The organism is Serratia sp. 2723, from assembly GCF_050434425.1.
Taxonomy (GTDB): domain Bacteria; phylum Pseudomonadota; class Gammaproteobacteria; order Enterobacterales; family Enterobacteriaceae; genus Chania.
The window spans coordinates 57,672-115,342 of record NZ_JBNDIN010000010.1; the positions used below are offsets into that span (position 1 = coordinate 57,672).

The 57,671-nt window shown below is 55.5% G+C and carries 48 protein-coding genes (2 of these 48 cut by a window edge); 21 read left to right on the forward strand and 27 right to left on the reverse strand.

Features of this window, described 5'->3' with window-relative positions:
• Positions 1 to 1,569, forward strand: partial view of a glycogen phosphorylase gene (gene glgP / locus ABIE29_RS15715; protein WP_429619672.1) — the 3' portion only. It extends 879 nt beyond the left edge of the window; only the last 1,569 of its 2,448 coding nucleotides appear in the window; its start codon lies off the left edge, out of view; it ends in the stop codon at positions 1,567 to 1,569.
• A 96-nt stretch (positions 1,570 to 1,665) separates the two neighbouring features.
• On the opposite strand, the gene glpD is transcribed toward glgP, so the two are convergent.
• The 6 genes from glpD to malT all read right to left on the reverse strand — a co-directional run bounded on the left by glpD (position 1,666) and on the right by malT (position 10,016).
• Positions 1,666 to 3,174 carry a glycerol-3-phosphate dehydrogenase gene (glpD, locus tag ABIE29_RS15720; protein ID WP_429619673.1) on the reverse strand — a complete coding sequence of 503 codons (1,509 nt, stop codon included), beginning with the start codon at positions 3,172 to 3,174 and terminating at the stop codon, positions 1,666 to 1,668.
• A 608-nt stretch (positions 3,175 to 3,782) separates the two neighbouring features.
• Positions 3,783 to 4,541 (reverse strand): DeoR/GlpR family transcriptional regulator, encoded by a 759-nt coding sequence (locus ABIE29_RS15725; RefSeq protein WP_021181740.1) that lies wholly within the window; start codon positions 4,539 to 4,541, stop codon positions 3,783 to 3,785.
• A 33-nt stretch (positions 4,542 to 4,574) separates the two neighbouring features.
• On the reverse strand, positions 4,575 to 5,411 hold the full coding sequence (gene glpG / locus ABIE29_RS15730; RefSeq protein WP_429619674.1) for a rhomboid family intramembrane serine protease GlpG: 837 nt from the start codon (positions 5,409 to 5,411) through the stop codon (positions 4,575 to 4,577).
• A 158-nt stretch (positions 5,412 to 5,569) separates the two neighbouring features.
• The gene (gene glpE, locus ABIE29_RS15735) at positions 5,570 to 5,896 is read right to left on the reverse strand and encodes a thiosulfate sulfurtransferase GlpE (RefSeq protein WP_429619675.1); all 327 of its coding nucleotides are present in this window, start codon (positions 5,894 to 5,896) and stop codon (positions 5,570 to 5,572) included.
• Between the two features lie 167 nt (positions 5,897 to 6,063).
• Positions 6,064 to 7,053, reverse strand: coding sequence for an autotransporter outer membrane beta-barrel domain-containing protein (locus ABIE29_RS15740; RefSeq protein ID WP_429619676.1), 990 nt, complete (start codon positions 7,051 to 7,053; stop codon positions 6,064 to 6,066).
• A 248-nt stretch (positions 7,054 to 7,301) separates the two neighbouring features.
• A complete protein-coding gene (gene malT, locus ABIE29_RS15745) occupies positions 7,302 to 10,016 on the reverse strand; it encodes an HTH-type transcriptional regulator MalT (protein ID WP_429619759.1) in 2,715 nt (904 codons plus the stop codon).
• 596 nt (positions 10,017 to 10,612) lie between these two features.
• Between malT and malP the strand changes: the two genes are divergently transcribed.
• A complete protein-coding gene (gene malP / locus ABIE29_RS15750; RefSeq protein WP_429619677.1) occupies positions 10,613 to 13,018 on the forward strand; it encodes a maltodextrin phosphorylase in 2,406 nt (801 codons plus the stop codon).
• Between the two features lie 9 nt (positions 13,019 to 13,027).
• Positions 13,028 to 15,109, forward strand: a complete 2,082-nt coding sequence (gene malQ, locus ABIE29_RS15755) for a 4-alpha-glucanotransferase (RefSeq protein ID WP_429619678.1) — start codon at positions 13,028 to 13,030, stop codon at positions 15,107 to 15,109.
• A 73-nt stretch (positions 15,110 to 15,182) separates the two neighbouring features.
• Here the strand turns inward: malQ and nfuA are convergent, their stop codons facing one another.
• The gene (nfuA, locus tag ABIE29_RS15760) at positions 15,183 to 15,758 is read right to left on the reverse strand and encodes a Fe-S biogenesis protein NfuA (protein ID WP_065684007.1); all 576 of its coding nucleotides are present in this window, start codon (positions 15,756 to 15,758) and stop codon (positions 15,183 to 15,185) included.
• A 58-nt stretch (positions 15,759 to 15,816) separates the two neighbouring features.
• Entirely contained in the window at positions 15,817 to 16,500 is a 684-nt protein-coding gene (gene gntX, locus ABIE29_RS15765) for a DNA utilization protein GntX (protein ID WP_429619679.1), read from the reverse strand.
• Between the two features lie 85 nt (positions 16,501 to 16,585).
• Here gntX and bioH point away from each other — a divergent pair, with 85 nt between their 5' ends.
• On the forward strand, positions 16,586 to 17,356 hold the full coding sequence (gene bioH / locus ABIE29_RS15770; protein WP_429619680.1) for a pimeloyl-ACP methyl ester esterase BioH: 771 nt from the start codon (positions 16,586 to 16,588) through the stop codon (positions 17,354 to 17,356).
• Between the two features lie 299 nt (positions 17,357 to 17,655).
• The gene (locus ABIE29_RS15775; RefSeq protein WP_065684045.1) at positions 17,656 to 17,940 is read left to right on the forward strand and encodes a YdgH/BhsA/McbA-like domain containing protein; all 285 of its coding nucleotides are present in this window, start codon (positions 17,656 to 17,658) and stop codon (positions 17,938 to 17,940) included.
• A 43-nt stretch (positions 17,941 to 17,983) separates the two neighbouring features.
• On the opposite strand, the gene ABIE29_RS15780 is transcribed toward ABIE29_RS15775, so the two are convergent.
• From ABIE29_RS15780 to feoA, 3 genes are all read right to left on the reverse strand, one after another.
• Positions 17,984 to 18,223 carry a FeoC-like transcriptional regulator gene (locus tag ABIE29_RS15780; RefSeq protein ID WP_429619681.1) on the reverse strand — a complete coding sequence of 80 codons (240 nt, stop codon included), beginning with the start codon at positions 18,221 to 18,223 and terminating at the stop codon, positions 17,984 to 17,986.
• A complete protein-coding gene (gene feoB, locus ABIE29_RS15785; protein WP_429619682.1) occupies positions 18,223 to 20,538 on the reverse strand; it encodes a Fe(2+) transporter permease subunit FeoB in 2,316 nt (771 codons plus the stop codon). Before feoB ends, ABIE29_RS15780 begins: the two co-directional genes overlap by 1 nt.
• Positions 20,539 to 20,613: 75 nt before the next feature.
• Positions 20,614 to 20,838 (reverse strand): ferrous iron transporter A, encoded by a 225-nt coding sequence (gene feoA, locus ABIE29_RS15790; protein WP_429619683.1) that lies wholly within the window; start codon positions 20,836 to 20,838, stop codon positions 20,614 to 20,616.
• 793 nt (positions 20,839 to 21,631) lie between these two features.
• On the opposite strand from feoA, the gene ABIE29_RS15795 reads away from it, so the two are divergent.
• Complete coding sequence (locus tag ABIE29_RS15795) at positions 21,632 to 23,323, forward strand: Hsp70 family protein (protein ID WP_429619684.1); 1,692 nt, start codon at positions 21,632 to 21,634, stop codon at positions 23,321 to 23,323.
• Between the two features lie 51 nt (positions 23,324 to 23,374).
• Here the strand turns inward: ABIE29_RS15795 and ABIE29_RS15800 are convergent, their stop codons facing one another.
• The 4 genes from ABIE29_RS15800 to greB form a co-directional block, all read right to left on the reverse strand.
• On the reverse strand, positions 23,375 to 26,095 hold the full coding sequence (locus tag ABIE29_RS15800; protein WP_429619685.1) for a DUF805 domain-containing protein: 2,721 nt from the start codon (positions 26,093 to 26,095) through the stop codon (positions 23,375 to 23,377).
• The gene (locus ABIE29_RS15805) at positions 26,092 to 26,799 is read right to left on the reverse strand and encodes a DUF1266 domain-containing protein (protein ID WP_429619686.1); all 708 of its coding nucleotides are present in this window, start codon (positions 26,797 to 26,799) and stop codon (positions 26,092 to 26,094) included. Before ABIE29_RS15805 ends, ABIE29_RS15800 begins: the two co-directional genes overlap by 4 nt.
• A gap of 171 nt (positions 26,800 to 26,970) precedes the next feature.
• Positions 26,971 to 29,301, reverse strand: a complete 2,331-nt coding sequence (locus tag ABIE29_RS15810) for a Tex family protein (RefSeq protein ID WP_429619687.1) — start codon at positions 29,299 to 29,301, stop codon at positions 26,971 to 26,973.
• A gap of 125 nt (positions 29,302 to 29,426) precedes the next feature.
• Positions 29,427 to 29,909, reverse strand: coding sequence for a transcription elongation factor GreB (gene greB / locus ABIE29_RS15815; protein ID WP_024527581.1), 483 nt, complete (start codon positions 29,907 to 29,909; stop codon positions 29,427 to 29,429).
• Between the two features lie 378 nt (positions 29,910 to 30,287).
• Here greB and ompR point away from each other — a divergent pair, with 378 nt between their 5' ends.
• Positions 30,288 to 31,007: a two-component system response regulator OmpR gene (gene ompR / locus ABIE29_RS15820; RefSeq protein ID WP_004709363.1), complete on the forward strand. Its 720-nt coding sequence runs from the start codon at positions 30,288 to 30,290 to the stop codon at positions 31,005 to 31,007.
• A complete protein-coding gene (envZ, locus tag ABIE29_RS15825) occupies positions 31,004 to 32,374 on the forward strand; it encodes a two-component system sensor histidine kinase EnvZ (protein WP_429619688.1) in 1,371 nt (456 codons plus the stop codon). Before ompR ends, envZ begins: the two co-directional genes overlap by 4 nt.
• A gap of 34 nt (positions 32,375 to 32,408) precedes the next feature.
• Here envZ and ABIE29_RS15830 read toward each other — a convergent pair whose 3' ends face one another.
• From ABIE29_RS15830 to ABIE29_RS15860, 7 genes are all read right to left on the reverse strand, one after another.
• Entirely contained in the window at positions 32,409 to 32,879 is a 471-nt protein-coding gene (locus tag ABIE29_RS15830) for a type II toxin-antitoxin system VapC family toxin (protein WP_429619689.1), read from the reverse strand.
• The gene (locus ABIE29_RS15835; RefSeq protein WP_429619690.1) at positions 32,876 to 33,139 is read right to left on the reverse strand and encodes a FitA-like ribbon-helix-helix domain-containing protein; all 264 of its coding nucleotides are present in this window, start codon (positions 33,137 to 33,139) and stop codon (positions 32,876 to 32,878) included. The genes ABIE29_RS15830 and ABIE29_RS15835 overlap by 4 nt, the downstream gene beginning before the upstream one ends.
• Before the next feature lie 123 nt (positions 33,140 to 33,262).
• Complete coding sequence (pckA, locus tag ABIE29_RS15840) at positions 33,263 to 34,882, reverse strand: phosphoenolpyruvate carboxykinase (ATP) (protein WP_429619691.1); 1,620 nt, start codon at positions 34,880 to 34,882, stop codon at positions 33,263 to 33,265.
• A gap of 200 nt (positions 34,883 to 35,082) precedes the next feature.
• Positions 35,083 to 35,961, reverse strand: coding sequence for an Hsp33 family molecular chaperone HslO (hslO, locus tag ABIE29_RS15845; protein ID WP_429619692.1), 879 nt, complete (start codon positions 35,959 to 35,961; stop codon positions 35,083 to 35,085).
• A gap of 25 nt (positions 35,962 to 35,986) precedes the next feature.
• Positions 35,987 to 36,394, reverse strand: coding sequence for a ribosome-associated heat shock protein Hsp15 (gene hslR / locus ABIE29_RS15850; protein WP_429619693.1), 408 nt, complete (start codon positions 36,392 to 36,394; stop codon positions 35,987 to 35,989).
• Positions 36,391 to 37,071, reverse strand: a complete 681-nt coding sequence (gene yrfG, locus ABIE29_RS15855; RefSeq protein ID WP_429619694.1) for a GMP/IMP nucleotidase — start codon at positions 37,069 to 37,071, stop codon at positions 36,391 to 36,393. Before yrfG ends, hslR begins: the two co-directional genes overlap by 4 nt.
• 85 nt (positions 37,072 to 37,156) lie before the next feature.
• The gene (locus tag ABIE29_RS15860) at positions 37,157 to 39,289 is read right to left on the reverse strand and encodes an intracellular growth attenuator family protein (RefSeq protein ID WP_429619695.1); all 2,133 of its coding nucleotides are present in this window, start codon (positions 39,287 to 39,289) and stop codon (positions 37,157 to 37,159) included.
• 449 nt (positions 39,290 to 39,738) lie between these two features.
• Between ABIE29_RS15860 and nudE the strand changes: the two genes are divergently transcribed.
• Entirely contained in the window at positions 39,739 to 40,293 is a 555-nt protein-coding gene (gene nudE / locus ABIE29_RS15865) for an ADP compounds hydrolase NudE (RefSeq protein ID WP_021181707.1), read from the forward strand.
• 99 nt (positions 40,294 to 40,392) lie between these two features.
• Here nudE and mrcA read toward each other — a convergent pair whose 3' ends face one another.
• The gene (mrcA, locus tag ABIE29_RS15870; protein WP_429619696.1) at positions 40,393 to 42,951 is read right to left on the reverse strand and encodes a peptidoglycan glycosyltransferase/peptidoglycan DD-transpeptidase MrcA; all 2,559 of its coding nucleotides are present in this window, start codon (positions 42,949 to 42,951) and stop codon (positions 40,393 to 40,395) included.
• Between the two features lie 121 nt (positions 42,952 to 43,072).
• On the opposite strand from mrcA, the gene pilM reads away from it, so the two are divergent.
• The 12 genes from pilM (at position 43,073) to trpS (ending at position 53,402) form a co-directional block, all read left to right on the forward strand.
• A complete protein-coding gene (gene pilM / locus ABIE29_RS15875; RefSeq protein ID WP_429619697.1) occupies positions 43,073 to 43,915 on the forward strand; it encodes a type IV pilus biogenesis protein PilM in 843 nt (280 codons plus the stop codon).
• Positions 43,915 to 44,451, forward strand: a complete 537-nt coding sequence (locus ABIE29_RS15880) for a PilN domain-containing protein (protein WP_429619698.1) — start codon at positions 43,915 to 43,917, stop codon at positions 44,449 to 44,451. The genes pilM and ABIE29_RS15880 overlap by 1 nt, the downstream gene beginning before the upstream one ends.
• Complete coding sequence (locus ABIE29_RS15885) at positions 44,444 to 44,953, forward strand: hypothetical protein (RefSeq protein ID WP_429619699.1); 510 nt, start codon at positions 44,444 to 44,446, stop codon at positions 44,951 to 44,953. The genes ABIE29_RS15880 and ABIE29_RS15885 overlap by 8 nt, the downstream gene beginning before the upstream one ends.
• Complete coding sequence (locus tag ABIE29_RS15890; protein ID WP_429619700.1) at positions 44,946 to 45,293, forward strand: hypothetical protein; 348 nt, start codon at positions 44,946 to 44,948, stop codon at positions 45,291 to 45,293. Before ABIE29_RS15885 ends, ABIE29_RS15890 begins: the two co-directional genes overlap by 8 nt.
• Positions 45,294 to 45,302: 9 nt before the next feature.
• Positions 45,303 to 46,550, forward strand: coding sequence for a DNA uptake porin HofQ (hofQ, locus tag ABIE29_RS15895; RefSeq protein WP_429619701.1), 1,248 nt, complete (start codon positions 45,303 to 45,305; stop codon positions 46,548 to 46,550).
• A 552-nt stretch (positions 46,551 to 47,102) separates the two neighbouring features.
• On the forward strand, positions 47,103 to 47,624 hold the full coding sequence (gene aroK / locus ABIE29_RS15900) for a shikimate kinase AroK (RefSeq protein WP_005271698.1): 522 nt from the start codon (positions 47,103 to 47,105) through the stop codon (positions 47,622 to 47,624).
• Between the two features lie 94 nt (positions 47,625 to 47,718).
• Positions 47,719 to 48,816, forward strand: coding sequence for a 3-dehydroquinate synthase (gene aroB, locus ABIE29_RS15905; protein ID WP_429619702.1), 1,098 nt, complete (start codon positions 47,719 to 47,721; stop codon positions 48,814 to 48,816).
• Positions 48,817 to 49,100: 284 nt separating this feature from the next.
• Positions 49,101 to 50,093, forward strand: a complete 993-nt coding sequence (locus ABIE29_RS15910; RefSeq protein ID WP_429619703.1) for an SPOR domain-containing protein — start codon at positions 49,101 to 49,103, stop codon at positions 50,091 to 50,093.
• 84 nt (positions 50,094 to 50,177) lie between these two features.
• On the forward strand, positions 50,178 to 50,996 hold the full coding sequence (dam, locus tag ABIE29_RS15915) for an adenine-specific DNA-methyltransferase (RefSeq protein WP_429619704.1): 819 nt from the start codon (positions 50,178 to 50,180) through the stop codon (positions 50,994 to 50,996).
• A gap of 30 nt (positions 50,997 to 51,026) precedes the next feature.
• Positions 51,027 to 51,704, forward strand: coding sequence for a ribulose-phosphate 3-epimerase (rpe, locus tag ABIE29_RS15920; protein WP_024482734.1), 678 nt, complete (start codon positions 51,027 to 51,029; stop codon positions 51,702 to 51,704).
• Entirely contained in the window at positions 51,697 to 52,395 is a 699-nt protein-coding gene (locus tag ABIE29_RS15925; protein WP_429619705.1) for a phosphoglycolate phosphatase, read from the forward strand. Before rpe ends, ABIE29_RS15925 begins: the two co-directional genes overlap by 8 nt.
• A 2-nt stretch (positions 52,396 to 52,397) precedes the next feature.
• Positions 52,398 to 53,402 (forward strand): tryptophan--tRNA ligase, encoded by a 1,005-nt coding sequence (gene trpS, locus ABIE29_RS15930; protein ID WP_429619706.1) that lies wholly within the window; start codon positions 52,398 to 52,400, stop codon positions 53,400 to 53,402.
• Between the two features lie 86 nt (positions 53,403 to 53,488).
• Here trpS and cysG read toward each other — a convergent pair whose 3' ends face one another.
• From cysG to nirB, 4 genes are all read right to left on the reverse strand, one after another.
• A complete protein-coding gene (cysG, locus tag ABIE29_RS15935; protein WP_429619707.1) occupies positions 53,489 to 54,892 on the reverse strand; it encodes a siroheme synthase CysG in 1,404 nt (467 codons plus the stop codon).
• 49 nt (positions 54,893 to 54,941) lie between these two features.
• Entirely contained in the window at positions 54,942 to 55,742 is an 801-nt protein-coding gene (gene nirC, locus ABIE29_RS15940; protein WP_429619708.1) for a nitrite transporter NirC, read from the reverse strand.
• A 253-nt stretch (positions 55,743 to 55,995) separates the two neighbouring features.
• Complete coding sequence (nirD, locus tag ABIE29_RS15945; protein ID WP_429619709.1) at positions 55,996 to 56,325, reverse strand: nitrite reductase small subunit NirD; 330 nt, start codon at positions 56,323 to 56,325, stop codon at positions 55,996 to 55,998.
• Positions 56,322 to 57,671, reverse strand: partial view of a nitrite reductase large subunit NirB gene (gene nirB, locus ABIE29_RS15950; protein ID WP_429619710.1) — the 3' portion only. It continues 1,200 nt past the right edge of the window; only the last 1,350 of its 2,550 coding nucleotides appear in the window; its start codon lies beyond the right edge, outside the window; it ends in the stop codon at positions 56,322 to 56,324. Before nirB ends, nirD begins: the two co-directional genes overlap by 4 nt.

The window sequence follows — 57,671 nt, forward strand, 5'->3', positions numbered from 1 at the left end:
ACCCAGGACATCCTCAGCCGCCACTGGACGATGCACAAAACCTTCGACAATCTGGCCGACAAGATTGCCATCCACCTCAACGATACCCACCCGGTGTTGTCGATCCCTGAACTGATGCACCTGCTGATTGATGAGCACAAATTCAGCTGGCTGGATGCCTGGGCTGTGGTGGAAAAGGTGTTCTCCTACACCAACCACACCTTGATGAGCGAAGCGCTGGAAACCTGGCCGGTCGATATGCTGGGTAAGATCCTGCCGCGCCACCTGCAGCTGATTTTCGAAATCAACGACCATTTCCTCAAGCAGGTACAGCAAGTGGTGCCGGGCGATAATCAATTGCTGGCACGGGTCTCCATCATTGATGAAACCAACGGGCGCAGGGTGCGGATGGCGTGGTTGGCGGTGGTCGCCAGCCATAAGGTGAATGGCGTCTCGGCTCTGCACTCCGAACTGATGGTACAGTCCCTGTTTGCTGATTTTGCTCGCGTATTCCCCGATCGCTTCTGCAATAAAACCAACGGGGTAACGCCGCGCCGCTGGCTAGGGTTGGCTAACCGGCCGCTATCCAAAGTGCTGGATGACAGCATTGGCCATAACTGGCGTAGCGATCTCAGCCAGCTTGGCGAAATCAAAGCGAATGCAGATTACCCGAGCTTCTTGCAGGCCGTACAGGCTGCCAAACGGCAGAACAAAGAGCGGCTGGCGGCATATGTCGCGAAAAAGCTTAACGTGGTGGTGAATCCCGACGCGTTATTCGACGTACAGATCAAACGGATCCACGAATATAAGCGGCAATTGCTGAACGTATTGCATGTGATCACGCGTTATAACCGTCTGTTGCAGGATCCCGATGCCAAACGCGTACCGCGCGTAGTGATCTTCGCGGGCAAAGCGGCCTCTGCCTACTATGCCGCCAAACAGATCATCCGCTTGATCAACGACGTAGCGAAGGTGATCAACAACGATCCGCGAGTGCATGATGATTTGAAGGTGGTGTTTATCCCTAACTACGGGGTGAGCCTGGCCCAGATGATCATTCCGGCGGCCGATCTCTCCGAGCAGATCTCGCTGGCGGGGACCGAGGCTTCGGGCACCAGTAACATGAAGTTTGCTCTCAACGGTGCCTTGACCATCGGCACGCTGGACGGAGCCAACGTCGAAATGCTGGAACACGTGGGCGAAGAGAATATCTTTATCTTTGGCAATACCGCCGATCAGGTGGAAGCGCTGCGCCGCGATGGGTATAACCCGCGTCAGTATTACGAGCAGGATGCAGAGTTGCATCTGGCTTTGACGCAGATCGCTACCGGAGCGTTCAGCCCCGAAGAGCCCAAGCGTTACAGCAGCCTGTTCGATTCACTGGTCAATCTTGGCGACCACTATCAGCTGTTGGCCGACTACCGCAGCTATGTGGATACGCAGGATCAAGTAGATGAGGTGTATCTCAATCAGGACGACTGGACCAGGCGCGCGATACTCAATATCGCCAACATGGGCTACTTCTCTTCTGACCGCACGATCCAGGAGTACGCGGACGAGATCTGGAATATCAAACCGATAAAGCTGTAATAGCCAAGGGCCGGATCACCGGCCCTTGAATTTAACTTGTTGCGTCCCGTATGCCGTAGGGGCGCTGCATGCTGCGCCCGCCTACTCACACCTCAATCAAGACGCCAATGACAACGCTTTTGGTTTGGCATTTTCTGCCAGCCAGGCTTTCACCCGTGCCTGCTGTTCTTCGCTGAGCCACATCCCCAGTTTGGTACGACGCCACAGGGCATCATCCAGCTCGACAACCCACTCTTTCTCTACCAGATAGCGCAGTTCAGCCTCGTACAGGTCCTGGCCGAAGTCTTCACCCAAATCGCTCAGGCTATTGGCATTGGCCAGGATTATTTCGCTGTGGCTGCCATAGGTACGGGCGTAACGACGAGCCAGAGACTCCGTCATCCAGCCGTGCTGACGGCGTAGTTTGGCGGCATAGCTGTCGCGATCGCCGTCAATATTGCCCCCTGGCAGGGAACCGTTTTTGGTCCACGCCGGACCACAGCCAGGATAGTAGTGAGCCAGCTTCTCCATCGCATGCTCAGCCAGCTTGCGGTAGGTGGTGAGTTTGCCACCGAACACGGAAAGCAGTGGGGCTTTGCCCTGCTCGTCATGCACATCCAGCGTATAGTCGCGGGTCACTGCTTGTGGTGAATCAGATTCATCATCGCACAGCGGGCGCACGCCAGAGTAGGTCCAGACGATGTCATCACGGCCCAGCTGTTTTTTGAAGTGATCGTTATACACCTTCAACAGATAGTTGATTTCGTTATCGTCGATCTTCACGTCTTTCGGATCGCCGTGGTATTCCACGTCGGTAGTGCCGATGATGGAGAACTCGTCCAACCACGGAATGACAAACACGATACGATGGTCTTCGTTCTGCAAGATATAAGACTGTGGCTGATTGTGTGCCCGAGGTACCACGATATGGCTGCCTTTGATCAGGCGGATACCGTAAGGAGACTTGAGCTTCAGGCCATCGTCGAAGAAGTGTTTTACCCATGGGCCGGTAGCGTTCACCAAGCCTTTGGCGCGCCAGGTAAAGGTTTTGCCGCTGTCGACATCGATGGCTTCCACCATCCACAGCCCATTTTCGCGCCAGGCGCGGGTCACTTTGGTGCGGGTGCGCACTTCGCCACCGCGTTCGGCCACGGCTTGGGCATTCAGCACGACCAGGCGCGCATCGTCGACCCAACAGTCAGAATATTCGAAACCGCGCTTTAAGTCCGGCTTCAGGACGGAGTCTGGTCCAAAGCGCAACCCTTTACTGCCCGGCAGGCTGGTGCGTTTGCCCAAATGATCGTACAGGAACAGGCCGATGCGGATCATCCAGGCCGGGCGCAGATGGGGCTGGTGCGGCAGGCGGAAACGCATTGGGAAGGCGATGTGCGGTGCCAGTTTCAGTAGCACTTCACGTTCGGCCAGCGCTTCGCTGACCAGACGAAACTCGTAGTGTTCCAGGTAGCGCAGGCCACCGTGGATCAGTTTTGAACTGGCGGAAGACGTAGCACAGGCCAAGTCTTGCGCTTCCAGTAGCAGAACGGACAGCCCGCGCCCGGCGGCATCGGCTGCGATGCCGGCTCCGTTGATACCGCCACCGATAACGATCAAGTCTTTGGTTTCCACGTTAACTTCCTCCTGGTGTTCGAAATAGCTCTTTTATGTTCGTTTTCGCTCATCATTGTAATCGGAAACCAACAAACAAGCCAAGAGTTAACCAAACAAAAACATTCTTGCGTGATAGAGGTAACAGTTTGGTGATGGTAGGTATACAAATAACAGGGGTATTAGCCCTATGAAAGCTGCGGTGTAAGCCCCTCACCCCAACCCTCTCCCGAAGGGCGAGGGAGCTACAACTGTACTGTGTTTGAGGGCGTGGGCATGTTGACCAGGCAAAAACGGGAGCGTTAAGCCAGTGTGGAGATTAGATGCTGTGGTACTTATATCCCCTTATTCCGAAAGGTTAGGGAGCCGCAGCGGTACTGTGTTTGGGGGCGTTGACATGTTGACCAGGCAAAAACGGGAGCGTTAAGCCAGTGTGGAGGTTAGATGCTGTGGTACGTATATCCCTCTCCTGAAGGGCGAAGGAGTTGCTACGGTGTTGTGTTTGGGGAGAGGCATTTTGACTAGGCCAGAACGGGAACGTTATGCCTGAGTGAAGGTTGGAGGCAGGAGCTGATTTGTGGCACGTATAGTCCCCTCTCCCTTTGGGAGAGGGTTAGGGTGAGGGGTGATCAGCAGAGTTCCAGTTGCACGTCATACTGTTCGATAATCTTCATCACACTGGGTGGCGGAGCCTGATCGGTAAACAGATAGTCGATCAGGTTCATGTTCCCCAGGTTCACCATCGCGTTACGGCCAAACTTGGAATGGTCGGTAACCAACATCACGCAGCGGGAGTTTTCGATAATCGCGCGTTTGGTTCGCACTTCGTGATAGTCGAATTCGAGCAACGAACCATCCATATCGATGCCGCTGATGCCAAGAATGCCGAAATCAAGGCGGAACTGGGAGATAAAGTCCAGCGTGGCTTCGCCCATGATGCCGCCATCGCGGGTTCGGACTTCACCACCGGCCAGGATCAGACGGAAATCCTCCTTGGCGGTGAGCAGGGTGGCCACGTTCAGATTGTTGGTGACGACCCGCAGATTTTTATGGCCCATCAACGCGTGGGCTACCGCTTCCGGCGTGGTGCCGATATCGATAAACAGCGTGGCACCGTCCGGGATCTGGCTGGCCACTCGCTGGGCGATGCGGGCTTTTTCTTCCGACCACATCACCTTGCGATCGTGATAAGCGGTGTTTACCGAACTGGAAGGTAACGCAGCTCCACCGTGATGACGCTGTATTTTGTTCTGATCGGCCAGGTCATTCAAATCACGGCGAATGGTTTGCGGGCTGACGGCAAAGTGTTCCACCAGTTCTTCTGTACTGACATATCCCTGTAAGCGCACTAATTCGATAATTGCGTCATGACGCTGTGTTTGCTTCACGATATTCCCCTAATACACCGATGTGCCTGGTTGCTATTGTTCGTTGTGCGCGCGATGCCGCGTATCCCAGAATGCCATTAATAACCCTATCACTAAACCGGCAACGTGTGCCGCATTGGCGATCGACATTCCTAAAATATCGAAATAACCGGCCACCAGCCAGAGCGCGGAAAAGACCATTAAGCCCCGTGGCAGGTTCAAACCGCGTTCCGGTGCGCGCTCTCCGCTTAGCCAGACATAGCCCATCAGGGCGTAAACGACCCCGGAAAGCCCGCCGAACAGCGCACCGCTGAACAACGACTGCGCCCAACCGCTGAAAAAGGCCGATACTACGGCGATCACAAACAGCTTGCCGGTGCCGAGACGTTTTTCCAGCGGGCCACCAAGATACCACCACCACATCAGGTTAAAGGTAATGTGCAGCAGCGAGAAGTGCAGAAACGCATGGCTGACCCAGCGCCACAGCTGGACATACTGCGAGCTGTTTTGTGGCCAGGAGAGCCAGAACATCACGGTATCATCCCCCAACATCTGCATCAGGATGTAGACCAGAATACACAGGCTCATCACCGTCAGCGTCAGCGGCCCGGCCTTGCTGCGGATGATTTGCAGGTAAGAAAACTGTTGATACTGTAGACCGGCATCGGTGCTGCCCGTTTGCCAGCTGGCGGCCTGATAGCGGCGGTTGAGGGGATCGAGCAGGAACTGTTGCAGTTCGTGTTGCACTTGCTCCAGACGGGCCTCGTCCGCCAGCCAGATTTCGGCTGCATCGCCCGTGGTGCGGACTTCAAGTACAACCCTCTGCGTTGCCATGTAATCGACAAAGGCCTGCGCCAGGCGAGGGTTGGATACGGCGATCACTCGAACCATAGATTTTCCGTCTAAGTAGATGACTTTGGCCACGGGCGAACCCGCCGATGGCATTGGCGGCTGATTATACCGTTGAAATCCTGAGCGCAGGGAAGGGATCTGACAAAAACAGTGCAGAATTCAGCAATTGGCCGCCCAGAAAGGCGGCCCAAAGGGGATTAGGAGGAGGTCTCAACGTCCTGGGGGAACTGGCGGGCCCAGGCTTCAAAGCCGCCATCAATACTGTAAACCGCGTCAAACCCCTGATGCAGCAGATACTGCGCGGCGCTGCGGCTGCTGTTGCCGTGATAGCACATGACCATCACCGGGCGATCGAACTCGTTCTGCTGCATAAATACGGACAGGGTGGCGTTGGTCAGATGAAAAGCGCCTGGCGTATGCCCAGCCTCAAAGCTCTGTGGATCGCGGATATCAACCAGCGCAGCGCTACCGTCTTTCAGGCGTTGGTGTGCCTGCACAACGTCGATCGTTTCAAACTGTTCCATAACTGCAAAATACCGGGTAATGGGATAATGTGTTTATTGTATCCAATTTTTGCAGGTATTAGACCAGAGCAACGGCAGGGTTTTTATAGCCGCCGTCTTTCAAGCTGGCCGCTCTGGCGCATCCATGTGCTTGCGGCATTCGTACATCCCTGTACAGCACAGCGTTGTTACCAGCGATAGCTCACACCCAAGGTGCCGCCGTAATCCTGGTAGCTGTTGGTTCCCATGGTGATCCCGCCCTCAAACCACAGCTGCATGTTGTAAGTGCTAGGCGAATGCAGACCTAGCTTGACCTCAAACAGATTATCCAGGGAGTTGCTCTCTACCCGCGTATCATTAAAGTTGACCGCGTTCTTACCACTGTTATGCCACCAGTTGGTGGCGAGATAGGCGGTAGTATAATCGTCCTGATCGCTGTACCAGCGAATGCCGACGCGTGAGGTGAAGTTTGGCACATCGGCCTGATGAATATAGACGCCCGCCGGATCCTGATGATTATCGGCATCGAAGCGGTTGTAAATAATCTGCAGCTGCGGCTCGATAATCAACTCGAGTGCAGAAAAAGGCTGTAAGGCATAGCCGGTTTCCAGCGAGGCGCTAAAGCCGGTGCTGTCATAACTCTGCTTGCCCTGGGCATAGGTCACACTGTTGTTAAACCAGGCGTATTGCAGCCAGGAATCCACATATGCCCCGGAGTGCTTTTTCTTATCTTGATACCAGGTACTGTAAGCGCCAATAGAATAGCCGTCGACCTTGCCCTCGGATGAGAAGGTGGCATTGTTAGCGCTGCTCTTGGCGTGGCCGTAGCCGGTCATCAGGCCTGCCGTCCACTCTTCTTTGTTGTTGTCCAAAGCCAGCAAATCCCCGCCAAGCATAAAGACCTGACGATCCATATCGACGGGCAAGCCGTTATCGCCCGCGCTCAGATCCTTGCTGTGATAACCCGAAACGCGCATCCAGAGTTGACTGTCGCCTGGCGAGGTCTTTCTTTGGTGCAGGGTATGAGAAAATAGCGTTGATGCGGCAACCTGATTACCCAGAGAAACCCCGGCATCGGGCCGAGAACTATAATCGATAAGGGTACCCGTGCTCGCCATGGCCGGAGAGGTGACCAGATAAATCCCGGCCGCAATGAGTGTTTTCCTGTTTATTGCCACAATCCCAACTCCCTATGGAAATTTGCGGCAATAGTACCCAGATGAAACGATAATGTCATGAAAAAACAGGTGGGTGTTGGATTAACCGCGGGCGATATTGCTCGACATATTTATTTTCTGGATGTATCAGGCTTTATATATGCTCTAAATTATAGGTTACTTATATAAAGGGGGGTAAGGCTCATCCTGGAACAGCTCCCAGGATGACAAAATTAAACGAGCTATCCCCCACGGATCTGCCTTTAAAACTACGCGCCATAACCCATCATTTTCAGCAACTGCTGCGCCTGCTGCACTGCCTCCTGGCGATGTGCGACCCCCAGTTTCTGATATAAATTACGGATGTGGGTTTTGATGGTGGTGGCCGCCACGGCCAGCTCCCCGGCGATCTGATCGTTGCTGTAACCGGAGTAAATCAGGCCCAGCACCTGCCATTCACGCTGTGTCAGCGGGCTGGTGCGGATCAGCTCCGGTACTTGTGGGTGAGTGAGCAGCTTGTCGACGAAGTTCTCGTCAAAATGGGCGAACTTGTGCCGATGATGCTGGTTGATATCGCGCAGAATGCGCTGGGCGCGATGCTGTTCCATCTCTGGCAGCGTGTTGAGCTGGATCAACTGACGCAATTGCTGCGCCATAGGCTCCCCCTCGATCACAAAGTGGCTGATAAATCCGGTGCGGTTGGCCAGCGAGAGCGACTCTATCAGCACGCGCTGGGCATCCACTTTACGGTCCATCTGCCAGTAGAGTTGATTACTGAGCAGCAGGTTACGGTTGAGATCGCTCACCAATCGCAGGCGGCGGGCATTTTCGTTCAGTTCGTCCAACACCACTTCGGCTTCTTCGTACTGGCCGAGCAGGATCTGCACGCGGGCGATATTACGCCATTGCCCCTGCATAAAGTGGTTGTTGGCCATCCCCGGTTTTTCGGTATGGCGCAGCCAATTGGCCGCTGCGGTGGTATCACCGGTCATCTGCCAGTGGATCACCCTTGGTTTATCGGCATTGGTCAGCCAGTCTCGGTGGTACTGTGAGCCATGCAGCAGGACTTCGCTGCGCAGCAGGTGAGCATTGGCATTATCCAGATCGCCACGCGCCAGCGAGCATTTAGCCAACATCGCCAGGCATTGCAACTGCTGCTGTGGCTGGTAGTTAGCCAACACCTTCAGTCCTTCACGTGCCGCTTCTTCGGCTTCGTCCAACCGTGACCACGACCACAGCACCTGTGAGCGAATGCGCAGCAGGAATTCGTGCATCGGTAACTGCTCGAGATGCTGTTCACGCACCAGTTCGAAGGCTTTATCCTGGGTTTCATAGGCGGCTTGCAGGAACCCTTGCGCGATCAGGATTTCGCTCTGCTGCAACAGTGCCCACAGCGCATAGTGGTAAGCCTGATGGCGGCGAGCCATCTGTTCGGTCTGCTGCATCATGGGCAGCGCACGTGCCAGTTCCCCCTTGCAGTGGTGAACCTCACCGGTGACGGAGGTGGCCACGATGCGGCTGTAATAGCTGGATAGCGGCAGGAATTTCAGCGCCTCGGTGGCCAGGCGTTCGGCCTCTTCCGGTTTACCGGCGTTGATCGCCACCTGAGCACGCAGCGCGTCAAATTCGGCATGCAGAGTCTGGTCAATAACGATCTTTTGCTGGAGCATGGCCTGTTCGGCGCGTTCCAACTGGGTGTTCACTTCGCTGTAACGGTGCTGGCTTTGTGCCAGCCAGGCTTGCAGCAGCGCCAGTTTCGGGTTCTGGATCAGCCGTTCGTACGGCAGGGCATTCAGACACTCCTCCAGCAAGGCCAGTTCGCTGTGATGGAACAACGACCAGGCATGTTGCAGCAGGATATCGCGCAGCATATTGACATCGCTGGCTGCCAACGCATGGTGAATGGCTTCCGCCGGGTATCCGAGCGCCAGCCAACCTTCCGCCGCTGCATGGTGCAGGCCGGGCAGTTCCAGCGCCAATTCCCACTGGCAACGCTGGCGCAGGAACGAGGCAAACAGCGGATGGAAACAGAACCACTCGCCGGTGTCGTCCATGCGGTGAATAAACAGGCCCTGGCGCTCAAGCTCTTCCAGGCGCTGCTGGCCGTTGTCTTCCCCGGTCAGGCGAACGATTAACGCGTCGTTCATCGAACGCAGTACCGAGCAGCGCAACAGGAACGCGCGGGCATCGGCATCGACGCGATCGAGCACCTCATCCACCAGATAATCGGACAGGTGGCTGGCGTTCAGCCCGGCCAGACGTTTGGCCGATTGCTGAGCGGAAGAGGTGGATTGGCGGGCGGAGAGAGCGATTAGCTGCAAGGCGGTTGCCCAGCCTTCCACTTCGTCACACAGACGGCTGCTGTCATTGTGCTCCAGTGGGGAGGTGAGGCGGCAGTCAAAGAACTGTTTTGCCTCCTGATGATTAAAGGCCAATTGGCGCGTGCTCAGCTCTAACAACTGATCGCGTACGCGAAGATTGGCAATCCCCAGGGGAGGCAGGGTGCGGGAAAGGATTAGCAGCGTCAGATTTTCCGGCTGGTGGCGCAGGAAGAAACGCATCGCTTCATGGATCTGGTCATTGCTGATCAGGTGGTAATCGTCGATCACCAGGTACAGCGGTTGGTGCCAGTCGGACAGCTCGATAAACAGCTGGGCAAACAGCGCCGAAAGGTTGGCGTATTGGTGTTTCTGGCTTAATGCCTCGCTTTTCACACAATGGCCAGCGGTAGCCTGTTGCAGCGCGGCGATCAGATAGCTGGCGAAGCGCTCTGGCTGGTTGTCGCTTTCGTCCAGGGAGTACCATCCCAGATCCGATTTGCCTGCGGCCCATTGTGCTACCAGCGTTGTCTTACCGTATCCTGCCGGGCAATTGACCAATGTCAGGCGATAGTTCGCCGCACCGGCCAACTTCGCCAGCAGACGATCGCGAACCACGGTATTTTGCAGCCGTACCGGACGGCTCAGTTTTGATGGGATCAGCATAATATTCCAGATGTAAAGTGCGGTTCCCGCCGCCGAAGGACTGCCCGAAGTCATTTATTGCACCGTGTTCCTGCCTCGGGACCGGGTTGAATTAATTATTTTGTAGCTCGTAATTAATCTCCCTCTTTAACTTCGAACATCGTCAACGGTAATGCAACAAGCTTGCGCTTTGGCTTGAAGTTAAATTGCTATTGATCACACTTTTTTATGTTTCCCCCCGGTTCCGCGCTAACTGTGCTTTACACCACGCTTGATTACCCCCAGAAATTACCCTGGTTTTTCGGCTATTTGTGGACGAGTACAAAACTTCATCAGCTCACATAACTGTGCTAACGTCGTGAGGTTTGCCGTCGATTTTATGCTCACCGGTGATATCGATGGGCTTTCATTACCGCATGCAAGGAGGGCTTAAAAAGTGCCTGAGATCACAGTTTCAGCTACGCCCCAATCCTCCTCCCCAGCTAATCCCCAGGCGGGATGATGCCATTGCGGGTTCTCCCCGGCACGATAGTGAAAAAATTGGCCCATTTACTACCCAATGGAACTCAAGTTGCCGCTTGAAAGACGACGGGTACACCGGATAGAGAGTTTTACCTATGTCACAGCCTATGCTCAAAAAGGACGTTTTTCTGGCTGCACTGACTCGTCAGTGGCAGCGTTTTGGCCTCAGCTCCGCACAGCAGATGACTCAGCATCAATGGTGGGAGGCCGTGAGTGCCGCTCTCGCCGAACAGCTGGCCGCGCAACCTGCGCCGCGTAAAAGCAGCAAGTCGTTGCGCCATGTGAACTACATCTCGATGGAATTCCTGATTGGCCGCCTGACCGCCAACAACCTGATCAACCTCGGCTGGTATGACACCGTTGAGGCGGCGTTGGCAGAGCAGGACGTCAAGCTGGCAGATCTGTTGGAGCAGGAAACCGATCCGGCGTTGGGTAACGGCGGCCTGGGGCGTTTAGCCGCCTGTTTCCTGGACTCGATGGCCACGGTGGAGCAACCGGCTACCGGCTATGGGCTGAACTATCAATACGGGCTGTTCCGTCAGTCATTCAAAGAGGGCCATCAGCAAGAGGCACCGGATAACTGGCAGCGCGAGAGTTACCCGTGGTTCCGCCATAATGCGGCGTTGGCGGTGGATGTCGGGATTGGCGGCAAGATAGAGAAACTGGCCGATGGCCGCGAGCTGTGGCACCCGGAGTTTACTCTGCGTGGGGAAGCCTGGGATCTGCCGGTGCTGGGCTTCCGTAACGGTGTCACCCAGCCGCTGCGCCTATGGCAGGCAACGCATGCTCATCCATTCGATCTGGGGGATTTCAACGACGGCAAATTCCTGCAGGCGGAAAAGCAGGGCGTAGAAGCCGCCAAGCTGACCAAGGTGCTCTATCCGAATGACAACCATCAGGCTGGCAAACGCCTGCGCCTGATGCAGCAGTACTTCCAGTGTGCCTGCTCGGTGGCCGATATTCTGCGTAAACACCATCAGGCCGGGCGCAAGATTGAAGAGTTGCCGAAGTACGAAGTGATCCAGCTCAACGATACCCACCCAACCATCGCCATTCCAGAGCTGCTGCGTATCCTGCTCGATGAGCACCAACTGGATTGGGATGCGGCCTGGGCGATCACCAGCAAGACCTTTGCCTATACCAACCACACCTTGATGCCGGAAGCCTTGGAGTGCTGGGATGAGAAACTGGTCCGCAGCCTGCTGCCGCGTCACTTCTCTATCATCAAGCAGATCAACGCCAACTTTAAGCAACTGGTAGACCAACACTGGCCGGGCGATGAGGCGGTGTGGGCCAAGCTGGCGGTGCACCACAACAAGCAGGTGCGCATGGCCAACCTGTGCGTGGTCAGCGGTTTTGCGGTGAACGGTGTGGCCCAGTTGCACTCGGACCTGGTGGTAAAAGACCTGTTCCCGGAATATCACCAGCTGTGGCCGAACAAATTCCACAACGTCACCAACGGCATTACGCCACGCCGCTGGCTCAAGCAGTGTAACCCGGCGCTGTCAGGTCTGATCGACACCACCCTGAAAGTGGAGTGGGCCAACGATCTCGATGCGCTGAAGGGGCTGGAAAAATATGCCGAAGACGCCGCATTCCGCGAAAAGTATCAGCAGATCAAGCGCGATAACAAGGTGATCCTGGCCAACTACGTGCACAGTGTAATGGGGCTGACGCTCAATCCAGACGCGATCTTCGACGTGCAGATCAAGCGCCTGCACGAGTACAAGCGCCAGCATCTGAACCTGCTGCACATTCTTTCGCTGTATCGCCAGCTGCGGGATAACCCGGATCTGGACATGGTGCCACGCGTGTTCCTGTTTGGTGCCAAAGCCGCGCCGGGCTACTACCTGGCGAAGAACATTATCTATGCGATCAACCAGGCCGCAGAGAAGATCAATAACGATCCGATCGTCAAGGATCGCCTGAAAGTAGTCTTTATCCCGGATTACCGCGTTTCCGTCGCTGAACTGATGATCCCGGCGGCGGATATTTCCGAGCAGATCTCCACTGCGGGTAAAGAAGCTTCGGGCACCGGAAATATGAAGTTGGCGCTGAACGGCGCATTGACCGTTGGCACGCTGGACGGAGCCAACGTCGAGATCGCCGAACAGGTTGGCGAGGACAACATCTTTATCTTCGGCAACACGGTGGAGCAGGTGAAAGCGCTGTTGGCCAAGGGTTATGATCCGCTGAGTTATCGCAAGAAAGACAAACACCTGAAGGCGATCCTGGACGAACTGGCCAGCGGCTTATTCAGCCATGGGGACAAGCACGCTTTTGATATGATGCTGCATAGCCTGTTAGAAGGCGGCGATCCGTATCTGGTGCTGGCGGACTTTGCTTCCTACTGTGAAGCTCAACGGCAGGTAGACAAGCTGTATCGTGACCGCGACGAATGGACGCGCCGCACTATCCTTAACACCGCGCGCGTAGGCATGTTCAGCTCGGATCGTTCGATCCGTGACTATCAGCAACGCATTTGGCAAGCCAAGCGTTAAGGAGTGCGAATGAGTAAAGGTATCGATCAGTTAGCAGCCCAGGCTGGGATTGCTGCCGATTACATCAATGCCCACGGCCAGCAGCAGGCGATTTTGCCGGAAACCAAACGCAAGCTGTTGGCGGCGATGAACCCCGCGTCGTTGCAGCCGTCAACGGCTCCCTTGCCGCTGGTTAAAGTCTTTTATCACGGCAACCCGGTGGCACTGCCGCTGGGAGGGGACGGCGAGTTTCACTGGGTATTACAGCGTGAGGATGGTAGCCAGCAAGAAGGCCGTGCGAGTGCACATAAAACGCTGACCCTGCCGGGCAAATTGCCGCTCGGCTATCACCAACTCACTTTGACGCAGGGGGCGCAGCAATGGGCCTGTCGGCTGATTGTCGCCCCCAAGCGTTGCTACGAACCGGATGCATTGTTGACCGGCAAGAAGCTGTGGGGAGCCTGCGTGCAGCTCTACACGCTGCGTTCCGAGCGTAACTGGGGTATTGGAGATTTTGGCGATCTGCGGGCGATGGTCGGCGAAGTGGGCGAGCGCGGTGGGGCATTTATCGGGCTCAACCCGATCCATGCGCTGTATCCGGCCAGCCCGGAAAGCGCCAGCCCTTATAGCCCGTCTTCACGCCGCTGGTTGAACGTGGTGTATATCGACGTCAACGTGGTGGAGGATTTCCAGCTCAGCCAGGCTGCGCAAAAATGGTGGCAGAAGGCTGCGACGCAGAAGCTGTTGACCAAAGCGCGTAGTAGTGAGCTGGTGGACTACAGCACGGTAACGCAGTTGAAGCTGGCGGCGTTGAAGCTGGCTTTCCCGCATTTCCAGGCCCGCAAGCCGCAGGATGCGCTGAAGCAGGAATTTGAACGCTTCGTCGGCGAAGGGGGCAGCAGCCTGTATCAGCAGGCAACGTTCGACGCGTTACATGCTCATCTCAGTGCCAAAGACAGCACTATGTGGGGATGGCCAGCCTGGCCGGAGGAATATCAGCAGGGCAATAGCCCGGCAGTGGAAACCTTCTGTAAGCAGCATGAGGATGAGATTACCTTCTACCTGTGGCTGCAATGGTTGGCGGCCAGCCAGTTTGCCAAGTGCTTCGGCCAAAGCCAGCAGTGCCAGATGCCGATTGGTCTGTACCGCGATCTGGCGGTCGGGGTGGCAGAGGGCGGGGCGGAAACCTGGTGTGAGCGCGAGCTGTATTGTATGCAAGCCTCGGTGGGGGCTCCGCCGGATATTCTCGGGCCGCTGGGGCAAAACTGGGGTCTGCCGCCGATGGATCCGCATGTGATGGTGGCGCGGGGTTATCAGCCGTTTATCGATTTGCTGCGGGCCAATATGACCAGCTGTGGTGCCTTGCGTATCGATCACGTAATGGCGATGCTGCGTTTATGGTGGATCCCTTATGGTGAAACGGCCGATCACGGCGCCTATGTGAAATACCCGGTTGACGATCTGCTGGCGCTGTTGGCCTTGGAGAGTCAACGCCATCGCTGCATGGTGATTGGGGAGGATTTAGGGACCGTGCCGGTGGAGATCGTCGGCAAACTGCGTGATAGCGGCGTCTATTCCTATAAAGTGCTGTATTTTGAGCACGATGCGGAGAAGCAGTTCCGTGCGCCGCAGTCTTATCCGGTGCAGGCAATGGCGACCATTACCACCCACGATCTGCCAACGCTGCGTGGCTATTGGCAAAGCGGCGACCTGACGCTCGGCAAGCAACTGGGGTTATACCCAGATGCGGAAGTGCTCAAAGAGCTGTTTGCCGATCGTGAACGGGCCAAGCAGGGGTTACTGGACGGGCTGCATCGCTACGGCTGCGTACCGCAAAAGGTCGGCAAGAAAGCCTCGCTATTGGGTATGAGCCCGTTGCTGAATCGGGGTTTGCAACGCTATGTGGCAGACAGCGCCAGCGCGTTGCTGGGCCTGCAACCGGAAGACTGGCTGGATATGGCGGAACCGGTGAATATTCCCGGCACCAGCGATCAGTACCCGAACTGGCGGCGTAAACTGAGCCACACCTTGGAAGCGATGTTTGATGATGCAGAGGTCAACCGTTTATTGAAGGATTTGGATAAGCGACGCAGAAAGGTTTCGGTAGGCTAAATGCATCGGGGGCGGTTTACCGACCCCGATGGAGACAGGCAGGGCGCAGAACGGAATTGCGCCCTGATATTTATCAGTAGTAAGAGTGTTCGCCGCGTTGGTGCTCGGTGAGATCGCGCACGCCTTTCAGTTCCGGGAACTTTTGCAGCAGTTCTTTCTCGATCCCTTCCTTCAGCGTGACGTCGACCATTGAACAACCGTTGCAACCGCCGCCGAACTGCAGGATGGCCAGCGCGTCGTCGGTGATTTCCATCAGTGTCACGCGGCCACCGTGGCCAGCCAACTGCGGGTTGATCTGCGATTGCAGCACGTATTCTACGCGCTCCATCAGTGGCGCATCGTCGTCCACTTTGCGCATTTTGGCGTTCGGCGCTTTCAGCGTCAGCTGGGAGCCGAGCTGATCGGTGACGAAGTCGATTTCGGCGTCGTCCAGATAAGGCGCGCTCAGCTCATCGACGTAAGCGGACAGCTTTTCGAACTTGAGTTCGGTATCTGTCGCTTCCACCGCGTCTGGCGGGCAATAAGAGACACCGCATTCGGCCGTCGGCGTACCCGGATTGATCACGAATACGCGGATTTGGGTGCCTTCTTCTTGGCTTGCCAACAGCTTGGCAAAGTGTTCCTGTGCAGCATCTGTTATACGGATCATAGCATTAGCTCAATAGTTGACTTCTATAGTAGGTTATAATACGCCCATTGCCGCGGTACTACAACGTGCGGCAAACGCACCAAATCTGCAACGATGCGACGCCCTGCTGCTGTAATAGTGTAGCGATTTCTGCCATGGTGCTGCCAGTGGTAACCACATCATCCAGCAGTGCCACATGCTTTCCTGACAGGTTCTCATCACAACGGAAAGCACCACGCAGATTACGCCGCCGCAGGCGAGCTATCAATTGCTGTTGTGGCACGGTTGCCCTGACGCGGCGTAATGCCGCAGGGCGATATTCGCAGCCCAACCAGCGGGCTAGTGGCCGGGCTAGCAGATCGCTTTGGTTATAGCCGCGCCGCCAGCAGCGTTTATCCTGCAAGGGTACCGCTAAAATCACCTCCGGTCTGTTCAGATGTTGCTCTCGGTGCGCTTGCAGCCAGTGCAGCAGGATCAAACGAGCCAGAGTGGGGGCCAGTGCGGGTGTCTGCTGGAATTTGAAATTTTTCACCAGGGTGCTGATGGGCGGGCGATAATCCGAGACAAATACCAAGGCTTGCCAAGGAGGCTGTTTTTGCAGACATCGCCCGCAAGGCTGATGGGGATCGCCACTGGGCAAGCCGCAAACGGGGCAGCAACAAGGCTTGGCGGGCAGCGTAAGCAGGCAGTAGCTGCAGATGCCCTGTTGCATCAGCCGTAATGGTTGCCGGCATAGCCAACAACGGCTGTGGATTGGTAGCATGGTCTCCTCCCCCTTTTAGTACTCTATGAATTTTGAGTTGTGTAAAACGTGACAGCTTGAAGGTGACGAGTAAGGACAATAACTGATGACAGAGTTGTATTGGCAAACCCTTGGTGAAGGCGATCGCGATCTTGTGCTGCTGCACGGATGGGGATTGAATGCCGAGGTCTGGGGTTGCACGTTGCAGCGATTGGCTCCGCATTTTCGCCTACACCTGGTGGACTTGCCTGGCTATGGCCGCAGCCAGGGCTATGGGGCCGTCTCGTTAACGGAGATGGCGGAGATACTGCTGGCTGCCGCACCCAGGCAGGCTTATTGGCTGGGGTGGTCCCTGGGTGGACTGGTCGCCGGGCAGATTGCCCTTATGCAGCCTGAGCGGGTAACCGGGCTGATCACCGTGGCCTCTTCGCCCTGCTTTACGGCCCACGATCCGTGGCCGGGGATCCGCCCTGAGGTGCTCAGTGGCTTCCAGCAGCAGCTCAGCCATGATTTCCAGCGCACCGTGGAACGCTTCCTGGCGTTGCAAACGCTGGGCACGGAAAGCGCTCGTCAGGATGCGCGCCAGTTGAAAACCGTGGTGCTCAATCAGCCGATGCCGTGCGTTGAGGTGCTTAACGGGGGGCTGGAGATGCTGCGTACGGTGGATCAACGCCAATCATTAGCGACACTCTTGATGCCGGTACTGCGTATTTATGGTTATCTCGACGGACTGGTGCCGCGCAAAGTGGCTAGCCTGCTGGATGAGTTGTGGCCAAACTCCACCTCGGAGGTGATCGCCAAAGCGGCCCATGCGCCGTTTATCTCTCACCCCGAAGCATTCGCTAACATTATTAATCAATTTGTCGCAACCGAGTAAGGACGCGGCCTGACGGCGATATCTTATTGATTACTTATTATAAAGGCACAAAACAGCGGTAAAACTTTAGCCAATAAGTGGATAAAAACTAAACCTGTTCGATACTTGAAGGGGTAAATGCGTGGCTACAAGGTGAATATGGCCTTATCAATCTTCACTTTGGCGATTTGTTTCTGGGCAGAGGGAGCTTCGTCAGGGAAAGCAACGAAGCTGTTAGATGTCGCGGTAGCCAAGCTCGATGACGCATTTGTTGTTAGTCGCTTTCATAAAAACCAATTTATCCATTGAGAGGTATTGTCATGAAATCATTGAAGATGATCGTTGCGGCGTTGATTGTAGGTTCAGTGTCCTTCGGTTCGATGGCTGCAACCTTGCTAACTAAGGACGAACTGGATAAGAACCCAGGCAAGTATGAGAAAGTTGGCACCGTGTCTTCAACTGCGCAGGCCACCGATCCGATGGACTTGAAAGATGAACTGTCCAAACTGGCCGATGAGAAAGGGGGCCAATACTATGTCGTGCTGGCGGCTCGTGAACACGGCAAATTCAGCGCAGTAGCTGACGTGTATAAAGACAAGCAATAATCTTCAAGTGAGGGGGCGCAGGTAAACCATTGCGCCCCTGTATTCACCCCTTCAAACGATAAATCACCGTTTTACAAGCCAGCCCTTGTGGGCAACTCTTACAGCTGCCGCTCAGGCATTCGCTGCTATCAAGCTCAATACGTTCAACTTTCCCCATCGCGGTCAAACGTTGCAGCATTGCCTCAACCAATGGCAAGGGCGTTGCCAGTTGCTGGCTCAGCTGCAGTGCCTGAGCGCCGCCCCGTAGGGCAAGCGCATCACGGACTTGCAGCAGACTGGCCATTAGTGGCAGTTACCTTGCGAACTTTGACAACAGGACGCCGAAGTGGCGCTACGTAAACGTATCGTTACGCGGCTACGTGCCTTGCGCAAGCCCAATAGCACCAGCGCATTGAACAGCAGCACGATCAGGATCGCCGTCGCGCTGTATTGCGGATGTTGGCTGAAGGTCGCGAACTGATAGAACAGCGTTGCCAGCGAATAGGCCACGTTTAGCCCCCACAGGATGGAGAAGGTCATCCAACCCCGGCTGGACTCACGTGCGATAGCCCCCATCACCGAGACGCAGGGAACGTACAGCAACACGAAAATCAGATAGCTGTAGGCAGAGATTGAAGTGCCAAATTTGCTGCTCATGACGCCCATTGAGCCCACGCCCATCTCACCATCGCCCTTGCTGGCTTCGATAGGGTTGGAGAGTACGCTCAGGCTGAAGGTGTTTTTCAGGCCCTGCCAGGTTTCATTGACGGCGGCACCGAGTTCATCAAGCAGATTGAAGTTGGCGGCATCGAAGTGCTCATTGGTGATGTTCTCTGCGGTGTACAGCGTATTGAGCGTGCCGACCACCACTTCTTTGGCCATCGCCCCAGTCACCAGCCCGACGGTTGCCTGCCAGTTATCATTATGTACGCCCATTGGCTGTAATAATGGGGTCAGCACTTTGGAAACCGAGGCCAGCGCTGAATCATTGATGCTGTCTACCGGCTGGCCGCTGAACGAGAAGCTGTTCAAGCCGCCAATAAAGATGCTGGCAATCACGATCACTTTCCCGGCGCGTAGCACGAAGCCCTTCAGGCGTTGCCAGGTTTGCAGCAGCAGGCTTTTCAGATGCGGCACGTGATAAACCGGCAGTTCCATCACGAACGGCGATGCTTCGCCACGCATGATGGTGTATTTCAGCACCAGGCCGGTGAGGATCGCCACCACGATGCCGAGCATATACAGTGAGAACACCACGCCCGCGCCATCCTGGCCGAAGAAGGCCGCGGCAAATACGGCGAAGATTGCCAAACGCGCGCCGCAGGACATAAAGGGGGCCATCATGATGGTGATCAACCGCTCGCGTGGGGCATCCAAGGTGCGTGCGCCCATAATGGACGGTACGTTACAGCCGAAGCCGACGATCAGCGGCACAAAGGATTTACCCGGCAGCCCGAGCGCCTGCATCAGGCGGTCCATCACAAATGCCGCTCGAGCCATATAGCCGGAGTCTTCCAGGAATGACAGGAACAGATACATCATGCCGATCTGGGGCACCAGCGGCAGCACGGTATTGATACCGCCGCCCACGCCCTGCGCCAGGAAGACGGTCAGCCACTGCGGGAAATGCAGGGTATAACCGACCCACTGAATGCCCTGGATAAAGATGGCTGCCGAACCGAGATCGAAGATCGGTTGCAGTGCACCGCCGATGTTGATCGCCAATACGAACATGATGTACATCACCAGCAGGAAGATGGGGACGCCCAGCCAGCGGTTGAGGATCACCCGATCCAGCACCTCCGTCAGGCGGTTTGGCAACGCCAGCTTTGAGTTGCTGACCGCATCGCAGATAGTGGCGATCGACTGGTAGCGGGCATCGGCAATGACCAGCGCGGGATCTTCCTGGTGCTGCTGTTGCAGCGCTAGCCTGGAATGTGTCAGTAGCTCGGTGGCTTTCCCGGCCAACTGATGGCTGTAGATGTCACCCTCCAGCATTTGCAGGGCCAGCCAGCGCCGTTGTTCGGTGGGGAGTTGTTGAGGCATGGCCTCGGTCAGCGTAGTGATTTCGTCTAGCAGCAGCGGTGGATAGGCCACCAGCGCTTTTAACTGGTTGAAGCGGTGATTGTCGATGGTCTGTTTCAGCAGGCCAATGCCGTCGGCTTTGGTGGAAACCATGGATACCACCGGGCAACCAAGACGCTCGGCCAGCGCGGCGACATCGATTTCAATATTCTGGCTCTTGGCAATATCTTGCATGTTCAAGGCCACGATGCACGGAATACCCAGCTCTAGTAGCTGCAGCGTCAGGTAGAGGTTGCGTTCCAGATTAGAGGCATCGACCACATTGATCAGCATATCTGCATTGCCGCTCAGGATGTAGTGACAGGCGATCTGCTCATCCAACGAGGTTTGTTCGGAGATGGTGGTGAGCGAGTAAGTGCCTGGTAAGTCCACTAGCGTGACCTGCGACTGCGGCGTCGAAAACTGGCCCTCTTTACGCTCAACCGTCACCCCAGCCCAGTTACCGACCCGCTGGCGTGCCCCGGTGAGCTGGTTGAACAGCGTCGTCTTGCCCGAGTTTGGGTTACCGATTAAGCCAATAGTGATTTTTTTCATAAACCAACGTGATATCAGTAAATTAAGTATCGGCCGCGTTTGCACACGGCAACTTCCTGAGGCGGGGATAGCGCGTTACGGTTGGCTATCGAGCAGGATCAGGTCTAAATCTTTTTTCCGCAGCACCAGGCTAACGCGGCGAGTTTTTATTTCTATCGGGTCGCCAAGCGGTGCCACGCGTACTACGTCAAACTGCGAGCCGGGCAGCATGCCAAGCGACAGTAATTTCTGGCGGTAGGCCGGGCTGATCTCGTTGGAGAAGCCGGTGATTTTATAGGTATGTTTAGGAAGCAGCTGCATATTGTCTTCTCAATGCGTTGGGCATTCCCACGGGAATGACACCTTCAGAACATTTGCTGCCCAGACTACCTGTGAAAAGGTGTATGGGGCCAGGAGCGCCGAGCCAAAAACAGAGCAATGAATACACAGAATCATAGTGATAACAATTATCGTATTCAATACGGAATGTATGGGCAATTGTAAATGCTGTCATATCTGCAATGGACGCCTTGCCAAGCCTAGTTTTAACACTAAGCCAAACGCACTGCAAATGAGCGCAAAAGGTTAATTAAGTTGCAAATTTGTACATTTTCTTGCGGAGATGAAACAGTTGTAGCTCTATTGGAGTGGCTGAGAGTGTCACGGCGCAGATCTGGCAACATCGCTTGCTGTAAATGAGAGGGGTAAGTATTTGTGTTTACGGCATAATCGATGGCCTGAAACGGCGGTGTTAATAAGGGTGTTAACAACGGAGTATTTTTACCGTTGCGGGGATGAAGGCGATGGCGGGAAACGGAGATGGTAAAAAATCGCCATTTTATTGCGGCAGGTCAAAATTGTCGGGGGGGGGGGGGGGAGGGGCGCTACTAGGTTGCACAAGAAAAGATGAAGGCGATGGGAACGAGCTACCGGCTAAATTTTTCAACTAAAGTAGAACATTACTTTCAAGCAAATAAATTCCATGGCGATGAGCTACCTAATGCCATCGTGCTAATATCAAACGATATATAAAAAACCCCCATCATGGACTAAGTTGCCACGCTTAATACGGCTGTACTAGCAGGCAAGCATCCTTCTTTACGAGGTCAGGACGATGTTACAGCAGCATGACGCTACCCCGGCAATCGGCATCGATTTAGGCACCACCAATAGCCTCATTAGTGTCTGGCAAGACGGGGAGTCGCGCTTAATCCCCAATGTGCTCAATGAATTTCTTACCCCCTCGGTCGTCAGCATTGATGAAGATGGGACGATACTGGTTGGTCGCTCTGCGTTATCTCGCCTGACGACTCACCCGCAAAAGACGGCAGCGCTGTTTAAACGTTACATGGGCAGCAAGAAGAAATTCAAACTGGACCAACAGACGTTTGACGCCCCAGAGCTATCGGCAATCGTGTTGAAATCGCTGAAATCAGACGCAGAAAGTTTTCTTGGCCAGCCGATCCGCGACGTTGTGATTTCGGTACCTGCCTATTTTAGCGATGAGCAACGTAAGCAGACCCGCTTTGCCGCTGAACTGGCCGGTTTGAATGCGGTGCGGCTGATTAATGAACCGACTGCGGCTTCGATGGCTTATGGCCTGCACACCCAAGGGGTTGGCCGTACTTTGGTGTTTGACCTGGGCGGGGGCACTTTTGACGTCACGGTATTGGAATATGATCTGCCGCTGATTGAGGTGCACGCTTCGGCGGGTGATAACTATCTTGGCGGTGAAGATTTCACCCAGGCAATCATTAAAGCCTGCCTCAACGAATGGCAACTGAACGCCTCGCAGATCGCGCCCCATGATATGGCACGGCTGTATGATTGCGTCGAGCAGTGGAAATGCCAGCTTAATCAGCAACAGGGCTCATATCAGTTGCATTGGCAATGGCAGGATAGGCAATGGGAAATAGAGCTGGATGAGCGTAAAGCTGGGGAGATCTGGCTGCCGCTGCTGAATCGCCTGCGAGCACCGATTGAGCAGGTGCTGCACGATGCTCGTTTGCAACCGCAGCAGATGGATCACCTGGTATTGGTCGGCGGAGCCACTAAGCTGAACACCATCCAGAAACTGGTGGTGAAGCTATTTGGTCAGTTGCCGCATCAGCACCTAGATCCCAGAACCATCGTAGCGCTGGGTGCCGCAGTACATGCCGCCTGCCGCCTGCGCGATCAGAATATCGACGAAGTGATCCTGACGGATGTCTGCCCCTATACGCTGGGCATCGCTACCTCGAGTGCGGATCGGCATGGGATTTTCTCACCGATTCTGGAACGTAATACCGTAGTCCCGACTTCACGGGTGGAAAGCTTCACCACGACGCATGTGGAGCAAAAGGCGATCCGGATAGCGATCTATCAGGGGGAAAGCCCACATGTTGACAACAATATCCTGGTGGATGAGTTTACCGTGCCGGTAAAGCCTAACGGCCATATTCAATCACTGGATGTTCGTTTCAGTTACGATATCAATGGGCTGCTAGAGGTTGATGTCCATTTGCCAGACAGTGGTGATTCATTCTCAAAAGTGATCGACCACAGCCCCATTGGCCTGAGCCCAGAACAGCGAAAGCAAAGTCAGCAGCGTTTGCAGGAGCTAAAAGTGCATCCGCGCGATACGCTGTCTAACCGTACCTTGCAGGCTCGGCTGGAAAAAGCCTGGGCGCAGTCACTGGGTGATGAGCGTATGCAGATCGGTTTGTGGCTACAAGAGTTTGAAGCGGTGCTGGTTAGCCAGCAGGAGCAAAGGATCCAGCCCATACGCCTGCGGCTGGAACGTTTTCTGGACGAGATGAGTTTCTGAGCGTCAACTGCCCCCATAAAACGTTGGGGGCAGTTACTCATGACACAATCCTCAGCGTTTTTCTCCTGGCGGCGGGCCATATTGGTTCGCGTGCTTCACGCCGGGTATCAGCAGATACAGCAGGATCACATAGGGTATGCATATCAGCAACACAGCTTCAAAGACCGGGTATTTACGGTTTAAATCATGACTGCGCCGCAGCAGTGCGCTGAACATATTGAGCAGCAGTAACCCGATAATGACCCAGGCCGAAAGCACGTTGCTGAGTGGTTGGTAAACCGCAGCCATTGCCAGTGGCACCAGCGTCAACTGAGCCAGCAGGCCCAGGCGGTTGATGCGGCGGTCAAATTGCCAGAACTGCCAGAAGCGGGTGTCTGGTCTTTGCTCCTTCGCACGTTGCTTTTCAATCACGCGCTGATCCGATAGCTGCACTAATAACCCGGCATTCAATCGCAGAATGGGAGAGAGGCGGCTATCTGCCAGACAGGCCATCAACTGCTGACGTTCATCTTGATCCAATTTATCCCAATCGTAGTCATACAGGCGATAGCCAACCTGAGCTATTTTTGTCAGCAATGAGTCCTGGGCAAACAGCGTTGAGTTCCCCAAGGCTTTGGGCTTTTTACCGTTAAGCAATGCCTGCCGTAGCTCCGTTTCCCCCTGATTGCCGCAGTCTAACCGTTCAAGCGCCTCCCGGCTTTTGTCCTGTATTTTCTGGTCGCCATGGCGCAGTAAAAATGCGTGAAGCAAGGCTTGCTCGGCCATCGGAGCCTGTTCTATCTCATCAGGCCAACTGGCAACACGATGATAGAAATGATCGACATTGGAGCAGTTGCACAGCTCTGGCTGGCTCTGCACGCGGAGCAAAAACTGGTTAATAGATACGGGTAATTCCAACCAGCAAAGGTAGTGCAGACGGTTATCCAACCGCAGTTGTTGTTCAAGCTGCCAAACCAGATCACCTGTTGCCGGGTCGAGTTGCCGGATTAACCGATACAGTTCGTAGACGGGATGCTGTTCACTGAGCGTCAAGTGGTTTATCTGACGGACAGTATCGATATGCCCGGCCGCCCCGTTGAGTAGTAGCACCAGTAAACAGGTTTGCCGGTATTGATCCCAGGGTGCGGTAGCGTCGCTAAACGGTGGGATCTTAATCTGGTCCACTGCAGCTAAATAATTCAACCAGTCATTGATGGTGCCAAGCCGTGCACTAAACGCCGGCTCCTGATACAAGCGGTTCAATCGTGCTGGTGACAGGTAACGCCATTGCCGCAACCAGAAGACGGCTTGATGCCAGCTAGCGGAGCCAGTATCGGTATATCTCTCTGGCAGTTGGTGGTCAATTGGGCCATCCAGCCACTTAATGAAGTCGGCAATGACGCTCGAATCATTCAGCCAAGCCAGCCGCTGTGCCGCCTGAGATTGCAGCCCTTGCAGGATCAGGGCCTCTAGGGGATCGGCCGGTGTGGGTTGGTCAATAATTTGCTGCAACAGCCCTTCATTACCCAAGGTTAGCATGCAGGCATGGCGGTAAAGTAATCGCAGAGGGTCGGAGCCATCATCAAGCATTAGCTGGTCATACATCACACCGACATTACCGTTACCGGATTTCCAATGGATATAAGCCTGGGCGATCGGCACTGCCGCCCAGTTTAACTGTGCTGCCTCTCCCCAACGTACCAAGGTCTGTACCGTCTGGGTTGGGGTCAGGTAATCCTGCATCTCATCATCTGCCGCTATCCCTGCCGCCGCTGGGTAAACTGGCCGATCAAAAGCCTGGACCAACAGCGGAAAATAGGCCGGATGCTGTTCACGGCACCAATCCAATAACCCTTGCTCGGCCTGCGCATGCTGCTCTAACCGATATAGCTGTAGCCAATAATCAAACGCCTGCTGCTTATCCTGCAGCAAAGCACAATGCCGGGCAGCCAGGTACAACCAATCGCTATTCTCTGCGTCCAGCTCCAGCTGTGCCAAACAGTGATCCCGCAACGTTTCGCTGGGAACTTCCGCCAGGCTGTACCATTGCGCCAGCTGTTTCATTAGCCGTGGGCAATCAGGCCAGTAAATCACGGATGGATTACTCAGCAGTAAACGCAGCATCCATTCTGGCTCATTCCAGTACAGATGATACGCATGGCGGAAGAAGGCAACGGTTTCTACTTGAGCAGGCAGGCTGATTGACGACAGTGTGGAAAGATCGAAGATATCGGCGCGGGCGATATAGTCTAAATAATCATCCATCTGGGCCGCGTCGTCCTGCTCCAGTTCATTCAGGCGATGCCGCCAGTTTAAACGTTCCGCTAATAGCCTGACGCAGTCGGTGGAGATACATGCCGAGTGGTAAACACGATCGAGCAAGTACCAGCGTAGCCGGTCAATGAGCGCAATATCGTACTGATCCAGCTGAGCGATATAGCGATGCCAGCTTTGTGGCTGATAACGTGTTTCCGGGGTATTCAACAGCGCGTCAAATTGGGCCAGCATGCTCTCGAATAATGGTTCCGCAGCGGATGGCGGCGGCTCGGGGGCATGCTCGAGTTGTGGTGTCTCATTATGAGGACCGTCATCTTCAGTACCCTGTGCAGAACGCAGCATAAACGGGGACTCGGCCAGTTTGCGCGCGTGCTCAAAGGCCTGACGTAATAGCTGAAACCCGCTCGGGTCGTTCTCGGGATGATAGTCGGGGAGCTTACTGCGATAGGCAGAGCGAATGACCTGTTGATCGTCCGTTGGCTCAATGCCTAATATTTGCCAGCAACGTTGATTCATGACCAGTCAACCTCTTCCAGGGACGCCGGTTTCTCTATTTCATGGCAGTCAATATGCCAGGCCAGATGTTTTAAAGGGCTATCTGCGTGGCAATAGAGGTGCTGTTGCATCTGAATATAGTTTTCCGTTCCACTTTGATGACAAAAAGCATATTTCTGTTGCTCAGGGGTCTCCTGATTTAATGATTGCCAATAGGCACGGCCGACGAAAAACGCGGCGTAATAGCTTTCCCAATTCGCGTAATAGTGGCGTGCACGCAGCGCTAGCCGAGTATGGAACCACAGATTTTCCTCAGCGGTAAACCAGCCATGGAGCTGAGCAACGCGACATAGAAAACTCAGCCGCCCCAGATCCCAGGAACGGATGCCTCCATCACCACAAATAACCGCCGTATCAGCGACTATTTGCATCAAAACCTGTTCTTCAACGGACTGCTGTTCCACATGCTCTTGCCATTGCGTCGGGCTGAGACGATGCCAGAGAGAATAGTAGTGTGCCAGCTCTCTCGCATGCCCTGCATCCACCATGCGTAATATCATGTTGATCACACCAGAACGCGAGTTGATCCCCCAACTTTCTGTTAAATCGAAAGTGGTGTCGAAGGGATAATATTTTGGCGAGTCAAAGGTACAGCCGGAATGAGCATTTATCGCCACCATCGGGGCTGAAAGAGCCATTAGCCATTGCTGATATTGTTGTTCCATCAATCAAGTTCCAATAAATCCCTGTTTTATATCGGCATCATCGGCCTGCCGATTAAGTCAGGTAGGGGGCCAGAATGGAGAGACGATCTGTAAGCCAGCGATGTCTCTTGAACAGGAGGTCTGATCAAGAGACAGCCGAAGGAGGGGATAAGGGTTTATCCCCTCAGCTCATTATTTCTTACCAAATGCGGCGGCCAGCGCGTCACCCATAGCGCTGTTACCTGCCGGGGTGCTGTTGCGTGGTTTAGGCTTATTAGCCGCAGGGCGTGAGTTTTTATCACGAGTTGGAGCGTTATTGTTGCCCCCGCCACGGCGTGGTGAGCCTTCACCCGGTTGCTCATCCAGGCGCATGCTCAGCGCGATACGCTTACGCTGCAGATCCACCTCCATCACCTTCACCTTGACGATATCGCCGGCTTTCACCACGGTATGCGGATCTTCAACGAACTTGTCCGCCAGTGACGAGATGTGCACCAGGCCGTCCTGATGGACGCCGATATCAACAAAGGCACCAAAGTTGGTGACGTTGGTGACCGAGCCTTCCAGGACCATGCCCACCTGCAGGTCGTTGAGGGTTTCCACCCCTTCGGCGAAGGTGGCCGTTTTGAATTCCGGGCGTGGATCGCGGCCCGGTTTTTCCAGCTCTTTCAGGATGTCGGTGACCGTCGGTACGCCGAATTTCTCATCGGTAAAGTCGCTGGCTTTCAGGCTGCGTACCGCGCTCGGGTTGCCCATCAAATCTTGCAGAGCCTGGCGGGTCGCGGCCAGAATGCGTTCCACCACCGGGTAGGTTTCCGGGTGAACGGTTGAGGCATCCAGCGGGTTATCGCCGTGGTTGATGCGCAGGAAGCCCGCACATTGCTCGAAGGCTTTTGGCCCCAAACGGCTCACTTTCAGCAGTTGTTCACGGTTGCTGAAGCGGCCATTCTCATCACGCCAGGTGACGATGTTCTGCGCCATCATGCGCGTCAAGCCTGCTACGCGGGTCAGCAGTGGCACGGAGGCGGTGTTCAGATCTACGCCAACGGCGTTCACACAGTCTTCCACCACCGAGTCCAGCTTCTTGGCTAACTGGCTTTGGCTGACGTCGTGTTGGTATTGGCCCACGCCGATAGATTTCGGATCGATCTTCACCAGTTCCGCCAGCGGATCTTGCAGACGGCGGGCGATGGAAACCGCACCACGCAGGGAAACGTCGAGGTTCGGGAACTCCAATGCGGCCAGCTCGGAAGCGGAATACACCGAAGCACCGGCCTCGCTGACAATCACCTTCTGGGCTTTAACTTCCGGGAACTGCTGTTGCAGCTCGGCAAAGAAACGCTCGGTCTCGCGGGATGCGGTACCGTTACCGATGGCAACCAGCTCAACCTTGTGTTTGATGCACAGCGCGGCAACGACCGCAGCGGCTTTGGCTGCCTGCCCGGTGTGCGGATAGACGGTATCGGTGGCAACCAGCTTGCCGGTGGCATCCACTACCGCCACTTTAACGCCGGTGCGCAGGCCAGGATCCAGGCCCATGGTGGCGCGCATACCGGCTGGGGCGGCCATCAGCAGATCGTGCATGTTGCGGGCGAAAACGTTGATTGCTTCGTCTTCCGCGCGTTCACGCAGGGTACTCATCAACTCGGTTTCCAGATGCAGCAACACCTTGATGCGCCACGTCCAGTTAACCACTGATTTACGCCAGGCATCTGCCGGCGCGTTGTTCAGGCGCAGGTTGAGATGGTTGGTGATAATCAGCTCGCCCTGGCTTTCACGCGGGGCTTCTTCAAACTGCGGATCGGCGTTCAGCGCCAGTTGCAGCACGCCTTCATTACGGCCACGGAACATTGCCAGCGCACGGTGCGAAGGCACTTGCGCAATCGGTTCGTGGTGATCGAAGTAGTCGCGGAATTTCGCGCCTTCCTCTTCTTTACCCTCGACAACCTTGGACACCAGATGGGCGTTTTTCCACAGGTAGTCACGCACCTTGGCCAGCAGGGTCGCGTCTTCGGCAAAGCGTTCCATCAGGATGTAGCGTGCGCCGTCCAGCGCGGCTTTGACGTCTGCCACGCCCTTCTCGGCATCGACAAACCCTTCGGCCAACTGTTCTGGCTGCTGTTGCGGATCTTGCCACAGGGAGTCTGCCAGCGGCTCCAGACCGGCTTCAATAGCGATCTGCCCACGGGTACGGCGTTTCGGTTTGTAGGGCAGGTAAAGGTCTTCGAGTTCGGTTTTGCTTTGCGTAGCGTTGATTGCCCCCGCCAACTGCTCGGTCAGTTTGCCCTGATCTTCAATGGACTTGAGGATGGTTTGGCGGCGATCTTCCAGTTCACGCAGATAGCCCAGACGAGTCTCCAACTGACGCAGTTGGGTATCATCCAGGCCCCCGGTGACTTCCTTACGATAGCGTGCGATAAACGGCACGGTATTGCCTTCATCCAGCAGACGGATGGCGGAGTCAACTTGCTCCGGGCGGGCCTGCAGTTCGGTTGCAATAATGCGGCTCAGTGGATCAGTCATAAGTCAGGTATCTGTTAGCAGCGATAATCGATAGGGGGATAGTTATACGTTTTGCAGGGGGAAAATGCCAGTCCAGAGGGCCGAGGTTTTGACGGGCGCAGCATGCCGCGCCCCTACGGCCTCAACTATTCTACGTCTTTGATATATTCGATCTCGTTGACCGTCCAGTAGGCAATGCCTGCCGGGGTCTCAACCGTGGCCGTATCCCCCACCTCTTTTTTCAGCAAGGCGCGAGCCATTGGTGAGTCGATGGAGATGTAGTCTTTACGGCCAAATATTTCGTCGTAACCAACAATGCGAAAGCGTTTGGTATCGCCATCGTCATTCTCGATCTCTACCCAGGCCCCAAAGAACACTTTGCCCGCCTGCTGTGGCGAATAATCGACAATTTTCAACTGCTCGAGGCACTTGGTCAGATAGCGCACCCGGCGATCGATCTCACGCAGCCGCTTTTTATTGTATTGGTAATCGGCGTTTTCACTCCGGTCGCCCAGGCTGGCGGCCCAGGTGACTTTCTTGGTCACTTCCGGGCGGTCTTCACGCCACAGAAAATCCAGTTCTTTTTTGAGCTTGTTGTAACCCTCACGGGTGATCAGCAATGTTTTCATGGTTATCCATCATCAAATCACAGGAGCAGTGGGCATTCTCGCATAAAGCGGCCACCATATCCGTTGGCGTTTTTTTTATAAACCTGGGGTACACTGCCAATTCGCCAGTCTTGCGGTTTTCTGCCAAGAGTGTACATCATACGCAGCGGGAAGTTTTTACCGACCTGCGGCCCTGACTAATAGTGAAAATTGTTGATATTTGGGCAAAAGAATAAGCTTTGTAACAATTTCGTCTAGAATATATACCATTAAACGCTGTCAGTAATGATGGAGTTTTTGAACAATACGAGGCTGTTGCCAAATAGCCGCCAGCGCTGCCGCTGCTTAAGTGCGGGCTACAGTCTAGAATCAGGCAATACAGCCTTTGGGAGTCAGACAATGCAAGAGAATCACAAGATTCTGGTCGTCGATGATGACATGCGCCTGCGTGCGCTTTTAGAGCGGTACTTAACCGAACAAGGCTTCCAGGTTCGCAGCGTAGCCAACGCTGAGCAAATGGATCGTTTGCTGACGCGTGAATCTTTCCATCTGATGGTATTAGACCTGATGTTGCCGGGTGAAGATGGGCTGTCCATTTGCCGTCGTCTACGCAGTCAAAGCAACCCGATGCCGATCATTATGGTGACCGCCAAGGGTGAAGAAGTGGACCGCATCGTCGGGCTGGAAATCGGCGCCGATGACTATATCCCTAAACCGTTCAACCCGCGTGAACTGCTGGCTCGTATCCGTGCCGTGCTGCGCCGCCAGGCTAACGAACTGCCGGGTGCGCCTTCCCAGGAAGAGGCGGTGATCGCCTTCGGTAAATTCAAACTGAACCTCGGCACGCGCGAGATGTTCCGTGAAGATGAACCTATGCCATTAACCAGCGGTGAGTTCGCCGTGCTGAAAGCCCTGGTTAGCCACCCACGTGAACCGTTGTCGCGTGATAAGCTGATGAACCTGGCCCGTGGCCGCGAATACAGTGCGATGGAGCGTTCCATCGACGTGCAGATCTCGCGCCTGCGCCGCATGGTTGAGGAAGATCCGGCACATCCGCGCTATATCCAGACCGTTTGGGGTCTTGGCTACGTCTTTGTCCCGGACGGCAGTAAGGCATGAGGCGATTGCGCTTTTCACCGCGTAGCTCGTTTGCCCGAACTTTGCTGTTGATCGTCACCTTGCTGTTCGTCAGCCTGGTGACGACCTATCTGGTGGTGCTTAACTTCGCCATCCTGCCCAGTCTGCAGCAGTTCAATAAGGTATTGGCGTACGAAGTTCGTATGCTGATGACCGATCGGCTACAGCTGGAGGACGGCACCTTGCTGGAGGTGCCACCAGCGTTCCGCCGCGAGATTTACCGCGAGCTGGGCATTTCGCTTTATACCAATGCGGCTGCGGAAGAGAGTGGCCTGCGCTGGGCGCAACACTACCAATTCCTTAGCCAGCAGATGGCGCAGCAACTGGGTGGCCCGACCGACGTCCGCGTCGAAGTAAATAAAAACTCCCCGGTGGTCTGGCTGAAAACCTGGTTGCAGCCGGATATCTGGGTACGCGTCCCGCTGACCGAAATCCATCAAGGCGATTTCTCGCCGCTGTTCCGCTACACCCTGGCTATTATGCTGCTGGCGATCGGTGGCGCCTGGTTGTTTATCCGCATTCAGAATCGCCCTCTGGTGGAGCTTGAGCATGCTGCCTTGCAGGTAGGCAAAGGCATTATTCCGCCGCCGCTACGTGAGTATGGCGCTTCTGAGGTACGCTCCGTGACCCGGGCCTTCAACCAGATGGCTTCTGGGGTGAAGCTGCTGGCCGACGATCGCACGCTGCTGATGGCGGGGGTCAGTCATGACTTGCGCACGCCGCTGACGCGTATCCGTCTGGCGACGGAAATGATGAGCGAGCAAGACGGTTATCTGGCGGAGTCGATCAATAAAGATATCGAAGAATGTAACGCCATCATCGAGCAGTTTATTGATTACCTGCGTACCGGCCAGGAGATGCAAACCGAAATCTGCGATTTAAATTCCATTCTGGGCGAAGTGGTGGCGACAGAAAGTGGCTACGAGCGGGTGATTGAAACCGATATTCTGCCGGGTGAGCTGATGGTGGATGTACATCCGCTATCGATCAAACGTGCGGTGGTGAACATGGTGGTGAATGCGGCGCGCTATGGCAACGGCTGGATCAAGGTCAGCAGCGGGCGCGAACTGCAGCGCGGCTGGTTCCAGGTGGAGGATGATGGCCCCGGTATCAAGCCGGAAGAGCTGAAGCACCTGTTCCAACCTTTCGTGCGCGGCGACAGTGCGCGCAGCACCAGCGGCACCGGGTTAGGGCTGGCGATCGTGCAGCGTATTATTGACGCTCATGCTGGCGTGCTGGATATCGGCACCAGCGAGCGTGGTGGGCTGCGTATCCGAGCTTATCTCCCATTACCGATCGAGAAGAAAGAAGCTGCCAGCGGGACTTCGCCAGTCAAAGAGAACGCCTGATAACCTGACTTACGGCCGCAGCATTGTGGCCTGGTCAGGGTTGCGTGGAGTACCCTGCCGCTTCTTCATGTAGACGCTGGCCACCCATGGCCTGCCATGGATCGATCAACTCAATGCCACAATGGAGAAAATCTTTGATATTGCGCGTAGCAAGAGTGGCACCATATTGTAGACAGATGGCGGCGATTTGCGCGTCGGGCATGCTCATCAACGTTCCTTGACGCTGGTTCCGGCCCATCAGTTGTGCATACTGCATTGCACTCAATGCATCAAATGGCAGAATTTGCTCATCAAACCTTGTCCGTATTGCCTCTGCCAACTTGAGGTTTAGTTCCCGCTGTCGCTTGCCGTCTGGCATACGGGCCACGCCGCTGAACAGCTCAGCAAGCACAATCGCGTTCAGATACAGCTCATTATTGTCTTTTTCGTCTAGCCAGGCGATAACGTTGTAATGTGGATTGGGGCGCATCATTTCTGAAATAATATTAGTATCGAGAATAATCATGCTTTGTCATCTTCATCGCCAAAGGTGATTATGCGAGGTGGCATCTCTTCGCGCGGCGGGATATCCAGTTCTACGCCGCCGAATTCGGCAAAGTGCTGGTGCATCCAGGTGCCCAAGCCATAACGCGCTGGCTTTTCCATTAAAGCTTGTTTCAAGATCATGCGTGCTTCCTCCTCCATGGAATGGCCATTTTTAGCCGCTGAAATACGCAACAGCTCTTTTATCTCATCATCTAGATCCCTGACGGTTAGGGTAGCCATTCAAACCTCCTGTGCCAGCAATGACAGCATTGCTCTATAGTCCCGTTTGATTGTCTAAAAATCAACCAGAAAAGAGAAAAGGCGCGGAGTCCGCGCCTTGGCTTAGGGGGTTAATCAACGCTATTACAGTTTTGGACCCGAGCTGACCAGCGCAGCGCCTGCCGGAGTATCGGTGTACTTGTCGAAGTTGGTGATAAAGCGGTTCGCCAGATCGTGGGCCTTCTCTTCCCATTGCTCTATGCTGGCATAGGTGGCACGCGGGTCGAGGATGGCCGGGTCGACGCCTGGCAGGGCGGTTGGCATCGACAGATCGAAGATGGGCAGCGTGATGGTTTCTGCCTTATCGATTTCACCGTTGAGGATGGCGTCGATAATGCCGCGGGTGTCTTTGATCGAGATACGTTTACCGGTGCCGTTCCAGCCGGTATTCACCAGGTAAGCCTGGGCTCCGGCTGCCTGCATGCGCTTGACCAGCACTTCTGCATACTGGGTTGGGTGCAGTGACAGGAATGCCGCGCCAAAGCAGGCAGAGAAGGTTGGCGTTGGTTCGGTAACGCCGCGCTCGGTACCGGCCAGTTTGGCGGTGAAACCGGACAGGAAGTGGTACTGGGTCTGGTTGGCCGTCAGGCGTGATACCGGCGGCAGTACGCCGAAGGCGTCCGCAGTCAGGAAGATCACTTTGGTAGCGTGGCCCGCTTTGGACACCGGCTTGACGATGTTGTGGATGTGATAGATCGGATAGGAAACGCGGGTGTTCTCGGTTTTCGAGCCGTCGTTGAAGTCCACGGTGCCGTCGGCCAATACGGTGACGTTTTCCAGCAGCGCATCACGCTTGATGGCGTGATAGATATCTGGCTCGGCTTCTTCCGACAGCTTGATGGTCTTGGCGTAGCAGCCACCTTCGAAGTTGAACACACCATCGTTATCCCAGCCGTGTTCGTCATCGCCGATCAGTTGGCGTTTCGGATCGGTCGACAGGGTGGTTTTACCGGTGCCGGACAGGCCGAAGAACACCGCCACGTCGCCTTTCTCGCCCACGTTGGCCGAGCAGTGCATGGAGGCAATACCTTTAAGCGGCAGCAGGTAGTTCATGATTGAGAACATACCCTTTTTCATTTCGCCGCCGTACCAGGTACCGCCGATCAGCTGCATACGCTCGGTCAGGTTGAATGCCACGAAGTTTTCCGAGCTCATTCCCTGCTGCTGCCAGTTCGGGTTGGTGCACTTGGCGCCGTTCATCACCACGAAATCAGGCTCAAAGCCTTGCAGTTCTGCATCGCTCGGGCGGATAAACATGTTTTTCACGAAATGCGCCTGCCAGGCCACCTCTGTGATAAAGCGGACTTTCAGGCGGGAGTCTGCGTTAGCACCACAGAAGGTATCGACCACGAACAGGCGCTTGCCGGAGAGTTGCCCGGTGACCAATTTTTTCAGATCTGCCCAGACTTCAGGGCTGAGAGGTTTGTTATCGTTCTTGCCTTTACCTTGATCGGCCCACCAGACGGTGTCCCGGGTGATATCGTCACGGACGATGTACTTATCTTTTGGCGAACGGCCGGTGAAGATGCCGGTATCAACGGCAACGGCGCCCAGATTGGTTACTACACCACGCTCAAACCCTTGCAGAGCAGGGTCCGTTTCTTCCTTAAACAGTAATTCATAACTCGGATTGTGAACGATTTCACCAACGTTATGAATTCCATAAGCGGCAAGATACTGGTGGGTTATACCATTAACACGCATGTCACTACTCCTTGATCACAGAATTTCTGGCAACAATTGTAGGGATCCATGCTGATGTAACCGCGATAGGTATCAAATATTTAACGTATTAAACATTTTTTAGTTACGTTATGAGATATAGACCACGGAAAAAAGCAAGCGTGCAAACAGCGAGGGCTGACGTGCGTCGTAACTCGACGCACGTCACACCGCGGTTTTGCTTAATGCAGTTGGGGGCTGCTGTCGGCATTGCCGTTGTGGAGGGCTGCGACGTCTAACGCATCGAATACATAATGATTACCACAGTAATCACAGTGCATATCGATGTTGCCATCTTGTTGCAACATAGCGGCCACTTCTTCCGTTGGCAGCGTAATCAAGGCATCGGCACAGCGCTGGCGTGAACAGGTACAGCGGAAGATCACCTTCTGAGGTTCGTACAGCGTGACCTCTTCCTGATGATAGAGGCGATACAGCACTTCGTTAGCCGGCAGGGTGAACAGCTCGTGATCCTTGATGGTGGCGGTCAACTGCACCAGATGGTCGAAATCATCGGCATTGCCATCCTGAGCTGGCAGTACCTGCAACAGCATGCCGGCAGCCGCTGGTTTGCCTTCGGCTTCGCCGGTGCGGATAAACAGGCGCGTTGGCAGCTGTTCGGACTGGCGGAAATACCCTTCCAGACACTGGGCCAGCGTTTCGCCTTCCAGACCCACCACGCCCTGATAGCGTTCACCTTCAGACGGGCTGATGGTGATCACCATAATGCCGTTACCCAGCATCTGGTGCAGGGTGCTGTCGGTCGCAATCTCGCCTTCGACACGGGCTACACCACGCATTTCCTGGCGATTGTTGCCGTTGATCACCGCCAGTTTCAGCGGGCCGTCACCTTGCACCTGAACGGTAATGTCACCGTCGAATTTCAGCGTGGCGGTCAGCAGGCTGGTGGCTACCAGCAACTCGCCCAGCAGTTTTTGTACCGGTGCCGGATAGTCATGGTTGGTCAGGATGTGCTGATAGGTTTCGCTGACGGTAACCAGCTCACCGCGCACCGCGTAGTTTTCGAACAGGTAACGGTGCAATTGGTCATGGTTGGACATAGTTTTCTCTCTTTGCAGCGAGGGATTATTCCTGCTCGCCAAATTTAAATTTAATCAAATCGCGCCGCTCTTTCTTGTCCGGACGACGATCCGGATGCGGCATGGTCAGCGCATTCATCTTGCGTGCCAGCGCCACTTTCTCGCGGTTGGCAATGCTGGCTTCGGTTTCCTGATACATCAACTGCGCTTCATCGGCCCCACGCCGTTGGTTGTTGATGGCCAGCACGATGACGGTACGTTCTTCATTACCCTGACGCAGTTTGATTTCGGCATTGATTTCAACGGTTTTACTCGGCTTGCCGCGCTGCCCGTTGTAGTGCACCTTGCCGCCGTCGATCATGTCACGGGCCAGTGCACGGGTTTTATAAAATCGGGCGGCCCACAGCCATTTATCCAGGCGGACGGCCTCATCCGGTGTTGCTTTGGTTTTCATGACTCCCTCCGTTCCAATGCCGGTATCAACTGGCGGTAGTCGCTCATCGACGGATAACGCTGGAAAGTTTTACTCGCCATGCTGGAATCCGGGTTTTGCACGCCTAGGCAGTAGCGGATACCAAACTTGCGGGCGGCATCCAGGATCGGTTCACCATCATCTACGAACAGCGTGCGCTGCGGGTCAAAGCCGGTCTGCTGCTGCACGGCCTGCCACAGACGCTGATCTTCCTTTGGATAACCAAATGTGTGGGTGGAAAGTAATAAATCAAGGTGCCGATCCAAACCCGTGTGCTCAACCTTCACCGCCAGACTGTGTGGATGCGCGTTGGTGAGCAGGATGGTGCGCTGCCCGGCATCGCGTAACGCCTGCAAAAACGGCTGGGTATCTTCACGCAACCGAGCGCGGTTACCGACTTCGCTGGTCATTTGGTAGATATCCAATCCAAGGCGTTCGCTCCAGTAATCAAAGCAATACCAGTTCATGGTGTGTTGCACGGCCAGGTATTCCTGGTGAATGATTTTGCTGGCGTCGTCGAAGGGAATGGCTCGTTGCTCACTCAACGCCTGCGGTACCAGCGTTAACCAAAAATGGCTGTCGAATTCCAGATCCAGCAGGGTGCCGTCCATATCCAGCAGTACGGTATCAATATCTTGCCAGTCAAACTCAGGAACCATGTACCAACTCCATAGGCGGGATAACGGTATCCCGCAGATGATAAAAAAACATACAGCCTAGTATAGGCGGATGGCAGGGCGGAGGCTACGCCATCGGGCGTATGGATATCGGGGTGAGCTGTGGGTTGAAGCAGCTTTCGTAATAGCGCTGAATATCGGCGAGGCGATGTTGGTTTTTGCGCCTGCGTTGCACCAGCCGCCAGGCGTTGTAACCCAGCATGACGACCAACACCAGCAACAGCAGGCTGGTACCAAGATAGCGCCACAGGGTCACGATATCCGGTTCACTATGCAGGGCGATATGCCGGGTGCCGTTGGCGTCGACAAAGATATTGGTGATCACCCCGTTTGCCCGGAACGGCGTGTGTAGCAGCATGCTGCTAAGGCGCTGTAGCTCGTTCCATTGGTCGAGTGAGTTGTATTCGTTCAGCGGCTGCGTGGGCAAGAGATAATCCACCAACTGCTTGCCTTCGTCACTGGTGATCAAAAAACCGCCTGGTGGTGGGCTGTTGAGGGCCGCAGCGGCCTGCCGGGTTTCCCGCACCACAAAGGCAGAGGTTGCCGCGTTGCTCAGGTTTTCCAGCGATTCAGCACTGACCGGGCGCAGCAGAACGTTAACGCCTTCCAGCGCCCCGGATTTGGCCCGTTTCACCAGATTGGCCCAGTTCTTGACGTTACCCAGGTTGACCAACGCGTTCTTCAAGCGCGCACAGTCGGCCTCCGTACCGCACAGATCCTGCGTTTTCAATACGATATCCGCAAAGTCATCCAGCAGGATCATGCCTGACTTTTCAATGGCACTGGCCAGTTGCGGGTTCAGTTTCTGCTCGGCACCACTTGGGTGCAGTTGCCGGTTGATGGTGGCCATCAGCGCAGCAGCCTTATCGATCACTTCCGATTCGGGCTGTGGCAGTGGGGTAGCCGTATTCCAGTAGATCCCCGAACAATCGAAAGGCATAAAGCTCGGCGCAGTGGCGCTGCTGTTGCCCGAAGGAACGTAGCACATGCCGTTGCCCTGAATTTTCAGCCTATCGCCAATATGCAGCGGAATGGCCTCGAGCGCCTGAACGCTGGTGACTTCCGTTTTCTGCGTGCCCTGTAACCATGCGGTGCTCAATTTGGCGGGCAGGCTGAGTGGAATGTAAATCAACAGTAACAACAGTACCACGAGCGAACTGGCCGCCAATACGGCGTTTTTGCCCCACTGCTGCAAGGGGAAGTTCTTCACTTCGTCATGCAGGGAAAGATAGTGCCCCTGACGTACCACCTGCCGGTTGAGGTAGATATCCACATTGGTGGTTTTACCCAGGTCCGCATTCAGGTAAGGCAGCCAGTGTGGGGGATAGATCAAATCGATAATGCCAAAAGAGATATTACTGATTTGCCCCTGATTGGACTCACCGAATAAGCCCCAGCGCTTTGGCGTGCCGCGCAGACAGTGCACCTCTTTCAGCTCTTTTTCGCCCGGGCGACGCAACAGATGCCAGCAGCCCCAGACGATCATCAGCACCGCTACCAGAATGATCCAGGGGATCACTACCACCGGGCTGATCAGGCTGAGGAACAGCAGCAGCAGGGCAGCAGAGATGAGGGCAGCTTCCTTGACGCCGTTTGGCCGGTTAAGTTCATGTTCCTCGCGGGTTTCCTTGCGGATGTTCACCAGTTCAATATGTTCGCTCTCTTCTTTGCGGATGGAGGCGTTTCTAGTCGGGGTTGCAGTCACTACCGGCGAAGGCGGACTGTCGTAAATATGATCCAGCAGCGAATGGCCGTTGAGTGAGATCACCAGCGGTAGCGTCTGGGTCTTGATCACTTCGACATGGTTATCGGCGCTGATGTACTGCTCCCAGAATGGAGGCAGGTGGATCTCTTCCGAGTCGAGATAGTAGCGCCAGTTGTTGGGGTCATCGCTGGCCAGACCATAGCGGGTGATGGCATGGGTGATCGGGTAAACGTTGTCGCTCTGTGCGGTCAACGCCAGCCTGACAGAAGGCAGGGAAGCGGAACCTGACAGCAGTTTGTTGCCCAGGCGGTTCTGTTGGTTGAGGTAATACTCGATAGCTGCCCGCTCTGGTGAGGTCAGTTTGCGGTGGGTAGGTTTGACGAACGGCAGGATACCAGCCAAGGCTGACCGGGAGCGGAATTTAAACCACAAGTAGAGGCCAGCAGCGGTCAGGCAGGCTAGCGCTAAGGCCAATATCAACGCTATTGTGCTCATGCTATTCTCGTCCTACACCCATGAAACCGCCAATCCTTACGCAAAGCCAGACATTATACGGAGTTAACCGCACAGGGATAGAATGACCCACCGTTTAGTTGTTATCCGGCTCTCATTCGTGGCTATCGTTAGGCATTCACCGTACGATTTTTTAACCTGCACGAGCATAGCAATCCTCATGGTTTCCGGATATCAGGATTATCCTATTTGCCTACCTGTTTTTTTATCCACCGGGACAGCTGCTGGCCCGGTTTGTTAAAAAAAAGTAAATTACAGGCTAAGCTCGTTGCGGTAAGGGTTCCCATTAACGCACAATGTGATCAAGATCGAGTTTAGTCAGCGGTTGACCCTCTTGCTGTCTGGCACAACGCGCATATTATTATCCTGGTTACTTGCCTGAGAGTGCTGAGTATTCAGTGTATTAGGCGGTTAACCTATTTGAGGCAATCATGGATAAACAGCTGCAAAAACCTAAAATTCTGAAAGTAGAAACGGTCGCGCGCTCGCGTTTGTTTAACGTTGAGTCGGTCGATCTGGAGTTCAGTAACGGTGTGCGGCGGGTCTATGAACGTATGCGCCCTTCGGAACGTGAAGCGGTGATGATTGTGCCGGTGATAGGGGATGATTTGCTGCTGATCCGTGAATATGCGGTGGGCACCGAATCCTATGAGCTGGGCTTCCCCAAAGGGCTGATCGATCCTGGTGAAGGGGTGTTGGAAGCCGCCAACCGCGAACTGATGGAAGAAGTCGGCTTTGGGGCCGGGCGCTTTGATTTCCTCAGCAAACTGACGATGGCACCTTCCTATTTTTCCAGCCAGATGAATATCGTGCTGGCACATGACCTCTATGCGCAAAGCCTGGAGGGGGACGAGCCAGAGCCGTTACCACAGGTGCGTTGGCCGATAGCCAACATGATGGCACTGCTGGCGGAACCGGACTTTCGTGAGGCGCGTAATGTCAGCGCATTGTTCCTGACAGAGGCATTCCTGCGCGGTTCACGCTGACCTGATTCCACCGGCTACGTTACGTTGTGTAGGGGCGCTGCTGCTGCACCCGACAGTCAAGATAAAAAAATGGCCAGATTGCTCTGGCCATTGTCGTTTTTAGAACAGCTCGTGGCTTTCGCCACCTGGGTCTGTCAGGGTGGTTCCGGCATCATGTACCGAGAACTCCGTGGGTTGAGTGCCTTCGATAAAGTACTCGGAACGGCTACCTCCGCCCCCGTTGGACAGTTTGCCGGTGCTCTTGTCGATGGTCACGCTGACAATCCCCGGCGGCGGCGTGACTTTCTGTTCTGGCATGCCTTCCAGCGCCACCTTCATAAAATCATCCCAAGCCGGTTGAGCACTCTTCGCCCCACCTTCACCACCGGAAATCTGATCCGGGATGGCACCCGAAGCGGAGGCACGGCCAAGATTGCGGCGGTGATCGTCGAAACCGATCCACACCGATGTCACCGTTTCTGGGCCGTAGCCGGAGAACCAGGCATCTTTCGAACTGTTGGTGGTACCGGTTTTGCCGCCGATATCATGACGTTTAAGATCGCGGCCTGCGCGCCAGCCCGTACCCATCCAGCCCGGTTCACCGAAGATATTGGTATTCAACGCATCGCGGATCAGGAACGACAGCGGAGTACTGATCACATGTGGCGCATATTGCTGTTCGTTATCCTGCTGCATCTGCGCCGGGGTGACCTGCTCAAGCTGCGGCATCGGTACGTTGGCATTGCTGCCTTCCTGTGAGACTGCCACGTTCTCGACATTATCATCGGAAAGCATGGCCGAACGATGCGTATCGCCGTAGATCACCGGCAGGTTGCAGCTATTGCACACTACTTTCGGTTTGGCTTCGAATATCGCTTTACCCGTATCGTCTTCGATCTTGGTGATGAAGTACGGGTCAACCAGATAGCCACCGTTGGCCAACACGGCATAGCCGCGTGCCACCTGTAGCGGGGTGAACGAGGCCGAACCCAGCGCCAGCGATTCCGAATGCACGATGTTTTGCGCCGGGAAACCAAAGCGTTGCAGATATTCAGCGGCATAGTCCACGCCCATGGCGCGCATTGCTCGCACCATCACCACGTTTTTCGATTGGCCAAGACCCTGGCGCAGCCGGATAGGGCCGTCGTAAGTGGGGGGCGAGTTTTTCGGCCGCCAGTCGGTACCGGCACCGGCATCCCAACGGGTGATCGGCAGATCGTTGAGAATGGTGGCCAGCGTCAGGCCCTTATCCATCGCTGCGGTGTACAGGAACGGTTTGATGTTGGAACCCACCTGGCGTAGCGCCTGGGTTGCGCGGTTGAACTTGCTCTGGTTGAAATCGAAGCCGCCGACCAACGCCTTGATCGCGCCAGTGTTAGAATCGAGCGACACCAGCGCCGAGTTCACATCCGGCACCTGTGACAGCCACCAGTTGTCGTTAACTTTACGCACCCAGATCTGCTGGCCAGGCTGTACCACATCGGTGACACGCTTCGGTGTGGAGCCTTGCACCGTATCGCTCTTGAACGCTCGTGCCCAGCGCATACCAGACATGGGGAGCGTAATACGGCTGCCATCGGACAGCATGGCGACCGCCTGATTGGCATCTGCCTGCAGGATCACTGCAGGAGACAGCGGGCCGTAGCTCGGCAGGTTCTTCAGGGAATCGACAATCTGTTTCTGATCCCAGGCTGGTTCACCCACTTTCCACAGCACGTTTGACGGGCCGCGATAGCCGTGGCGCATGTCGTAGTTGAGGATGTTGTTACGTACCGCCTCCTGCGCGCCTTGTTGCAGCCGCTTGGTGATGGTGGTGTACACCTTGTAACCGTCGGTATAGGCGTTTTCACCGTAACGCTTGATCATCTCCTGACGCACCAACTCTGAAAGATAAGGGGCGGAGAAGCTGATTTCCGGCGCATGGTAATTGGCTACCAAAGGTTCACTGCGGGCCTGATCGTACTGTGCCTGCGTGATGTAGCGCTCATCCAGCATCCGCGATAGCACCACGTTACGACGCGCTACGGAGCGATCGTGGGAGTACAACGGGTTAAAGGTGGACGGTGCTTTAGGTAACCCGGCAATGGTGGCCATTTCGCTCAGCGTCAGTTGGCTGACGTCCTTACCAAAATAGACATGCGCGGCAGCCCCCACGCCATAAGCGCGGTAACCCAGATAAATTTTGTTCAGATACAGCTCAAGAATTTCATCCTTGGTCAGCATCTGTTCAATGCGGATCGCCAGGAAGGCTTCCTTGATTTTGCGCATCAAGGTGCGTTCCGGGCTCAAGAAGAAGTTTCTGGCCAACTGCTGGGTGATGGTACTGGCCCCCTGCGAAGCATGGCCGGAAACCAGAGCGACCGACGCGGCACGGAAGATACCAACGGGATCGACCCCGTGATGATCATAGAAACGGCTGTCCTCCGTGGCGATGAAGGCATGCACCATCACCGGTGGGATTTGGTCCAGCTTGAGAGGTATACGGCGTTTTTCACCATATTGGGCGATCAGTTCGCCCTCAGCGCTGTAAACCTGCATCGGGATTTGTAGCCGCACGTCTTTCAGCGTTGCGACATCGGGCAGCTGTGGCTCGACATATTTGTACAAGCCAAAAATCGAGGCTGCTCCCAGCACGATGCAAAACACTGCAAGGATTAAAAGATACTTTACGAACTTCACCTGAGATTTCCCATTTCATGTCAATTGGGCAGTTTATAAACAACCGCGCGGTAGTATAAAGGCAAGCCTGCAACATGGATATGTTCTTTTGTTATCTGAGGGTACGGAGGTGGGGTGAAATATGTTTTCTCAAACGTGGCAGGTGGGGTTGGATATCCAGGATCACAGCATCAGAGCGCTGGCTGCGCAGCGTCGGCGTAACGGTTGGCAATTGCGTCACTGGTGGCAACAGGCATTGCCCTACTCGGCGCTGCGGGCGGGGCATTTAGAGAGTTCTGCCATGCTGGTGACGGAACTCAAGCAGTGGCGTAGCCGGTTACCAAGACATATTTCCTTACGCATTGCTTTACCCGCGCAGCGGGTTTTACAGCAGACGTTGCCCCTGCCAGACCTGCGCTTGCAGGAGCCGGTTCGCCATGACTACATCACCACCCAGGGACTGAAACAGTTCCCGTTAGACAGCCAGACGTTGGCGATGGATTACCGCCAGGCACAGCCGAATACCCATCAGTTGCTGCTCACCGCGGCCCGCCAGCAGGAGCTGCAACAATGGCTGCATTGCCTGCAACTGGCGGATCTGCATCCCCAGGTAATCGATATCGCGCCCAATGCGCTAAACATGATGGCGGCGTTTGCCGGCTTGGCTCCCGATGCCGGGCTGCTGCATCGCCTGGAGTCGGAATGGCTATGGGTAGCACCGCGAGCGATGCCTTTTGCTTATGGCGTTTTGCCTGCGGGGGAAGCAGTCGGCGTCAAGCAGGCGTTGGCGGCCATGCGTTCAGCTTGCCCAGCCATGGGGGCGAAAGAGGTGTATTACAGCAGCGTGCTGGACGAAGCCTCGCCTGAAGGTGCCATACCCTGGTCACCGTTCACGGCATTCAGCCGCTTATACCCGCCGCTGCCCTCTCAGCCGATGGCATTTGTGTTGGCTGGCGGGTTGGCGCTGCGTCGCGAGGATGCCTGATGTACCAGGTCAATCTGTTGCCCTGGCGCCTCAGACGGCAGCGGCAGCGCTATACCTTCTGGTTACGTTGCTTCGTTGCTCAATTGCTGCTGGTGCTGGCTATGCTCGTGGCAGCCTACTTTTGGCTGTGCGACCAACAGGCCAGGCAACATTCGATGCTGCAGGGTTTAACGCGGCAATACACTGAGCTGGCAGGGCGTATTGAGCAGACGCAGCAAAAGATGGCCGAACTGGCCCGTTTGACCGCAGAAAACGCCCGTTACCAGCACAATCGTTCGCACAACCTGCGTTACCTGTCGCTATTGCAGCAGCTCTCGGTAACGCTGCCTGACACTCTGTGGCTCACGGGGTTTGAAGAGAGCCACAAGGGGATCTCATTGTGGGGGCAAGGTGGGGCGTATGCGGAGATTATCACCTTTGAACGGCGATTGGCCGCGCTACCATTGTTGCAGGGTTGCCGCCTGGTTGAAGTCACACAGCGTAAGGAGGGTGGGTTGGCGTTCACTCTCACGGCACGTTGGGGGCAGGATGGATAAGCCCCTGTCAGACTGGCTGATCCCCTGGCTAGCCCGGCCTGGTTGGCAACTGCTGGCGGCTCAATGGTTGGTATTAGCCGGGGTTGGGCTGTTGGCCTGTAATGGGTTGATCACCGGGGAATGGCAACGGTGGGAAAGGCTGGATGAACAGCGTCAGCAGTTGGAACGCCAGATTGCCGAGCGCCAGCAACAGCTGAGCCGGCTACCGCCGTTAGCTGAGCTTGAGCAGCGGTTGGGGCAGCAGGTTTTGATCGTGCCCGGTGAGCCGCGGGATTTAGGCGCTCAGCTCTATCAACTTGGGGGACGGCTGCTACGTTTCCAGCAGCAGGAGAAATCAGCCCAGCAAAAGATAAGGTTACAGCTGGATTTCGGGGGCTTGCTGCGCTTGCTGGAGGCGCTGCCATCCACTCGAAGGATTGAGCAAATGAACATCGAGAGGCAGCCCGAAGGGTTAACTACTCAACTGACTCTGGTGAGTTCGGAAGAGGTGGTGGATGAATAAGGCGTGGTGGTTTTGGCTGCTGTTCTCGTCCCCGCTGTGGGCTGAACAGTATCGCGATCCGTTCCAGCGACCGCTAACGGCGGTCTGCGCCGATCCGGCCGTTTCACCGGAGGGTTGGCGGCTGAAGGGGATTATTGGCACGCCGGATTTGCGCTATGGCTGGGTGATCACTCCGCAGGGGCAGTGGTTGGGGTTATTGCCCCGGCAGCGGGTGTTGGATGGGGATTGGCAAGTGATGCAGATCCAGCCCCGGCAGCTTGAACTCGTTGCGCAGGATAGGGCAAAAGCATGTCGGCCACGTTCGGGAAGTGTGGTGCTCACGTTGGGAAAAAAACCGTAAGGAAAAGTGATGAAAGGATATCAGTGGCTTTTGGTGGGGTGGCTGGCTCTCCCATTGGCGGTGATGGCGAGCGTGCAGCCGGAAAAACCGGTGTCGCTGGCGTTCCATGATACCCCGGCCAGCCTGATTTTACAGGCGCTGGCGGAGTATCAAGACCTGAACCTGGTCGCAGCCGAGGGGGTCGATACCAACCTGACGCTGCGGTTGGACAATGTTCCCTGGCAGCAGGCACTAGCCGTGGTGTTACGCATGGGCAAGCTGACGATGACGCTGGAGGGCAATGTGATGATGGTTTTCCCTCTGCCGGATGAGCAGGAGCAGCTTCGTCGGCAGCGGGCGTTGGCGCAGCAGGAGCCGCTGCACAACCTGACGATCACGCTGCAAAACGCGGAGGCCAGCGAGATAGCGCAGAGCCTGGATAGCCAACGTGGCAAATTGTTGACCGAGCGTGGCAGCGTCGTGGTGGATAAACGCGCCAACGCATTGCTGCTGCGTGACACCGCTCAGGCGCTGGTCCAGTTGAAAACCTGGGTGGCAGAGATGGATACCCCGCTGGAACAGGTGCAGTTGGCTGCTCATATCGTCACCATCAGCAGTGAGAATTTGCGGGAGCTTGGCGTAAGGTGGGGGCTGGCGGCAGAAGAAAGGCCAGCCAAAAAGTTGCGGATAGACAATTTCAGCGTTGGTCTGCCGGTAGAGAACAGCGCCATAACGGCAGGTTTTCACCTGGCACGCATCAGCGGGCGCATCCTGGATCTGGAGTTGTCGGCGCTGGAGCAGGAAAATCAGGTGGAGATCATCGCCAGCCCGCGCCTGCTTACCGCACATCTGCAAACCGCCAGTATTAAACAGGGCACGGAAATTCCCTACGAGGTGTCGAGCGGTTCCAGTGGTGCCACCTCGATCGAGTTCAAGGACGCGGTGCTGGGCATGGAAGTAACGCCAAAGATTTTACCCAATGGCCGCATCACCCTGACGTTACAAATCAGCCAGAATATGCCCGGGCGTTCGATCAAACAGGGCGATGGAGAGGCGCTGGCGATCGACAAGCAGGAGATTAAAACCCAGGTGACGGTAAAAGATGGTGAAACCATTGTCTTAGGGGGCATTTTTCAGCGTCAGCGCAACCAGGCGGCCGATAAAGTCCCTGGCGTGGGCGATATCCCCTGGCTGGGAGCGCTGTTCAAACACAGCAATCAGCAGCATAAAAGGCGCGAGCTGGTGATTTTCATCACGCCCACACTGGTTAAAGTCTAAATTGTCTCGATGGTAATGTTTGGCGCGGTGGTGACGCCAAGACCAAATGGGGGAAACCGACGAAAGTTGCCGTTAATCTGCCAAATCACGACATGCCGTTACTTTTTCAGATAAACTCCAGGCGGAGATCTCGCTGCAATGCTCGGTTCATGAGGTCTTGGTCCAAAATCCTGGCCGTTGAAAACGCTTAAAAGTTGACAAGCAAATGCACTTTTTTTCGTGTCTTAGAGGCATCTGAGTTTGACGCTGCGGCAGATTTAGCTTACAAGGGTTACCGAATTGAGCACCGAGGTTTTTTTGTTAATGCTGTACCCGTCGTCTTCCAGGTTGAAACCTGGGATCCATAGGGTATAAGACGCCGTTAAAAACGTATGGTTTCCCTCCTGCGGCGTGGATAGTGATTTATTCGGTTGCCAAACTACCAAGAGTGTTGAGATAATTTTTCGTCTGATCTCGCACTATCGCTCATGAGGTTTCAGTTTAGGTCCCGCCGCTAATTTGATTGGCGGGGCGGGTTATCATTAACGAATTGTCTTAGTAATACCGAAAAACATGGCAGAGAAACGCAATATCTTTCTGGTTGGGCCTATGGGTGCCGGCAAAAGCACTATTGGCCGTCAGTTAGCTCAGCAACTCAATATGGAGTTTTTCGACTCCGATCAAGAAATTGAGCGACGTACCGGAGCTGACGTGGGCTGGGTATTCGACGTGGAAGGGGAAGAAGGTTTCCGCGATCGTGAAGAAAAAGTCATTAATGAACTGACGGAAAAGCAAGGGATTGTGCTGGCTACCGGCGGGGGCTCGGTTAAGTCGCGTGAAACGCGTAACCGCCTGTCGGCGCGTGGTGTCGTGGTCTATTTGGAAACCACCATCGAGAAGCAGTTGGCCCGTACTCAGCGCGACAAAAAACGTCCGCTGCTGCAGGTAGACTCTCCTCCTCGTGAGGTGCTGGAAGCGCTGGCTAGAGAGCGCAATCCGTTGTACGAAGAAATTGCAGATGTCACTATCCGCACCGACGATCAAAGCGCTAAAGTGGTTGCCAACCAGATTATCAACATGCTGGAAAGTAACTGATAGCGGGTTCCGTGTTGGCCGCGGGCAAATGCGGAAATTCTGATTGTGTTCCCCGCGTTGGCGGGGATAAACCACACCGAGAACTGAGCGCGACATGGAGAGAATTACCGTAACGCTTGGGGAGCGTAGCTACCCGATTACCATAGCCGCCGGATTGTTTGACGATCCGGCTTCTTTTATGCCGCTAAAGGCGGGTGAACAGGTCATGCTGGTCACCAACCAGACTTTGGCACCCTTGTATCTGGAGCGTATCCGGTCGGTGCTGGAACAGGGCGGCGTAGTGGTGGATCAGGTGATTCTACCTGATGGCGAACAGTATAAATCTCTGGCCGTACTCGAGCAGGTGTTCTCGGCGCTGCTGGAAAAGCCCCACGGTCGCGATACCACGCTGGTTGCCCTCGGCGGCGGCGTGATTGGCGATCTGACCGGCTTTGCGAGCGCGTGCTATCAACGCGGTGTGCGTTTTATCCAGGTTCCTACCACGCTGCTCTCGCAGGTGGACTCCTCCGTTGGCGGCAAAACCGCCGTCAATCATCCGCTCGGTAAAAATATGATCGGCGCCTTCTACCAACCGGCTTCGGTGGTGGTGGATCTGGACTGCCTGCGTACTTTACCGGCGCGTGAACTCTCCTCTGGTCTGGCGGAAGTGATCAAGTACGGGATTATTCTCGATGGTGATTTTTTCGTCTGGCTGGAAAATAATATCGATGCGCTGGTTGCGCTGGATATGGACGCGTTAGCGTACTGCATCCGCCGCTGTTGCGAGTTGAAGGCCGAAGTGGTGGCCGCCGATGAACGTGAAAACGGTCTGCGGGCATTGCTCAATCTGGGCCATACCTACGGCCATGCCATCGAAGCCGAAATGGGCTATGGTGTCTGGCTGCACGGTGAAGCCGTGGCGGCTGGCATGGTGATGGCGGCTGAAACAGCGCGTCGCCTGGGCCAGTTCTCGGCTGACGATATCGAACGGGTCAAGGCGCTGCTGCTGCGCGCCGGGTTGCCGGTTTGCGGGCCGCAGGAGATGACGCCTGAGGCCTATCTGCCACACATGTTGCGTGATAAAAAAGTGTTGGCCGGGGCGTTGCGTTTGGTATTGCCAAAGCGCATTGGTGAAGCCGAAGTTCGTGGCGGTGTCGCCCATGAGCTGGTGCTGGCATCCATCGCCGACTGTTTACCAACACAGCGCGCGTAAGTCGGTTACACTCAATAGCGTTAACGTCGTTTCGCCAGGTCGATATGCAGCCGTTTCTCTGCTGCTATCCGGGCTGTACCTTGCCCGCCGGGCAATTCCATGGATGGCGTAATTTGACGCAGGTCGACAGTGCTTGAGCTTGCGGACTATAACAGTAGCTTGGCTGCTGTTAGACTCTATAAAAATTGTGCGCAGGGCGAGACAGATGTCGCCTTGCCATCATCGGGTTAATAGTCTCGCACCACCTGGGTGGCGGGATTTTGCCTCTAGTTGGAGGGTTTCAGATGGATGAGTTTAAACCAGAAGACGATCTCAGGCCTGATACCAGCGATCGCCGTCCTTCGCGTTCACGTCGGCCAGCCGCAACTGGGCCGCGTTTTGCCGTTTCACGTCAGCATATGATGATTGGGATTGGCATTTTGGTGCTGCTGTTGCTGATCATCGGTATCGGTTCGGCGCTGAAAGCACCCACCAAGCACGAGGTTGCGCAGCAAGGGGCAACCCGCGACATCAATCTGTCTGGCTCATCGTCGCTGACCACCAGCAACAACGGCGTTGCGGGCGGTACTACGGATACCAACGATAACAACGGTGTCAGCACCTCTCAGCCCCAGACTGTTAGCGTCCCACCTATCTCCAGCACGCCGACCGAAGCACAACCTGTAGCACCACAGGGCGGTGCTGGTGAGCGTGTCGATCTGCCAGGCAACATGGCCGATGCCCTGTCGTCCCAGCAAGGCCAGGTTGATGCTGCTGCCGCGCAAAGTATCAATGCCCCGGTTTCCGCTTTGCCAACCGCTCCGGCAACCGTGATGAACGGTGCTGCCGCGCGTCCGGCGGCGCATAACAATGCTACCGCTGCGACGCAGCCGCATAAAACGCCCGCCACCAAGCCAGCAGCAACTAAACCGGCCACATCGGCCAAACCTTCTGCGACCACCACCACGGTTTACACCCCACCGGCCAGCGGCAAGAGTGGTGTGGTGAGCGGCAGCGGAAGCTCACTGAAGACCGCACCGGGTAGCCATTACACGCTGCAGTTGAGCAGTGCCTCGCGCTCCGATACGTTGAATGCCTTTGCCAAGCAACAGAATTTGCCACACTTTATGGTGTACGAGACCAAGCGTGATGGTAAACCCTGGTATGTGTTAGTGAGCGGCAACTACGCTTCTTCGGCGGAAGCCAAGCGTGCTATCGCTACGCTGCCAGCGGAAGTTCAGGCGAAAAAACCATGGGTCCGCCCTGTACAGCAAGTACAGCAAGACCTGAAAAAATAATCATTAATTTTGTGCGCTGATGTGCTGTCTGAAACAGAGTACATATCCGCCGCTCTGAATTGTAATAAGTAGCTAACTGACGGCATGAAGAAAAACCGCGCTTTTTTAAAATGGGCTGGTGGAAAATACCCGCTGATAGACGAGATCCGTCGTCATTTACCAGAGGGTAACTGCTTAATCGAGCCCTTCGTGGGCGCGGGTTCAGTCTTCCTGAACACAGAGTACGAGGCTTATATTCTCGCTGATATCAACAGCGACCTTATCAGCCTGTATAACATCGTTAAGCTGCGCACGAATGATTTCGTGCGCGATGCCCGCTTGCTTTTCACCGACGAATTCAATAACTCAGACCAGTTCTACCTGCTGCGCGAAGAGTTCAACACCACCACCGATGAGTATCGGCGCGCGTTGCTGTTCCTGTATCTGAATCGCCACTGCTATAACGGTCTGTGCCGCTATAACCTGCGTGGCGAGTTCAATGTGCCGTTTGGGCGTTACAAGAAACCTTACTTCCCGGAAGAAGAGCTTCATTGGTTTGCTGAAAAATCACGCAATGCCACTTTTGTCTGCGAGCACTATCACGATACCATGGTGAAGGCGACCCAAGGTGCGGTGGTCTATTGCGATCCGCCTTATGCTCCCCTGTCGGCAACGGCGAATTTTACGGCTTATCACACCAACAGTTTTAGTCTGGCCGATCAGCAAGGGCTGGCGCGCATTGCGCATCAGCTGTCGGTTGAAAACCAGGTGCCGGTGTTGATTTCCAACCATGACACCGAGCTGACGCGTGACTGGTATCAGCATGCTTCGCTGCATGTGGTGAAGGCTCGTCGCACCATCAGCCGCAATATTTTAGGCCGTAGTAAAGTGAACGAACTTTTGGCACTGTACAAAATAAGCTGAATAACTCGAACCCTACGTTTGGAGAAGCGGATGAAAAAGTTTTTGATTGCCCCGTCCATTCTGTCTGCAGATTTTGCCCGCCTGGGTGAAGATACTGCCAAAGTGTTGGCTGCCGGTGCCGACGTGGTGCATTTTGACGTGATGGATAACCACTACGTGCCTAATCTGACGATCGGGCCAATGGTGTGCGAAGCCTTGCGCAATTACGGCATTACCGCACCGATTGACGTCCATCTGATGGTAAAACCGGTCGATCGCATCGTGCCGGACTTTGCCAAGGCTGGGGCAACCTACATCTCTTTCCATCCTGAAGCTTCCGAACACGTCGACCGCACCATCCAACTGATCAAAGAGAACGGCTGCAAGGCTGGCCTGGTGTTTAACCCAGCGACGCCGTTGAGCTATCTCGATTACGTGATGGACAAGATCGACGTGATCCTGCTGATGTCGGTCAACCCTGGTTTTGGCGGCCAATCCTTTATCCATGGTACGTTAGACAAGCTGCGCCAGGTTCGCAAACTGATCGACGAAAGTGGCCGCGACATTCGCCTGGAAGTGGACGGCGGCGTGAAGGTCGACAACATTGCCGAAATCGCAGCAGCGGGTGCGGACATGTTCGTGGCCGGCTCCGCCATCTTTGGCAAACCGGATTACCGTGCGGTGATCGATCAGATGCGCAGCGAGCTGGCAAAGGTGAGTCATGGCTGATTTTAGCGCTATCCGTGGTCTGGCCTTCGATCTCGACGGCACGCTGGTAGACAGTGCGCCGGGTTTGGCGGCGGCCATCGATATGACGTTGGCGGAAATGGGGCTGCCGCAGGCCGGTGAGGCCCGTGTTGGCACCTGGATTGGTAACGGTGCCGATGTGCTGGTTCAGCGAGCGCTGCGTTGGGCAGAGGTGGAAGCCACGCCTGAGCGGTGTTTGCAAATGCGTCAACGTTTCGACCATTACTATGGGCAAACCGTAGAAAGCGGCAGCCGTCTGTTTCCGCAGGTGACAGAGACGCTCACCCAGTTGGCCAAGCTAGGCTACCCGCTGGCGCTGGTCACCAACAAACCGACCCCCTTTGTGGCCCCTCTGCTGACGGCGCTTGGCATTATCGACTTTTTCTCGCTGATTATCGGCGGTGACGACGTGGTGGAGAAAAAGCCACATCCTGCCCCGCTGTATCTGGTGTTCGGCAAGCTTGGCCTGCGGGCCGGTGAAGTGCTGTTCGTCGGGGATTCGCGCAATGATATTCAGGCGGCGCAGGCGGCAGGTTGCCCGAGCGTCGGTCTGACTTATGGATATAACTACGGTGAAGCGATCGCCCTGAGCCACCCCGACCGCGTGTTGGAGCGCTTCGCCGATTTGTTGCCCGCACTTGGGCTGTCATCTTTAGAAGATCGGGAAATTTAACTATGAGTAAGCCCATCGTTTTCAGCGGCGCGCAGCCGTCCGGTGAACTGACTATCGGCAACTACATGGGGGCGCTGCGCCAGTGGGTGCAACTGCAGGACGAGTTTGATTGTATCTACTGCATCGTCGACCTGCATGCCATCACCGTGCGTCAGGATGCACAACAGCTGCGTAAAGCCACCCTGGATACGCTGGCGCTGTACCTGGCCTGTGGTATCGATCCAGAGAAAAGCACCATCTTCGTGCAGTCTCATGTACCGGAACATACGCAACTGAGCTGGGTGCTGAACTGCTATACCTACTTCGGTGAACTGAGCCGCATGACCCAGTTCAAGGACAAATCGACGCGCTATGCGGAAAACATCAACGCCGGTCTGTTCAGCTATCCGGTGCTGATGGCGGCAGACATTCTGCTGTATCAGACCAATCAGGTGCCGGTCGGTGAAGACCAGAAACAGCATCTGGAACTGAGCCGTGACGTTGGCCAGCGCTTCAATGCGCTGTACGGCGACGTGTTCAAGGTGCCGGAGCCGTTTATTCCGAAATCCGGTGCGCGCGTGATGTCGCTGCAAGAGCCGACCAAGAAGATGTCCAAGTCGGACGATAACCGTAACAACGTGATCGGCCTGCTGGAAGATCCTAAGGCGGTCACCAAGAAGATCAAACGTGCGATGACCGATTCCCAGGATCCGCCGGTCATTCGTTACGACGTTGCCAATAAAGCGGGGGTGTCCAACCTGCTGGATATCCTTTCCGGTGTGACCGGCAAGAGCATTGCCCAGTTGGAAGCCGAGTTTGAAGGCCAGATGTATGGTCACCTGAAGGGCGCTGTAGCAGAGGCCGTGTCTGGTATGTTGACCGAGCTGCAAGAGCGTTATCACCGTTTCCGCAACGATGAGGCTCTGTTACAGCAGGTGATGCGTGATGGCGCGGCGAAAGCCCGAGCTCGTGCGCAGGAAACCTTGGCGAAGGTGTATGAGGCCGTAGGTTTTGTACCTCATCCGTAATGGATGCAGACAAAGCCTCAGCCTAGGGCGCAGCATGCGGCGCCCAAAATTGTTACCAATCTGAAGCGGCCGAAGGGTCGCTTTTTTTATGCCATTTTGTTCAGCTCTGCCGGAGCTTGTCTGCTGGCAAACCAGTTCAGTTTGCTGCGTAGGCTGACGACGCTGCCAACGATAATCAGGCTTGGGCTGGCAGCCTGTTTGGCTAGCTCACCCAACTGTGCCAACTCGCCTTCGATCACCCGCTGGCGAGTTGAGGTACCGTTTTCTACCAGCGCCACCGGCATCGAGGCAGCCATACCGTGAGCGATCAACTGTTGCTGGATTTCTGCCGCCTGAGTGAGCCCCATATAGAACACCAGTGTCTGCTGCTTGGCGGCAAGCTGTGCCCAGTCCAATCCACCGTCGGCCTTGGCATGGCCCGTCACCAAACGCACGCTTTGCGCGTGATCGCGGTGGGTGAGGGGAATGCCGCTGTAAGCCGAACAACCCGAAGCCGCAGTGATCCCCGGCACTACCGAGAAGGGAATATCCGCTTCGGCCAGGGTTTCCAGTTCTTCGCCACCCCGGCCAAAGATGAAGGGATCGCCTCCTTTCAACCGGACGACGCGCAGGCCCCGCCGGGCCTGTTCCACCAGGATTTGATTGATGTGTTCCTGTGGTACGCAGTGGTATCCGGCACGCTTGCCCACAAAAATGCGCTCGGCATCACGGCGCACCAGGGCCATAATTTCTTCAGAGACCAGGCGATCGTAAACGACCACGTCAGCCTGTTGGATTTGTTGCAGGCCTTTCAGCGTCAGCAGGCCAGCATCACCGGGGCCTGCGCCTACCAGCACCACTTCGCCCTGTTCTTCAGGCCGATCGGCGAACAGCTTTTCAACCTGCTGGTTGGCCTGTGGAGTATCGTCGTTGGCCAGGGATTGCGCCAGCCTGTCGTGTACGAACAACCTTTCCCAGAAGCGACGACGAGCGCCAATGCTGCCAAACTCCTGCTTCACCCGCTGGCGCAATGAACCCGCCAACTGAGCCAGTCGACCCAGGTGCTGCGGCAGAATGGCTTCCAGTTTTTCCCGTAACAGACGTGCCAGCACCGGGGCCTTGCCTCCGGAAGAAACGGCCACCATAATCGGCGAACGATCGATAATCGAAGGCATGATAAAGCTGGCGCATTTGGGGTCGTCCACCACATTGCAGAACACCCGCAGTTGGTTAGCACACTGATAGACCAAGGCGTTAACCTCCACCCGATCGGTTGCGGCAATCACTAACCATTTTTCTGCCAGCAAGTCGGCAGAAAACTCACCTGCTACCAACGTCATCTGGCCCTGCTCGGCCCAGATATGGAATTGTTCACTGAACTGGAGTGAGTTGACGGTTAACTGCGCACCGGCCTCCAGCAGCAGGCGAGCCTTACGTTCAGCTACTTCCCCGCCGCCGACCAGCAGGCAGGATTTATGTTGCAGTTGGCAGAAAATGGGTAAGTAATCCATCGGCAATCCTCGGGGAAGTGGCTAAGGGGGGCGATCGCCCCCAAAATCATTATGCGTTTTGGCGTGCAGCGGTGATCTCTGCCTGCGGACGCTGAGTACGCGGCGTGGCGTACCAGTAGCCGAGGCCCATAAAGACGGCACCAGAGACCATATTGCCCAGAGTCACCCACAGCAGGTTATGACCGATACCGCTCAGGGTATAGGCTTCACTGTGGTGGCCGAACCAGGACAGGGCAAACAGCGTCATGTTGGCCACCGAGTGCTCGTAACCGGAAGCGATAAACGCCAGCAAACACCACCAGATGGCGATGAATTTGGCCGCGCCTTCAACGCGCAGTGCCATCCAGATTGCCAGGCAAACCAGCCAGTTACACAGCACGCCTTTGAAGAACAGCACTTCTGCCGGGGCGGTGGTTTTTGCCAGTGCCACGGTATGCACCAGGCTGGTATCTATCGGCAGCAGGCTACCGCCGCCGTAATAATACATCAACGCGACCAGCACCGAACCGAGCAAATTACCCAACCAGGTTTGCGGCAGCACGGCCCACATCTGGCTGTGCTTGATGGTACCGGCCTTGACGCCCAGCGTCAGAAACATGGTGTGGCCAGTGAACAGCTCTGAGCCAGCGATGATCACCAGCGTCAGTGCGATACCGAAGGTGGCACCCATCACCAACGGACGGATGGAGGGATCCACCAGATTGCCGAGGGTAAAGATCAGGATGATGCCAAGGCCGACGTAGGCCCCGGCCATAGCGGAACTGATCCAGAAGCCGAGCGGACTCTCTTTGGCCAGTTTGACGATGCGTGCCGCGTTGGCAGCACATTTGTTGATGGTGTCAGTGAACATAGATTTCCCTGGAAATAAATAATAAAAAGTGTGTTTGTAATAAGGGTAATGCCGGTCAGTTAGGCAAAAAGAAACGCCCTCACCCTAACCCTCTCCCACAGGGAGAGGGGACCGATCGAGCTAGTTGATTGCTTAGCGATTTACCTTGCCTTTGTTGTTCTCACTCCCTACTTTCCGTAGCTGCATGGGCTAACTACGTGCTCTCGGCAGCCCCCTCTCCCTTTGGGAGAGGGGGGGGGTTAGGGACGAAGGATTACTTAGCCGCCACCTGAACCAGGCCGTCGACTACCCGGCTGGCGAAGCTGGCCACGGAGCGGCTCTCATCTTCCAGACAGAAACCGTCGTGCAGGCGGAAATGCTGTTTTTTCAGCGGGCTGGCGACCCATAGCTCACCCTGATGCTCGGCAATCAGGCCGCGTGAGAGCACGCTGGCCTGGGCATATGGGTCGATATTGCTGATGGCATACAGCCGTTCGTCGGCATAGGGGCGGAATATCGCCACCTGCTGGGTGCCGATCAGCGCGCACACGCCGGTCGCGGGCAGAATATCGGCGATGGGGCAAACGGTGATCCACTGGCTCATGCGTTGTTCTCCTCGGTTTCCAGCAAGGTAACGGGAATGCGTTCATCCGGGCGTGCGGGGCGATGTTGCTCGCGCTCGGCCACGACCTGAACGTTAGGATCGCGCTGGCTGTTGTTAATAAAGTGAGCGAAACGCACCTGCGATGCAGGATTTTCGACAGTTGCTTTCCATTCGCAGATCACTGCTTCACGCAGGCGAGCAATTTCGGTTTCCAACTGTGCGTTGATGCCCAGCTTGTCGTCGATAATCACCTTGCGCAGATAATCGATGCCGCCTTCCAGGCTTTCCAGCCAGACCGAGGTACGCTGCAACTTATCGCCGGTGCGGATGTAGAACATCATGAAACGGTCGAGGTAACGCATCAGCGTTTCGTTGTCGAGATCGGCAGCCAACAGATCGGCATGGCGTGGTTTCATCCCGCCGTTGCCGCAGACATACAGGTTCCAGCCGTTCTCGGTGGCAATAATGCCGACGTCTTTACCCTGTGCCTCGGCACACTCGCGGGTGCAGCCGGAAACGCCAAACTTCATCTTGTGCGGGGTACGGATGCCTTTGTAGCGGTGTTCAAGCTGCACGCCGAAGCCAACGCTGTCACCCACGCCATAGCGACACCAGGTGCTGCCGACACAGGTTTTTGCCATACGCAGCGCCTTGGCGTAGGCGTGGCCGGTTTCGAAACCGGCGGCGATCAGCTTGCTCCAGATGGCAGGCAGATCGTCTTTCTGCGCACCGAACATGCCGATACGCATCGAGCCGGTCATTTTGGTGTACAGGTTGTATTCTTTGGCAATCTGGCCGACGGCGATCAGACCTTCCGGCGTGATTTCACCACCGGCAGAGCGTGGGATCACCGAGTAGGTGCCGTCTTTCTGGATGTTGCCCAGGAAGTTGTCGTTGGTGTCTTGCAGCGGCGTGTGCTGAGGCTTGAGCACATATTCGTTCCAGCAGGAGGCCAGCAGTGAGCCGACGGTGGGTTTACACACTTCACAGCCGTAACCTTTACCATATTTCGCCAACAGCTCGTCGAAGGTCTTGATGCCTTCGACCCGGATCAGGTGGTACAGCTCCTGGCGGGAATAGGCAAAGTGCTCGCACAGGTGATGGTTAACCTCGATGCCCTGTTTGCTCAGTTCGGCGTTCAGCACCTGGGTGATCAGTGGGATACAACCGCCGCAGCCGGTACCGGCCTTGGTCTCGGACTTGATCGCCGCTACGGTATGGCAGCCCATATTCACCGCTTTGATGATATCGCCCTTGCTGACGTCGAAGCAGGAGCAGATCTGTGCGGTTTCTGGCAGCGAATCTACGCCGATGGCCGGTTTGCTGCCGGCATGGGCTGGCAGGAT

Bases quoted from the DNA above. Each gene is read 5' to 3' on its own strand.
- glpG (WP_429619674.1), bottom strand. From the start codon at position 5,411: ATGGTTCGAGTGATCGCCGTATCCAACCCTCGCCTGGCGCAGGCCTTT.
- glpE (WP_429619675.1), bottom strand. From the start codon at position 5,896: ATGGAACAGTTTGAAACGATCGACGTTGTGCAGGCACACCAACGCCTG.
- malT (WP_429619759.1), bottom strand. From the start codon at position 10,016: ATGCTGATCCCATCAAAACTGAGCCGTCCGGTACGGCTGCAAAATACC.
- malP (WP_429619677.1), top strand. From the start codon at position 10,613: ATGTCACAGCCTATGCTCAAAAAGGACGTTTTTCTGGCTGCACTGACT.
- malQ (WP_429619678.1), top strand. From the start codon at position 13,028: ATGAGTAAAGGTATCGATCAGTTAGCAGCCCAGGCTGGGATTGCTGCC.
- nfuA (WP_065684007.1), bottom strand. From the start codon at position 15,758: ATGATCCGTATAACAGATGCTGCACAGGAACACTTTGCCAAGCTGTTG.
- gntX (WP_429619679.1), bottom strand. From the start codon at position 16,500: ATGCTACCAATCCACAGCCGTTGTTGGCTATGCCGGCAACCATTACGG.
- bioH (WP_429619680.1), top strand. From the start codon at position 16,586: ATGACAGAGTTGTATTGGCAAACCCTTGGTGAAGGCGATCGCGATCTT.
- ABIE29_RS15775 (WP_065684045.1), top strand. From the start codon at position 17,656: ATGAAATCATTGAAGATGATCGTTGCGGCGTTGATTGTAGGTTCAGTG.
- ABIE29_RS15780 (WP_429619681.1), bottom strand. From the start codon at position 18,223: ATGGCCAGTCTGCTGCAAGTCCGTGATGCGCTTGCCCTACGGGGCGGC.
- feoB (WP_429619682.1), bottom strand. From the start codon at position 20,538: ATGAAAAAAATCACTATTGGCTTAATCGGTAACCCAAACTCGGGCAAG.
- feoA (WP_429619683.1), bottom strand. From the start codon at position 20,838: ATGCAGCTGCTTCCTAAACATACCTATAAAATCACCGGCTTCTCCAAC.
- ABIE29_RS15795 (WP_429619684.1), top strand. From the start codon at position 21,632: ATGTTACAGCAGCATGACGCTACCCCGGCAATCGGCATCGATTTAGGC.
- ABIE29_RS15800 (WP_429619685.1), bottom strand. From the start codon at position 26,095: ATGAATCAACGTTGCTGGCAAATATTAGGCATTGAGCCAACGGACGAT.
- ABIE29_RS15805 (WP_429619686.1), bottom strand. From the start codon at position 26,799: ATGGAACAACAATATCAGCAATGGCTAATGGCTCTTTCAGCCCCGATG.
- ABIE29_RS15810 (WP_429619687.1), bottom strand. From the start codon at position 29,301: ATGACTGATCCACTGAGCCGCATTATTGCAACCGAACTGCAGGCCCGC.
- greB (WP_024527581.1), bottom strand. From the start codon at position 29,909: ATGAAAACATTGCTGATCACCCGTGAGGGTTACAACAAGCTCAAAAAA.
- ompR (WP_004709363.1), top strand. From the start codon at position 30,288: ATGCAAGAGAATCACAAGATTCTGGTCGTCGATGATGACATGCGCCTG.
- envZ (WP_429619688.1), top strand. From the start codon at position 31,004: ATGAGGCGATTGCGCTTTTCACCGCGTAGCTCGTTTGCCCGAACTTTG.
- ABIE29_RS15830 (WP_429619689.1), bottom strand. From the start codon at position 32,879: ATGATTATTCTCGATACTAATATTATTTCAGAAATGATGCGCCCCAAT.
- ABIE29_RS15835 (WP_429619690.1), bottom strand. From the start codon at position 33,139: ATGGCTACCCTAACCGTCAGGGATCTAGATGATGAGATAAAAGAGCTG.
- pckA (WP_429619691.1), bottom strand. From the start codon at position 34,882: ATGCGTGTTAATGGTATAACCCACCAGTATCTTGCCGCTTATGGAATT.
- hslO (WP_429619692.1), bottom strand. From the start codon at position 35,961: ATGTCCAACCATGACCAATTGCACCGTTACCTGTTCGAAAACTACGCG.
- hslR (WP_429619693.1), bottom strand. From the start codon at position 36,394: ATGAAAACCAAAGCAACACCGGATGAGGCCGTCCGCCTGGATAAATGG.
- yrfG (WP_429619694.1), bottom strand. From the start codon at position 37,071: ATGGTTCCTGAGTTTGACTGGCAAGATATTGATACCGTACTGCTGGAT.
- ABIE29_RS15860 (WP_429619695.1), bottom strand. From the start codon at position 39,289: ATGAGCACAATAGCGTTGATATTGGCCTTAGCGCTAGCCTGCCTGACC.
- nudE (WP_021181707.1), top strand. From the start codon at position 39,739: ATGGATAAACAGCTGCAAAAACCTAAAATTCTGAAAGTAGAAACGGTC.
- pilM (WP_429619697.1), top strand. From the start codon at position 43,073: ATGTTTTCTCAAACGTGGCAGGTGGGGTTGGATATCCAGGATCACAGC.
- ABIE29_RS15880 (WP_429619698.1), top strand. From the start codon at position 43,915: ATGTACCAGGTCAATCTGTTGCCCTGGCGCCTCAGACGGCAGCGGCAG.
- ABIE29_RS15885 (WP_429619699.1), top strand. From the start codon at position 44,444: ATGGATAAGCCCCTGTCAGACTGGCTGATCCCCTGGCTAGCCCGGCCT.
- ABIE29_RS15890 (WP_429619700.1), top strand. From the start codon at position 44,946: ATGAATAAGGCGTGGTGGTTTTGGCTGCTGTTCTCGTCCCCGCTGTGG.
- hofQ (WP_429619701.1), top strand. From the start codon at position 45,303: ATGAAAGGATATCAGTGGCTTTTGGTGGGGTGGCTGGCTCTCCCATTG.
- aroK (WP_005271698.1), top strand. From the start codon at position 47,103: ATGGCAGAGAAACGCAATATCTTTCTGGTTGGGCCTATGGGTGCCGGC.
- aroB (WP_429619702.1), top strand. From the start codon at position 47,719: ATGGAGAGAATTACCGTAACGCTTGGGGAGCGTAGCTACCCGATTACC.
- ABIE29_RS15910 (WP_429619703.1), top strand. From the start codon at position 49,101: ATGGATGAGTTTAAACCAGAAGACGATCTCAGGCCTGATACCAGCGAT.
- dam (WP_429619704.1), top strand. From the start codon at position 50,178: ATGAAGAAAAACCGCGCTTTTTTAAAATGGGCTGGTGGAAAATACCCG.
- rpe (WP_024482734.1), top strand. From the start codon at position 51,027: ATGAAAAAGTTTTTGATTGCCCCGTCCATTCTGTCTGCAGATTTTGCC.
- ABIE29_RS15925 (WP_429619705.1), top strand. From the start codon at position 51,697: ATGGCTGATTTTAGCGCTATCCGTGGTCTGGCCTTCGATCTCGACGGC.
- trpS (WP_429619706.1), top strand. From the start codon at position 52,398: ATGAGTAAGCCCATCGTTTTCAGCGGCGCGCAGCCGTCCGGTGAACTG.
- cysG (WP_429619707.1), bottom strand. From the start codon at position 54,892: ATGGATTACTTACCCATTTTCTGCCAACTGCAACATAAATCCTGCCTG.
- nirC (WP_429619708.1), bottom strand. From the start codon at position 55,742: ATGTTCACTGACACCATCAACAAATGTGCTGCCAACGCGGCACGCATC.
- nirD (WP_429619709.1), bottom strand. From the start codon at position 56,325: ATGAGCCAGTGGATCACCGTTTGCCCCATCGCCGATATTCTGCCCGCG.